The organism is Microcoleus sp. CAWBG58 (assembly GCF_020883045.1).
Classification (GTDB): Bacteria; Cyanobacteriota; Cyanobacteriia; order Cyanobacteriales; family Microcoleaceae; genus Microcoleus.
The window spans coordinates 1-57,671 of record NZ_JAHRFA010000020.1 but is presented as its reverse complement, the minus strand read 5'-3'; the positions used below and the strand labels follow the sequence as shown (position 1 = coordinate 57,671).

41 protein-coding genes, 1 pseudogene and 1 CRISPR repeat array (1 of these 43 running past the window's edge) are annotated in these 57,671 nt (G+C 44.2%); of the genes and pseudogenes, 23 read left to right on the top strand and 19 right to left on the bottom strand.

All coding sequences use genetic code 11. The features are described 5' to 3' along the window. Together tgt and QZ918_RS11445 are read left to right on the top strand one after the other, a co-directional pair. Positions 1 to 284, top strand: partial view of a tRNA guanosine(34) transglycosylase Tgt gene (gene tgt / locus QZ918_RS11450; RefSeq protein WP_293334841.1) — the 3' portion only. It extends 862 nt beyond the left edge of the window; 284 of the gene's 1,146 nt are visible here — the last part of the coding sequence; its start codon lies beyond the left edge, outside the window; its stop codon occupies positions 282 to 284. Between the two features lie 47 nt (positions 285 to 331). After that, a complete protein-coding gene (locus QZ918_RS11445) occupies positions 332 to 469 on the top strand; it encodes a photosystem II reaction center protein K (protein ID WP_293149949.1) in 138 nt (45 codons plus the stop codon). Between the two features lie 165 nt (positions 470 to 634). Here QZ918_RS11445 and QZ918_RS11440 read toward each other — a convergent pair whose 3' ends face one another. Both QZ918_RS11440 and QZ918_RS11435 read right to left on the bottom strand, forming a co-directional pair. Next, positions 635 to 1,189 carry a glutathione S-transferase family protein gene (locus QZ918_RS11440; protein ID WP_293334838.1) on the bottom strand — a complete coding sequence of 185 codons (555 nt, stop codon included), beginning with the start codon at positions 1,187 to 1,189 and terminating at the stop codon, positions 635 to 637. 299 nt (positions 1,190 to 1,488) lie between these two features. Continuing rightward, positions 1,489 to 2,067 carry a manganese efflux pump MntP gene (locus tag QZ918_RS11435; protein WP_293334835.1) on the bottom strand — a complete coding sequence of 193 codons (579 nt, stop codon included), beginning with the start codon at positions 2,065 to 2,067 and terminating at the stop codon, positions 1,489 to 1,491. A gap of 194 nt (positions 2,068 to 2,261) precedes the next feature. Here QZ918_RS11435 and QZ918_RS11430 point away from each other — a divergent pair, with 194 nt between their 5' ends. Both QZ918_RS11430 and QZ918_RS11425 read left to right on the top strand, forming a co-directional pair. Then, the gene (locus tag QZ918_RS11430) at positions 2,262 to 2,861 is read left to right on the top strand and encodes a cytochrome b/b6 domain-containing protein (RefSeq protein WP_293334832.1); all 600 of its coding nucleotides are present in this window, start codon (positions 2,262 to 2,264) and stop codon (positions 2,859 to 2,861) included. A 334-nt stretch (positions 2,862 to 3,195) separates the two neighbouring features. Next, the gene (locus tag QZ918_RS11425) at positions 3,196 to 4,788 is read left to right on the top strand and encodes an SDR family NAD(P)-dependent oxidoreductase (RefSeq protein ID WP_293149936.1); all 1,593 of its coding nucleotides are present in this window, start codon (positions 3,196 to 3,198) and stop codon (positions 4,786 to 4,788) included. A 648-nt stretch (positions 4,789 to 5,436) separates the two neighbouring features. Here QZ918_RS11425 and QZ918_RS11420 read toward each other — a convergent pair. The 4 genes from QZ918_RS11420 to QZ918_RS11405 form a co-directional block, all read right to left on the bottom strand. Next, the gene (locus QZ918_RS11420; RefSeq protein WP_293334829.1) at positions 5,437 to 7,845 is read right to left on the bottom strand and encodes a cache domain-containing protein; all 2,409 of its coding nucleotides are present in this window, start codon (positions 7,843 to 7,845) and stop codon (positions 5,437 to 5,439) included. A 654-nt stretch (positions 7,846 to 8,499) separates the two neighbouring features. Further along, the gene (locus QZ918_RS11415; protein WP_293334826.1) at positions 8,500 to 8,964 is read right to left on the bottom strand and encodes a hypothetical protein; all 465 of its coding nucleotides are present in this window, start codon (positions 8,962 to 8,964) and stop codon (positions 8,500 to 8,502) included. Positions 8,965 to 9,153: 189 nt separating this feature from the next. Further along, positions 9,154 to 9,714: a sugar O-acetyltransferase gene (locus QZ918_RS11410; protein ID WP_293149930.1), complete on the bottom strand. Its 561-nt coding sequence runs from the start codon at positions 9,712 to 9,714 to the stop codon at positions 9,154 to 9,156. 153 nt (positions 9,715 to 9,867) lie between these two features. Next, complete coding sequence (locus tag QZ918_RS11405; RefSeq protein ID WP_293334927.1) at positions 9,868 to 10,587, bottom strand: MBL fold metallo-hydrolase; 720 nt, start codon at positions 10,585 to 10,587, stop codon at positions 9,868 to 9,870. Positions 10,588 to 10,781: 194 nt separating this feature from the next. On the opposite strand from QZ918_RS11405, the pseudogene QZ918_RS11400 reads away from it, so the two are divergent. The 7 genes and pseudogenes from QZ918_RS11400 (at position 10,782) to QZ918_RS11370 (ending at position 20,535) form a co-directional block, all read left to right on the top strand. Further along, positions 10,782 to 12,050 (top strand): annotated as a pseudogene (locus QZ918_RS11400) (transposase). Positions 12,051 to 12,095: 45 nt separating this feature from the next. After that, a complete protein-coding gene (locus QZ918_RS11395) occupies positions 12,096 to 13,568 on the top strand; it encodes a site-2 protease family protein (protein ID WP_293149924.1) in 1,473 nt (490 codons plus the stop codon). Continuing rightward, positions 13,553 to 13,852, top strand: a complete 300-nt coding sequence (locus QZ918_RS11390) for a hypothetical protein (RefSeq protein ID WP_293149922.1) — start codon at positions 13,553 to 13,555, stop codon at positions 13,850 to 13,852. The genes QZ918_RS11395 and QZ918_RS11390 overlap by 16 nt, the downstream gene beginning before the upstream one ends. A 476-nt stretch (positions 13,853 to 14,328) precedes the next feature. Then, the gene (locus tag QZ918_RS11385) at positions 14,329 to 14,856 is read left to right on the top strand and encodes a hypothetical protein (RefSeq protein ID WP_293334820.1); all 528 of its coding nucleotides are present in this window, start codon (positions 14,329 to 14,331) and stop codon (positions 14,854 to 14,856) included. Between the two features lie 315 nt (positions 14,857 to 15,171). Continuing rightward, complete coding sequence (locus QZ918_RS11380; protein WP_293334817.1) at positions 15,172 to 16,254, top strand: DUF6745 domain-containing protein; 1,083 nt, start codon at positions 15,172 to 15,174, stop codon at positions 16,252 to 16,254. 414 nt (positions 16,255 to 16,668) lie between these two features. Next, positions 16,669 to 17,850 carry a sulfate adenylyltransferase gene (gene sat, locus QZ918_RS11375; protein ID WP_293334814.1) on the top strand — a complete coding sequence of 394 codons (1,182 nt, stop codon included), beginning with the start codon at positions 16,669 to 16,671 and terminating at the stop codon, positions 17,848 to 17,850. Positions 17,851 to 18,324: 474 nt separating this feature from the next. Further along, on the top strand, positions 18,325 to 20,535 hold the full coding sequence (locus QZ918_RS11370; protein WP_293334811.1) for a caspase family protein: 2,211 nt from the start codon (positions 18,325 to 18,327) through the stop codon (positions 20,533 to 20,535). 162 nt (positions 20,536 to 20,697) lie between these two features. Here the strand turns inward: QZ918_RS11370 and QZ918_RS11365 are convergent, their stop codons facing one another. Further along, complete coding sequence (locus QZ918_RS11365) at positions 20,698 to 21,999, bottom strand: valine--pyruvate transaminase (RefSeq protein ID WP_293334808.1); 1,302 nt, start codon at positions 21,997 to 21,999, stop codon at positions 20,698 to 20,700. 363 nt (positions 22,000 to 22,362) lie between these two features. Continuing rightward, positions 22,363 to 24,161: a CRISPR direct-repeat array (repeat unit 37 nt; unit sequence GCCGGAAAACCCATAAAACCCTATTAGGGATTGAAAC). 175 nt (positions 24,162 to 24,336) lie between these two features. Here QZ918_RS11365 and QZ918_RS11360 point away from each other — a divergent pair. Next, positions 24,337 to 25,170: a Tab2/Atab2 family RNA-binding protein gene (locus tag QZ918_RS11360; protein ID WP_293334805.1), complete on the top strand. Its 834-nt coding sequence runs from the start codon at positions 24,337 to 24,339 to the stop codon at positions 25,168 to 25,170. Between the two features lie 677 nt (positions 25,171 to 25,847). Here QZ918_RS11360 and QZ918_RS11355 read toward each other — a convergent pair. Further along, positions 25,848 to 26,054 carry a hypothetical protein gene (locus QZ918_RS11355; RefSeq protein ID WP_293149903.1) on the bottom strand — a complete coding sequence of 69 codons (207 nt, stop codon included), beginning with the start codon at positions 26,052 to 26,054 and terminating at the stop codon, positions 25,848 to 25,850. Positions 26,055 to 26,261: 207 nt separating this feature from the next. On the opposite strand from QZ918_RS11355, the gene QZ918_RS11350 reads away from it, so the two are divergent. After that, a complete protein-coding gene (locus tag QZ918_RS11350; protein ID WP_293334802.1) occupies positions 26,262 to 27,134 on the top strand; it encodes an S-methyl-5'-thioadenosine phosphorylase in 873 nt (290 codons plus the stop codon). An 89-nt stretch (positions 27,135 to 27,223) separates the two neighbouring features. Here QZ918_RS11350 and QZ918_RS11345 read toward each other — a convergent pair whose 3' ends face one another. Continuing rightward, a complete protein-coding gene (locus QZ918_RS11345; protein WP_293334799.1) occupies positions 27,224 to 28,450 on the bottom strand; it encodes a tetratricopeptide repeat protein in 1,227 nt (408 codons plus the stop codon). A gap of 76 nt (positions 28,451 to 28,526) precedes the next feature. Between QZ918_RS11345 and QZ918_RS11340 the strand changes: the two genes are divergently transcribed. Continuing rightward, entirely contained in the window at positions 28,527 to 29,021 is a 495-nt protein-coding gene (locus QZ918_RS11340) for a WbuC family cupin fold metalloprotein (RefSeq protein ID WP_293334796.1), read from the top strand. On the opposite strand, the gene QZ918_RS11335 is transcribed toward QZ918_RS11340, so the two are convergent. From QZ918_RS11335 to QZ918_RS11310, 6 genes are all read right to left on the bottom strand, one after another. Then, on the bottom strand, positions 29,011 to 29,259 hold the full coding sequence (locus tag QZ918_RS11335) for a hypothetical protein (RefSeq protein WP_293334793.1): 249 nt from the start codon (positions 29,257 to 29,259) through the stop codon (positions 29,011 to 29,013). The two genes, QZ918_RS11340 and QZ918_RS11335, sit on opposite strands and share 11 nt — an antisense overlap. A 29-nt stretch (positions 29,260 to 29,288) precedes the next feature. Next, entirely contained in the window at positions 29,289 to 29,777 is a 489-nt protein-coding gene (locus tag QZ918_RS11330; protein WP_293334790.1) for a hypothetical protein, read from the bottom strand. Positions 29,778 to 30,038: 261 nt separating this feature from the next. Next, entirely contained in the window at positions 30,039 to 31,865 is a 1,827-nt protein-coding gene (locus QZ918_RS11325; RefSeq protein WP_293334784.1) for a sensor histidine kinase, read from the bottom strand. 472 nt (positions 31,866 to 32,337) lie between these two features. Then, positions 32,338 to 35,421, bottom strand: coding sequence for a sensor histidine kinase (locus QZ918_RS11320; RefSeq protein WP_293334781.1), 3,084 nt, complete (start codon positions 35,419 to 35,421; stop codon positions 32,338 to 32,340). A gap of 32 nt (positions 35,422 to 35,453) precedes the next feature. Next, complete coding sequence (locus QZ918_RS11315) at positions 35,454 to 35,891, bottom strand: hypothetical protein (protein WP_293334777.1); 438 nt, start codon at positions 35,889 to 35,891, stop codon at positions 35,454 to 35,456. Further along, positions 35,892 to 37,523: a serine/threonine-protein kinase gene (locus tag QZ918_RS11310; RefSeq protein WP_293149884.1), complete on the bottom strand. Its 1,632-nt coding sequence runs from the start codon at positions 37,521 to 37,523 to the stop codon at positions 35,892 to 35,894. It abuts the gene before it with no gap. Positions 37,524 to 38,153: 630 nt separating this feature from the next. Between QZ918_RS11310 and pheT the strand changes: the two genes are divergently transcribed. The 6 genes from pheT (at position 38,154) to QZ918_RS11280 (ending at position 51,543) form a co-directional block, all read left to right on the top strand. After that, positions 38,154 to 40,598 (top strand): phenylalanine--tRNA ligase subunit beta, encoded by a 2,445-nt coding sequence (gene pheT / locus QZ918_RS11305; RefSeq protein ID WP_293334774.1) that lies wholly within the window; start codon positions 38,154 to 38,156, stop codon positions 40,596 to 40,598. 375 nt (positions 40,599 to 40,973) lie between these two features. Then, positions 40,974 to 41,243: a YciI family protein gene (locus tag QZ918_RS11300; RefSeq protein ID WP_293334771.1), complete on the top strand. Its 270-nt coding sequence runs from the start codon at positions 40,974 to 40,976 to the stop codon at positions 41,241 to 41,243. A 126-nt stretch (positions 41,244 to 41,369) separates the two neighbouring features. Then, entirely contained in the window at positions 41,370 to 44,390 is a 3,021-nt protein-coding gene (locus QZ918_RS11295; RefSeq protein ID WP_293334768.1) for a hypothetical protein, read from the top strand. Next, on the top strand, positions 44,387 to 48,019 hold the full coding sequence (locus QZ918_RS11290; protein WP_293334765.1) for a helicase-related protein: 3,633 nt from the start codon (positions 44,387 to 44,389) through the stop codon (positions 48,017 to 48,019). The genes QZ918_RS11295 and QZ918_RS11290 overlap by 4 nt, the downstream gene beginning before the upstream one ends. A gap of 17 nt (positions 48,020 to 48,036) precedes the next feature. Beyond that, a complete protein-coding gene (locus QZ918_RS11285) occupies positions 48,037 to 51,051 on the top strand; it encodes a hypothetical protein (RefSeq protein WP_293334762.1) in 3,015 nt (1,004 codons plus the stop codon). 33 nt (positions 51,052 to 51,084) lie between these two features. Then, positions 51,085 to 51,543, top strand: a complete 459-nt coding sequence (locus QZ918_RS11280) for a peroxiredoxin (protein WP_293334759.1) — start codon at positions 51,085 to 51,087, stop codon at positions 51,541 to 51,543. Between the two features lie 148 nt (positions 51,544 to 51,691). On the opposite strand, the gene hpf is transcribed toward QZ918_RS11280, so the two are convergent. Further along, the gene (hpf, locus tag QZ918_RS11275; RefSeq protein ID WP_293149866.1) at positions 51,692 to 52,345 is read right to left on the bottom strand and encodes a ribosome hibernation-promoting factor, HPF/YfiA family; all 654 of its coding nucleotides are present in this window, start codon (positions 52,343 to 52,345) and stop codon (positions 51,692 to 51,694) included. Between the two features lie 151 nt (positions 52,346 to 52,496). Between hpf and lipB the strand changes: the two genes are divergently transcribed. Next, positions 52,497 to 53,279 (top strand): lipoyl(octanoyl) transferase LipB, encoded by a 783-nt coding sequence (gene lipB, locus QZ918_RS11270; protein WP_293334756.1) that lies wholly within the window; start codon positions 52,497 to 52,499, stop codon positions 53,277 to 53,279. Between the two features lie 104 nt (positions 53,280 to 53,383). Here lipB and QZ918_RS11265 read toward each other — a convergent pair whose 3' ends face one another. Beyond that, complete coding sequence (locus QZ918_RS11265; protein ID WP_293334753.1) at positions 53,384 to 53,935, bottom strand: single-stranded DNA-binding protein; 552 nt, start codon at positions 53,933 to 53,935, stop codon at positions 53,384 to 53,386. 268 nt (positions 53,936 to 54,203) lie between these two features. Beyond that, positions 54,204 to 56,747: a mannose-1-phosphate guanyltransferase gene (locus QZ918_RS11260; RefSeq protein ID WP_293334750.1), complete on the bottom strand. Its 2,544-nt coding sequence runs from the start codon at positions 56,745 to 56,747 to the stop codon at positions 54,204 to 54,206. A gap of 89 nt (positions 56,748 to 56,836) precedes the next feature. On the opposite strand from QZ918_RS11260, the gene QZ918_RS11255 reads away from it, so the two are divergent. Further along, positions 56,837 to 56,977: a hypothetical protein gene (locus QZ918_RS11255; protein ID WP_293334747.1), complete on the top strand. Its 141-nt coding sequence runs from the start codon at positions 56,837 to 56,839 to the stop codon at positions 56,975 to 56,977. Between the two features lie 72 nt (positions 56,978 to 57,049). Here QZ918_RS11255 and QZ918_RS11250 read toward each other — a convergent pair whose 3' ends face one another. Next, positions 57,050 to 57,334: a hypothetical protein gene (locus QZ918_RS11250; protein ID WP_293334744.1), complete on the bottom strand. Its 285-nt coding sequence runs from the start codon at positions 57,332 to 57,334 to the stop codon at positions 57,050 to 57,052. Positions 57,335 to 57,353: 19 nt separating this feature from the next. On the opposite strand from QZ918_RS11250, the gene QZ918_RS11245 reads away from it, so the two are divergent. Next, positions 57,354 to 57,551 carry a hypothetical protein gene (locus QZ918_RS11245; RefSeq protein WP_293149854.1) on the top strand — a complete coding sequence of 66 codons (198 nt, stop codon included), beginning with the start codon at positions 57,354 to 57,356 and terminating at the stop codon, positions 57,549 to 57,551. The last annotated feature ends 120 nt before the right edge of the window (positions 57,552 to 57,671 follow it).

The window sequence follows — 57,671 nt, the reverse complement described above, 5'->3', positions numbered from 1 at the left end:
GGGAACGCTGGAATTTGAAAAATGCTCGGTTTCGGGAGGATTTTGCTCCCTTGGATGAGTCTTGTCCTTGCTATACCTGCCAAAAATTCAGTCGGGCTTATTTGGCGCATTTGGCGCGGGCTAAGGAAGCACTCAGCTATACTTTGCTGGCGCTACACAACGTGACAGAGTTGATTCGCTTTACCGGGAGGATGCGGGAGGCGATTTTGGCCGATCGATTTACGGAAGAGTTTGCCCACTGGCTGGCACCAACTGTCGATCGATCGCGATCGTCCTGTGGGTGAAGATATGCGACAATTATGAAAATTCTGTTGGATAGGTAGGTTGATTCATGGAAGCTGCATTACTGTTGGCTAAACTGCCCGAGGCTTATGCGATCTTTGATCCTTTGATTAATGTTTTGCCAGTGATTCCCGTGTTTTTCTTGCTGCTGGCTTTTGTCTGGCAAGCGGCTGTCGGGTTCAGATAAGTCTGATTTCATTAAAAACAGGGGCAATTCACCAATTGTCCCTGCTTTTAGCTGTTCATTTTTTGCTGAGTTCGTTTACGGTGGTTTTGGAATTATTTAACCGCAGAGAACGCAGAGAACGCAGAGAAAGAGCCCAGAGAGCTGAATAATTTTGATATGGTATGTTTAGCCCTGGCCCATCGCAATTTTAAATGCCGGTCTTTCTGAGATCCGCTTCATGTAATCTAAAACAGCCGGGTAAGGACTGAGATCTACCTGTAGCATCATCGGAATGTAAATCAACATCGATCCGACTGCTGCGTCAGCGACACCGAATTCATGGCCCATTAAAAACTGCTGTTTCTCGAAAATGCGATTTAATGGCTGTAACAATTTCGGGGTTTCGCGATCGCGACTGGCTTCGACAAATATTCCCGGGCCGAGAGTGGCGTTAGCAAAGATGACCCACTGCACAATTTCGGCTTGTTTTTCCACAGTGTCCGGCATCTTACCATATTTTTGAGCTAAATACAGCAAAATTGCCCCAGATTCCCAAAGTTTAAAATCTCCGTCCACAATTGCCGGTACTTTGCCTGTGGGGTTAATTTCAAGAAACTCTGGCTGCAAGTGCGCCCCTGCTTGCATATCCAGCAGGACAAATTCGTAGGGAACCGCTATTTCTTCAAGATACCACTTGACAATTGAGGCCCTGCTGCGGGCTCCGCCGTAAAGTTTTAGCACGGAATTTTTTATCCTTATAATACAACATTGCTGTTATAGCATTTGTTGGTCAGTTGGCAGTTGACAGTTGATAGTTGACAGTTGACAGTTGACAGTTGACAGTTGACAGTTGACAGTTGGTGATTGGGAATTGGGAATTGGCCATTTGAAATTAGAACCTTCTGAGACTGCTGATGTTACGGTGGAAAAAACGACTAATAACTAATAACTAATAACTAATGCCCCATGCCCCATGCCCCATGCCCCATGCCCCATGCCCCATGCCCCATGCCCCATGCCCCATGCCCCATGCCCAATAACTACTGACCCATTAATGGCACTTCTGTTAAGTGTAAAAACAAGATTCTGCTGCCAATAAAAATCAAGATTGCTCCGCCCAACATCTCAATTTTATTAGCAAACAAATTGCCAAACTTGTGACCGATAAACACGCCTGCAAAAGCTAAAAAGAAAGTAATAAATCCGATCGCAGCTACCGCCGGAGCGATCGCATCTTTCAGGACGGCAAATCCGATGCCAACAGCGAGGGCATCGATACTCGTCGCCACCGACAGCGTTATCAAAGTACCCGTATCTAAGGGATTAAACTTTTTCTCGCATTCTGCGGTTTGTAGCGCTTCGTAAATCATTCTACCGCCAATGAAACTCAAAAGCCCGAAAGCGATCCAATGGTCGATCGCAGATATCAAAAAACTAAAACTCAGACCAATCAACCATCCGACTACGGGCATCAAAGCTTGAAAACCACCGAAAAATAAGGCGATTTTTAAAGCTTTATTGACCTTCATGTGTTTGATTGCCAAACCACTTGAAACAGCAACAGCAAAAGCATCTGCTGCTAATCCCAAGGAAAGAAAGACGGTAGTGCCTGCATCCATTTTTGTGAACTGTGAGATGTTATAAGTAAAATATTCTCATCGACTGTTTTAGCTTACACTAAACTTTAAGTAAAACAGCAAGATTTCATAATCCATTCATGTTTACGTCACATTTGTTTCACAATTGACTGTTGAAAAATGCCGGGATTAGCTGTATTATATGGCAGACTATTTATCAAGTCACAAAATTCAGGATGCCACCATCTCGACCTTACCAACCATTGCTGCTGAGATTACTGCACGGGGCTAACGCGGCGATCGCCCTTTTATCAATTTTGAGCGCATTTATAGTGTACAACACCTATGACGGGCGCTTTGGGAAAGTCCCCGTGCCTCGGATTGCAGACATTATCGGGATTCACGGCACTTTTGGCAAGGTGTTGCTGTTAGGACTTATGCCTGCTTTTGCATTGTACAGTTTGTATGCAGGTCAAAGACGGTTAGTGCAGCCCGATTCTTTTACCAAACTGGCGCAGTTGGGAACACCGATTTGGTGGTACAGTTTGCACCGGATTGTGAATACTTTGATGTTGTTAGCGCTCACTTTTGCGATCGCATCTGGCAGTATGGTTAAGGAAGAATGGCTGCCGGCTGGGGATTTGACACAGGTTTGGTATTATTTGCACCTCTCTGGTTGGGTGGTATTGGTGTTTTGTCTGCTAATGCACTTGTTGATGAGTGCGAAGGTGGGGGGTTGGCCCCTAATTTTGTCGATGTTCGATCGCAAATACCGCCCGGAGGATTCACCGGCTGTTTGGTGGCGGAAAATTCGCTCTTTTGTCGATCGCTCTTAATCGAGAACCGCCATTGATTGTGGATTATTATTTCTGGTAAAATCACCACAGACCAAACTATTTAACAAGCGATCGTAAAGGTAATGAGGTATGTTGTTGGGCTTAAGCCCTCTTATATTTATTATCTAGTAAGCAATGCCGAATCAAAAACTCCATTTATAGCCAGCTATACTTTATATTTCTGAGAAAGGCTATAGCCTTTCTCAAAAAAATGAGGTATGACTGACAGCTTATAAAACCACTAAACTAAGAAGGACCCAAGCCCAACAACGTCCGCGAATCTTTCTGACAAAGGCTATAATAACTCCCAACAACATCAAACATCAATTAATTTATGCAAGTTTGTCTCGTTACAGGTGGTAATTCCGGTGTTGGTTTAATGACATCTTTAGGTTTAGCTAAATTAGGACATCATGTCTTTATTGCTTGCCGATCCCAGAAAAAAGCGACAAACGCGATCGCCTACATCCGTGAAACCACTGGAAATCCCAATATAGAATATTTACCCTTAAATCTGGCATCCTTAGAGTCAGTGCGTCACTGTGTCAAGCTATTTCAAGACCGAAATTTGCCCCTACATATCCTCGTCAATAATGCCGGAATATTCGATGCCAGAGGAATGACTCAAGAAGGATTTGAGTTGATTTGGGGGACTAATTATTTAGGTCATTTTCTTCTGACTTATTTATTATTAGATAAGATACCAGATTCCGCCTCAAGTCGCGTGATTGTGGCCTCCTCAGATTTAGCATTAAAACCCACTCAAATTAAATGGGATTTATTTATCAAAAAAACACCCTTAAATTTTATTGAATCATATAACCAGTCTAAACTTTGCCTGTTGCTCTTAACCAGACAACTTGCCCAAAAATTAACGAATGTCACAGTTAACGCAGTTCATCCAGGTTTTGTCCAATCTAATATTACCATCGGTCATCGTTTGAGCAAATATCTCGGTTTAGGAATTAATCCAGAAAAGGGAGCTTATAGCAGTCTCTTATGTGCTACTTCTCCAGAATTCGAGTCGATATCAGGTAAATTTTTAGGTCAAACAGGACAAGAAATAACATTACCTGTCTTAGCACAAAATAATGATTTATGCCACGAGTTGTGGGAAAAAAGTTTATTATGGACTGGCTGCACTCAAGTTATCCAGAAAGAGAGAAATAATTATGATGCTACTGATGGGATATGGGGGCCTTACACTCTCAAGTTGAATCAGGAGGAACTCGCGACTATTTGCGATCGTATCTTTAAGGAAGTTTTACCAAAACCGCCAGTTAAAGTTTTATTGACTCAGGCATTAAAATCTCTTTTGAGGTTGCAATTTGGTTCAGTTATGTTGCTGCTGATTCAATGTTACAAAGGCCAATTTTATATGGAAAGACATTTAGATTCTGCCGTGGTGTTGCAACTGTGTCAAGATGAGAATGTATTAAAAATACTTACAGCTTATTTAGGGGACAATTTAAAATTGTGGCGTTCGGAATTATGGGTAAATTATCCCTCACGTCAATTAATTCCTTTTTGGCATCGAGATATTTATCCTAATTTACTGACTGGGGAGGGAAAAACAATTAATATTTATATTGGTTTAACAGAAGTAACGGAGACAAACGGGTTTGAATATATCTCGAAAAGTGACCTCAAAAAATGTCAAGTCAAAATTACCGATTTCTTTAGTGGGAATCATTTTTTTCGAGTTCCCAATGAAGTTGAAGAGAAGGCGATTCCGGTAGTTTTAAAACCGGGTGAGTTTATTTTATTTACCGATCAACTTGTACATCGTTCGATTTATAATAGAAGTGGCAAAGTTCGTCTTTCTTTAACATTACGAGTCGCCCAACCGAGTATAAAAGTTTTACCAGGTTACACTTCTAATTATCAGGAACCTGTCACAATGGGTAAGAGTTGGGTTGACAGTTGACAGTTGACAGTTGACAGTTGACAGTTGACAGCGACATCTACATCTACCTGGATGGAAGGAAGAGGATTGGAGTAATAAGTCGTTTGATTTTAATTTCTCCCCATCGGGATTAGGGGTTTCAAACAATTCTTTATGGTAATATCATTTATAAAAAAATGCTACAATAAAAAAACTCGGCTTGCTTATAGGTCAATACAGTTGACTTAAGAAAAATCTGACTTGCCCAAAATGGCTATATTGCCAGAAAATCGTCAGATGAAATTCATCAAAAGCATTAAGTAAACGGTATTGAAATACAATCCACTCCATCAAGACAAGAGTTTTTAACCGCAGAGGGCGCAGAGGGAAGAGTATTGCGAGGGTTTTGGATGTCGTAAAAAAACCTTTTATCCCTCCCCTCTCTGTGTTCTCTGTGTTCTCTGCGGTAAAATATTCTTAATATCTACTTCACCTCTTTATAATCCAAAAATCGTCAGATGAAATTCATCAAAAGCGTTAAGTAAACCGTATTGGCTTATAGGTTAATTGAAGCTTCTAGGTGCGTCGCTATTAGATTGTCGGTCTTTATTAAAGATGGTGGAAGCGACACACCCTACGGAAGATTAGGTGCGTCGCTATTAGTTTGTAAATCCTATTAGCGAAGACAGTTCAAACGATCGGCAATTCTACTACAAACTCAGCACCACCCTCAGTTTGAGATAGAGTCTGAGATTCAATTTGAGATGGCACGGGAGATTGAACTGTCAGGCGCCCGCCGTGCAAATCTACAATAATTTTATAGCAAACTGATAGCCCCAATCCTGTATAATTTTTCAAGGATTTGCTATGGTAAAACGGGTCAAAGATTCTGTCTTGAATTTCCGGCGGAATTCGAGAACCGTTGTGGGCGATCGATACTGCAATAAATCTGCCTGTTGAATGCTCGACAATATCTGTTTTAATTGTAATAGTTTGATCGAATTTGTCAATCTTGTTAACAGCATCAATCGCCTTGCTGAGGATATTAGCGAATACTTGGCTCAGTTGACCGGGATAACACAAAATTGGTGGCAGGTTGCTGTACTCCTTGATTACTAATATTTTTTTCTCCAGTCGGTGAGCGAGCAACAGTAGAATATTGTCGATGCTTTCGTGAAGGTTGGCGCGTTCTTTGTTGGCTTCATCTGGAAGTGAAATGTTCCGCAAAGCCAGGATGCTCTGGCGTATGCGATCGGTTCCTATTTTCAGAGATTTGAGAATCTGTGGCAAGTCTTCGCTGATAAAATCTAGGTCGAAGCTCTCTATTTCTTGGGCAATTCGCGACACAGGTGTGGGATATTGTTCGCGATAGAGGCGAAGTATATTCAGCAAATTATTGAGATAATCGTTGACGTGAATCAGGCGCCCGTAAATAAAGTTAATTGGGTTGTTAATTTCCTGGGCAATTCCGGCGGCGAGTTGACCGACTATTGTCATTTTTTCGCTTTGTACTAAATGCTCTTCGGTTCTTCTAAGTTGCGCTAATACTTCTTCTAAAAGTTTGAGTTCTTCTTGAATTTGCCCGTGGAGTTGGGATTGGGAAATTGCGATCGCCAGCGAGTCTGCAATTGCTTCCAAAACTTCGACTTCGTCGGGAGTGGCAAACCGCCGATTCGCACAAGCGAACAGATATCCCAGGCGATTAGTCTGAGTCAGTACGGGTACTGCTGCGTAGTGGCTGTCTGTGAGTTTGAGATGCACTGCTTCTTGAGAGGCTGTGACATCGGGGGCGGAGGTTTTCTGGAGAAGTATGGTTTCGCACCGATGCAGCCGTGCAGCTAAATCTCCACAGGGCCCTGTTTGGGCGCCGAAGATTCCCAAGCGCCCCGGTAAACCTTCCCGGCAATATTCCCAGCAAAATTCCACAGTATCTTGCCGGGGGTCGTACCAGCCAAAAATTGCTCGATCGAGCTTTAGCAAGGTACCGAGTTCGTCTACAGTAGTTTGCAGGATGCGATCGAGCTCCAAGGAAGCGCGAATGCGGCCGGTCAATCGGTGGAGAAGGGCTTCTGCGCGAGTGCGAATGCACTTTTGGGAAAATAGCTTCAGCGCCACAATTATTGCCAAAATAGCTGCGACGAACAGTCCGGTGGCTGCTGCTGCTAATCTATTTAAGGCGAACAGTTCTTTTTCGAGATTGTCCCTGGGAATTACCAGGGCGATCGACCATTCAGCTTGTTCTAAAGGAAGATAGGCAACATAAACTCTGGCGTCGTTGATTTGAGTCAGTACAATGCCCGTTTTTTGATAAACCATCTCCCGCACTACATTCGCCAAATTAGGATCTGCGGACTCTAAAAGACTGGGAGCCGCTTTGTCAATATTTCCCATTAACCGAGTGTCGGGATGGACAATCGGCACTCCTTGAGAATTGAGTACAAAAGCGTAAGTTCCTGCCTCATATTCCAGCTTTCCTACTACTTCCGCAATTCTGTCGATAGTAATGACACCGTTCATTACTCCGATCGGCTTTTTTGGTTGATTCTCCTGAGAATTTGACCACACCGGAGCCGAAATGGGAACAATACTTTGTTTTTTGAGCGTGCGAGAAATGGTAGGATCTGAAACATATAGTTGCCCAGCCATTGCCTTTTTGAAGTGTTGGCGATCGCTAACGTTAATCAAAGCTCTGCCAACTTTTGTGGTAAAATAAGAACCGTCGGGTTCAATTAATGCGAAATGCTTGAAGTCTTGCAGACGATTTACTTCGGATTTTAAATAAGGCCCTGCCACAGACCAATTCATCGATCGCACCGAAGGAGTGTTAGCAAGGGTTTCGATCTCAGTCTTTCTCGTGCCGATCCAGCGATCGATCTTGTTACCGCGCTCCTTAACTTCTAACAAAGCATTTCGCTCTAAATTGTTGACAATCAAGCGGCGAACTCTTTGATAGCTGATACAACCAGCGATGCTAGCTGCCATAATTGTTACGCCCAAAATTAACAACGCGATTTTGTAGCGCAGATCGTATTCGCCCTTAAATCTCGCTGGCAATAGTTGAGTTAATTTCCACCACTTCACTTTCGCAAAGCTTCCCATGGTTTGACCAATTTGTGAGATTGAAATTCTCAGCTCACCAGCGATGAACTTGCCCGCCTGTCAGCAGTCTGAAACTACTAGCAATAATTGCGGGGATTTTTGAATTTTTTCCCGCCGGCCCGCTCACCTTGTCTGACTGGAATCAGATTCTACCATATTTTTGAGAAACTACAATATTTATTCAACAATTTAATTATTCAAATTTTTCATAGTTTTGTTAACTGCTATTAATAATTTATGTCAATTGGGCAAGATGGCCCACAAGCACCCGATGTTGAAAAAAAGAGTAAATCTGGGACAGTTGACAGTTTTCATCAGTCAGAAGGCAGAAGCCCTTCGGATTCGCGAGGGGGTCAAAAGAAGGAAGAGGGAAGAAGGAAGAAGAGAGAGGGAATACACAGCCAGCTTTGTTAGCCACTGATATTTTATATTTAATTAGGTGGATTTACTGGTTAGGTAATGTTGAAATGTATTGCTTTTGTGCAATTAGGTAAGGTACAGACTGCGCCCCCTACATTGAGATGTATGGCGTTGCCCCAATCATAAAATATTAAAAGTTTTGAGTTATTGATGAACCAAAAATTTGTTATTAAATCTTTAATTCAAATCTCAAAACTTTTTGCGGTGCTAAATAGCTGCTGTTGGGCGATTCATTTAAAGAACCTTGTGAGTGTGCTCGTGCTGTTTCACATTGTCTTCAGTGCGAATGACGCGCTCGGTGTTCAGCACTCTTTTGCGTTCTAAGGAATACGTAAAGTCGTTACGAACTGTTCCTAAGGGAATGTGAACTTGAGCCTCGGGGCGGATTTTGTAAGTGCGGGCTGCGGCGATCGCCCGAAAGCCAAATTCTTCGCTAAACTGAGCTTCGGCGGGGAATTCCGGCAGTCTTTGGGGTGATTCGCCGTCGAGTATCGATCCTAAAGTCGTCCCCCAAGCCATTTCATAAGATGTGGGAATTCCCTTGACAATTGCTTGCAAAGCTGCTGAAGGGATAGGTTCGATTACTTTTACTTGATGAACTTCGCCTTCTTCTTTGATGAAGCAGGTGGCTAAACCTACTACTATGTAGTCGTCGGTGCCGAGTTCGGGTGCGTTGGGATAAACTGTTGCAGTCGTCATAAGAAAAGGTTGGTAGTGGAGAAACCGGGAGGGAGAAATTAAGCGATTTGAGATTTGAGATTTGAGATTTTTGCCGCAGATTTTTTCGGGGATTTTACCTAAAAAATCTCAAACTGGCGGTTCTAGTCTCTAAAATTTTTGTGTAAAGCTCCAAAAAGCCGATCGCGCCAGTGAGTCGATCGTACCACATCAAGGCAACTGCCGGATGATTCGGCAAGGATTCCCCGCCGCTACGACGTTGGCGGGAATATCTTTGACAACAACACTGCCTGCGCCGATCGTGCTATTGTCTCCAATAGTGACTCCCGGACAAATAATACTGCCTCCACCAATCCAAACATTATTACCAATATTAATTTCAGCGGCGAGATCTCGGCCAGAAAGTCGGATTTCCGGATCGGTGGGATGAAAAGCAGTGTAAATTTGCACGTTGGGGCCGCACAGCAAATTTTCGCCGATGTTAACTCGATTGCAGTCGAGAATCACGCAGCCAAAATTCATGTACAATCCGTTTCCCGCATAAATATTGCTGCCGAAGTCGCAGTAAAAAGGCGGCTCGATTTCTATTTTGGGGCCGATTGCACCGAACAATTCGGCAAGTATTTCTAACCGTTTCTCTGGTTCGTCTTCGTGGGTAGAATTGTAGATTCTGGTGAGGCGGCGGGCTCGCTGGCGATCGGCAATTAATTGTTCGTCGCTAGCTAAATACAATTCGCCGGCGAGCATTTTTTGTTTTTCGGTTTTTTCCATAAGAATCGGCTGTAAGAATCGGCGGAATTAAGATAAAACGGCGGTTGAAACCGCGCCTACACAAACAATGTCCACCTCCGTGGACTGAAGAAAATAAGGTAATTTTAATCCAATACGCGATTGATAAGACGGCGGTTGAAACCGCCGTCTCCTTCAACCCGCGGAGGCGGGTTTTGCTTGTATAGATGCGGTTTCAACCGCCCGGTTTTCTTGATTCTGCAAACAAACAACTAAATCTAGATTAGTTAATTGCTCAAAAGCTCGATCGATCGATCCTTTTCCCCGCAAAAAACCAGTATTCGCAGCGGGGCAGATATATTGAAGAGTCGAAGGCGAAAATCGATCGATAATTGACTGCACGCTGTTAATTTGCCTCGGCCAGTGAAAAGTTTTGGGCGTTCTCTGCGGTACCGGGGCGCCTTCTCGATTGGGGAGCAAGTGTCTGCCGGTAAACAACACTCCACCGCTGCCAGTATCATAAAGGCAAGATGAACCAGGAGAGTGGCCGGGAGTCCAAAATGCTTTTATGCGATCGCTCACAGTAAATTCTCGCTCAAAAACCGTCAGTTGCAATCCGGGGAGCAAATAAGCTTCCTGCTCTTGAATTAGGATATCGCAGCCCGTGGCTTCCTGAATCTCCCGCGCCTTGGCGATAGCGCCGCGGTGGGTGAGAAACAGCAGCCGCACGCCGCCGTTTTCCCGCAAAAAGGCTAGGTTAATATCATCCCAAGCGGGACAATCTACCAGGATGTTCGATTCGTTTTCTACAATGAAATAAGCTGTCGCACCCAGGGTATCCCGGTTAGGTGGGAAAGCAAAAATATTTGGCAGCACGAGCCTGGGCTGTTTGGAAACTGAACTCTGTTGTTTCAAGGAAGTATTATAAAACTTCATTAAGTTTGTAAGCATCAATAAACAATATAGCGGTTCTCAAGCGTGGTGAGGTATGCCCACGGAGACCTATGCCCAATCGTACCTCATCTTTCTGAGAAAGGCTATAGTAGTATCATATAGTCAAGAAAGTCAAACAAGGAAATGTTGCTCTCGTTAAAAGATGGAGGCCCTGAATGCAACTAGCAGAGAGGCATATCATTAAATCTACAGAACACCGTTTCGCCCAGATTGATGAATTAGCTTTTAAATCCAAAAATCTCTACAATGCTGCTAACTACGTCATTCGTCAGAGTTTTGTTTATGGATGGAGTTACATCAATTATAACGAAATGAATCGTTTGATGAAGTCTCATCAAGCATACAAGGCTTTGCCAGCTAAAGTCAGTCAGCAAATCTTGATGATATTGGACAAGAATTGGAAATCATTTTTTGAAGCGGTTAAAGCTTACAAAACTGATCCATCTAAATTTACTGGTAGCCCAAAACTGCCGAAGTACAAAGATAAGGTCAAAGGGCGAAACATTCTCGTGTACACGATACAAGCAATTAGCAGCACGCAGTTGAAGAAAGGAATCATCAAGCTTTCGGGTACGGAAATTTTAATCAAAACCAAAGTAAATCCCGCTCGTATCTGCCAAGTTAGGTTGGTTCCCAAATGTGATTCATATGCGATCGAGGTAATTTATGACAAGTCGGAGTCCACCCTGGACGATGATAAATTTGTAGCTAGTATTGATTTAGGACTGGATAACTTAGTGGCGTTAACTTCAAATCAGCCGGGTTTTACACCTCTCCTGATTAACGGGCGACCATTAAAATCAATCAATCAGTTCTACAACAAACGTAAAGCACGGCTACAAACTCAATTAAAAGGGAGTCGCAAGAGTTCGCCTCGCATCCAACGATTGACTCGCTGTCGCCACCAAAAAATTGATAATTACTTGCATCATACCAGTCGCCTGATTGTTGACGTTTTAATAGCAAAACAAATTGGGGCGTTAGTAATTGGCAAAAATGCACAATGGAAAACTGAGATTGATTTGGGAAAGCAAACTAATCAGAACTTTGTCAGTATTCCTCATGCTCGACTAATTGAGATGTTGGAATACAAAGCTCGATTGGTGGGGATTAAGGTCGTCGTACAAGAAGAATCTTATACGTCTCGGTCTAATTTTCTCGGCTTAGATCCAATCCCTGTCTATGGAAAGATAGATAAGGATATTTTATTTAGTGGTAAACGGATCAAAAGAGGCTTGTACAAGACATCGGTAGGTCAATTAATTAACTCCGATGTTAACGCTTCTTACAACATTTTGAGAAAAGCAATCCCAAATGCGTTTAGTGATGGGATAGGTCGTGGGCGTAGTTCAGCCAAGGCGGGTCAATCCGCTCAAAGTAAAGTGAAGGGGGAGGGACTTGATGCCTCCCATGTCATGTCATAAATGACTATACTTTTACTAGCTATTGAGAGGCATGGAATAAATATTATGTTCTTTTTACTATGGTTGCTTGTACTGGGGTTGATATCTTACTACTTGTTGCAGAGCAGCACCAGCCGCATCACGCGAACTCCGGTATGGCTGCTGTGGCTGGTAATGATGGCGCCGGCGCTGATTTGGACTGGTTGGCTTTTAGTTAACGGCGCGAGCAAAAAAGTACCGCCCGAGTTGGTAATTATACCTTTTCTGGTTTGCCCTTTTTTGTACTGGTTTTTGGTACAGTTGGGGCGCAAGCAAATTATCGCCTCCACGACTGAGCAGGTAGCAGGTTCTGATGGTGAACCGACAGAGCCCAAACCGCCCCTGCGCCCGATCGATTCCGAGGAAGAAGCGAGCTTGCGCGATTGTTTTCCTTGGTCAATTTACTTTTTGCGAGATTTAGAATTTCGCCCGCAGGCTGTCATTTGTCGGGGACAGTTGCGGACGAACCCGGAGGCGGCTTATCAGGCGATTCGGGAGAATGTCGAGAAGCATTTTGGCGATCGCTTTTTAGTCATATTTCAAAATAGCTTGAGCGGTCAACCTTTTTTTGCCATAGTTCCCAATCCCAGCCACCAATCCGGAGAAAATTCGGTCAAAACTGAATCTGTAACCAGGCCGTTTTTTGCCTTAGCTTTGGTGCTGATTACGGTGTTTACGACTACAGTTGTCGGCTCGCAAATTGCTGGAGTTACTGAAAAAATCTTGCAGTCCAACCCGTATGTGTTGCTTCAGGGTTTGCCTTATTCCTTGGCTCTCATTACAATTTTGGGAATTCACGAATCCGGTCACTATTTAGCTGCCAGATTCTACAAAATTCGCACGACTTTGCCTTATTTTATTCCGGTTCCTTTTTTCTTGGGAACTTTTGGCGCATTCATTCAAATGCGGAGTCCAATTCCCAACCGCCGAGCTTTATTTGATGTCAGTATTGCCGGCCCGCTGGCGGGTTTAGTCGCGACAGTGCCGTTGTTGATTTGGGGTTTGGAGCATTCGACAATTGTACCGCTGTCTGACAAGTCGGGAATGTTAAATTTTGACTCTTTTAGTCCGAAATTTTCGCTGCTGATGACTTTGTTGAGCAAGTTAACCTTGGGCGGCGCTTTCAATGCGGAAACTGCGATTCATTTGCATCCAGTAGCGGTGGCGGGTTATTTGGGTTTGATCGTGACAGCGTTTAATTTGATGCCTGTGGGACAACTCGACGGCGGGCATATTGTACACGCAATGTTTGGCCAGCGGGCTAGTATGGCGATCGGGCAATTTGCCAGAATTTGTATGCTACTGCTTTCTTTTTTGGAACAAGGTTTGCTGTTGTGGGCAATTATTTTGTTTTTGACGCCCCTCAACGACGAACCTGCGTTGAATGATGTCAGCGAATTGGACGATAGGCGAGATTTTTTGGGGTTGCTAGCGATCGGGCTTTTGTTAATTATTTTGTTGCCAGCGCCCAAGATACTCATTCAGTGGTTAAATGTTTAGAAGGAAGAGAAAATAGGGAGCATCTCTTTTTTGTCATTAATTATTGGGCATTGGGCATTGGGCATTGGGCATTGGGCATTCAGTCGGTAAACAGTCAACTGTCAACTGTCAACTGTCAACTGTCAGGGAGCATATCTGCGGAGCTGGCAAAAAGTATGTTTTACTACGATTTGCGAGCTGAGAAGAGCACTACAAATGCTTTGCACGCTCGATGCTTCCTGGAAAGATGCCAGAGAGAAGAAGGCTCGCTTCGGCTACGCTGGCTGACAAGTCGCTCAGGATAAAAAGAAGGAATAAAAATCAGGATTTACTTATCGTCGCGAGATAGAAAAAAGAGAGAGGTTCACAAATTCCTCAAGGATTGCTATTGAGAGCCTCTCAGTTTTGTCTTTATAGTGCTGTCCCCGATCGCCCTGGCTTTGTGTAACCCGTGCGAGGGGGGACAGCACTCACATAAAAAAATGCTCTTTATAAAAATGAGATGCTCCCTTGCTATTTAAGCTAGTTTATCATTTTTCAACTCAATTTCTATCTCAAAGTGATGTTTATTTTCACCAGAAAGACTTGGTTGAAATCCACTTCCTTTGAGGGAAAAATTAAAATCATACTATTCATTACTCCAATCCTCTTCCTTCTAGTTAGAGATCGCTCTCAAACTGTCAACTGTTGAACGAGTTATCTGATAAATATGTCCTACAGAACCTTCACTTTCCAACAATTACAAGAGCGGTTTGGATTGGAGATGTCACTCAGTCCAATTTTGAGTGCCAAAATTATTCCTTTAGAACCATCCCAATGGCTTTGGAGAGCTCTCGAAATTAGTTCTAACACTGCTATAACAACAGCAAAAGAACGTTCGGAACGGATTATTTCTCCTATATTGTTAGAATTTAGAGAAAAAAATCACAGACAATTTTCTATTTTTTCCGGTTGGGCATTTGATGTAGATGTTTCTCAGGGATTGCATGGAGAATGCGACTTTATACTGTCTGGGACACCGTTGAATTTTGAAATTAAAGTTCCGTTTTTTGCACTTAGAGAAACAAAAAGCGGAGAAATAGAATCTTGTCTGCCGCAGTGTGCTGCACAAATGGTGGCGGCTCAGCTATTTAACGAACGCCAACAAAATTCAATTCCTGCCGTATTTGGCTGTGTAACTTCGGGGGTAGTCTGGCGGTTTCTTAAATTAAAAGGAAAGAATTTAATTATTGATGATGATGTTTATTATCTCGATAATCTTCCTGTAATTTTAGGGGTTTTGCAAAAAATTGTTAATTTATACAAATAATCTATATAGCCTTTCTCACTAACATGAGGTACGCATGGGGCATAGGGCATGGGGCATGGGGCATGGGGCATACCTCACTTTTTTGAGAACCGCTATAATTACTATCCTAAAATAGGTTTGTAGTGAGGACTTCAGTCCTTCTCTATTTTTGAGGAATGAAGCGAAGAAGAGGGCGAAGCATGACCGCATATAAGTTATTAGTTATAATTCCATATTGACTCCGGTCATGCTTCGCCCCTACAAACATATTTGGAAAAACCAGATGCAGGCGGAACGATCGCACTTAATTAATTTTTTGACTGGAAATTAAATAATATGAACGTACCAACGATCGCGCTAACTCCCGAACAAGCAGCCCTAACTCCCATTTATCGCGAAAAGTGGCGGCAAATTGGACTGTCGATCGCACTTCTCGATCGCCCGATGGCGACAGCGGCTATCAACACCGCCTACAACATCATCGGCTTGGGCGAACCGGAAATTATTTTCTGTGACAGCCCTTACATAGCTTTGGAAGCTCTTGAACGGCTAAGGATACGCGATTCTGGTTTGGAAACTGGTAGCGAAATTCGAGACAAAATTCATAATGAATTGTACGATACACTCAGAAGTCAGCTCAACCGGAAACTGGAAAATCAGATTTACAGCCAACTCTATAACCCGCTGTACGCTCAACTGATAAGTCAATTCCAAATTCATATTAAAGACGAAGTTTATGCCCAATTAGCTAAGAAGTTGGGCAGCAGATTTCACCAATTTTTTGTCAAGATAACCTATAATAATAACTGGATATTATCCGAACTTTCTGCCTGTCACGGAAGTTGGGTAGATTTTTGTATAGAGGTCTTAGGATTGGAGTGCGATCGCTCTTTGTACTCAGCCTTTAAAGCCTTAGTCGAAAACTGCGGCTGGATTTACCCGTTTGAGGAAAAGTGCTTTGTGTGCGATCGCCCGCAAAAAATTCATTTTGACAGCGAATATTTGCTCCACGCTTTATGTCAGCCCGCCATCGAATTTGCTGACAAATTCAAGGTATACTCTTATCGTGGCGTGCTGTTACCGGAAAGCATCGGTCAAGTTGCGCCGGAGTTGTGGGAGGCTTCATGGCTGCTAAGAGAAAAGAATGCGGAAGTGCGGCGAGTGTTGATTGGGGCGATCGGCTATCCGAGGATTTGTCAAGAATTGCAAGCAATAGAATTGGATACTTGGCAAGAATATACTTTGTTGAAAATTGAGAATGATGTTGACATAGAACCCATATTTTTGTTGAAGATGACTTGTCCGAGTACGGGACACATTCACGCTTTGCGAGTGCCGCCAAAAGTGCTAACGGCTAAAGAAGCAATTAGCTGGGTTAATTGGGGAATAGCACCCGAAGACTTTAGCGTGCAAAGTTGATATCGCGGGCGATCGATTAACCGCACTACCAGCAGTTCGTCGTGCCGTTCGTAGTGCGGACTTCAGTCCGCAGCAATTTGCGGACTAAAGTCCGCACTACAAACCTTTTTTATGGCGGACTAAAGTCCGCACTACAAACCAGCCGTTCGTAGTGCGGACTTCTGTCCGCAGCAATTTGCGGACTGAAGTCCGCACTACAAACCTTTTTTAGGATGGTAATCGATCGCACATGAATCGCACATGATAGGACAGGAAATTTGAGAGTTTTGATGGCGAGTTTGCAGTTTAAAGAATCACAGCCCGCCTTCACCAGCATTCTGCACAACTCCAGAAAAATTAAAAAATAATGTAGATTTATTGCCTGCGCTTGGTAGTATGTACTCTGGCAGCTAAAACCAACAACTTCAAATCGACATGAGCCAGCATTCAGACCGCATTGCCCCTCACGGCGGCATCCTGGTCAACCGCATTGCTACACTAGACCAAAGACAAGAATTTTTCGACAAAGCAGAGTCCCTGCCGCGAGTCCAGCTTTCAGATCGATCGATCTCTGACTTGCAAATGATCGCAATTGGCGCCCTGAGTCCTCTCAAAGGGTTCATGGCAGAAGCTGATTATCGATCGGTAGTCAAAGAAATGCGCCTCTCCAACGGTCTCCCGTGGTCGATTCCCATCACCCTTTCCGTCAGCGAGGCCGTCGCCGACACCCTCACCGAAGGCGCCCTAGTCCGCCTCGACTCCCCGGCTGGCGAATTTGCCGGTATCTTGGAACTCTCAGAAAAATACCGCTACAGCAAAGAAGAAGAAGCCCTCAACGTCTACCGTACCGACGACCTCAAACACCCGGGCGTCCAAGTAGTAGACCAATCCGGGCCAGTTAACCTCGCAGGCGAAGTTTGGCTGCTGGAACGCGAACTAGATGCGCGGTTTCCGCAATACCAAATTGACCCGGCGAAATCGAGAATACTTTTCAAAGAAAAAGGATGGAAAACCATAGTTGGTTTCCAAACCCGAAACCCCATCCACCGGGCCCACGAATACATCCAAAAATGCGCCTTAGAAACCGTAGACGGATTATTTTTGCACCCGTTAGTCGGGACAACTAAAGATGATGATATCCCTGCTGACGTGCGGATGCGCTGCTACGAAATTCTGCTAGATAAATACTATCCAAAAGATCGCGTAATTTTGGCAATTAATCCGGCGGCTATGCGCTACGCCGGCCCCAGAGAAGCAATTTTTCACGCTTTAATTCGCAAAAACTACGGCTGCACTCACTTTATTGTCGGGCGCGATCACGCTGGAGTTGGCGATTATTACGGCACCTTCGACGCCCAACACATTTTTGACGAATTTGAACCCTCTGAATTGGGAATTGTGCCGATGAAATTCGAGCACGCTTTCTATTGCAAGGTGACGGAACAAATGGGTACAACGAAAACAAGTCCCAGCACTCCCGAACAGCGGGTGCATTTGTCGGGTACGAAAGTCCGCGAGATGCTGCGCGCTGGAAAATTGCCGCCGCCGCAGTTTTCTCGACCCGAAGTCGCCGCCGAATTAGCGAAGGCTATGAATATTTTCAGTTACGAGATTTAAGTCTTGAACTTTGGTATTGGTGGCATTCTGAATTGTTTTGAGTTTGGGGTTTTGAGTTTTAAATTGTCAAATTTAAGCTTGAAACTCAGGGTGCATCTGATTTTTGAAGAGGGCTAAGCATGACCGCATATAGCAATCCTAAATAATTTCCATAATTGTTGTTGTAGGGGCAATCCCCCCGTGGTTGCCCGGATAGTGCTGGGGTAGGCACGCACCATCCACTACCCCTACAAATCTTCATGAATGATTTAGGATTGCTATATAAGTTATTACTGATAATCTCATATTGACTCCTGTCATGCTTCGCCCCTACACACATATTTGCTTGCCCACAGATGTACCCAAAAATCAAAAGTTAAAACTTAAAAATTATCTTAAGAATTAAGGATCGCAATCTAATTGAAATCCCTTAAGATGAGGATTGAGCGGTATTTAACTTGAAATTGAAAACATAAAATTCAAAACTCTTTAAAAATGGGACTCAAGCGGCGGGAATTTTTGCAGCAAGCTGGCCGGGTGCTGGCCGCCATCGGAATCAGCGAGGCTGGATGGTTGCGGTTGGGCTCGCGCTACTTGGAAGCTTTGGCCCAGCCAACAGCGCGTAAATTGGCTTTGTTGGTGGGAATCGATCAATATTCAGAGTCGCCGCTGCACGGCTGTGTGACGGATGTGGAATTGCAGCGTGAATTGCTGGTATATCGGTTCGGGTTTGCGCCGTCGGATATTCTGACTTTGACTGATGCTGGTGCTACCAGGGAAAATATCGAGACGGCTTTTGTAACTCATTTGAGGGAACAAGCAAAACCGGGTGATGTGGTGGTTTTTCACTTTAGCGGCTGCGGTAGTCGAGTTAGTTTTGGGGACTCTCCGGGAAAAATGCAAAACAGTTTGGTGCCGGTGAATGATGTGGTACCGCTATTACCAAACGGATCGGTCAACGATATTTTAGAGGAAACGGTGTTGCAGTTGGTACGATCGCTCGCCACAGAAAATGCGATCGCCATCCTCGACACCAGTCACACCTACCCAGGTTTTCTCAAAAACGGCAACTTTCGCATCCGTTCGCGTCCGCGCCCCACCATCGGGCAGCCAAGCGTCGCAGAATTAACGTTTGCCGAAGGTCTCCAGTCTGGCAAAAACAACAGTAGTGCGATCGCCCTGCTGAGTGCGGCGGCCAATTCCCAAATCGCTGGGGAACAAGAGTGGAACGGATTTACTGCGGGTTTGTTTACCTACGCCCTCACCCAAAGTCTGTGGTTAGCGACTCCGGCTAGCAGTTTCAGCGTCAGTTTTAGTCGGGCGGCGGGTACAGTCGAGCAAATGGCGGGATTATCGCAGCAACCGCAAATTCGCCCTGACAATTTAACAACCGCGCCGGCACTGAATTTTGCCACAAGTTTAATGTTAAATTCCGCTGCTGCTGACGGGGCTGTGACGGCGGTGGAAGATGGCGGCAAAACTGTGCAGTTGTGGCTGGGCGGGTTGTCGGCGGGGGTTTTGGAGTGCTGCGAGGGTTCGGTGTTTGCGGTGGATTCGTCGGTTAAGTCGATCGACAGCGATTCCCTAGAGGATAGCAGCTATAGTTCGCGACTGTTGCTGCGGGCGCGCACCGGTTTGTCTGCGAAAGCTCAAATTTTAGATAAGCTCGATCGTACACAAGGGCAATTAACAGCCGGCGATTTAGTGAGGGAAGAAATTCGGGTATTGCCGCGAAACATCGGTTTAACAGTAGCTTTAGACTCTGGTTTGGAAAGAATCGAGCGGGTGGATGCTACCAGTGCTTTCGCAACAGTGCCGCAAGTTTCAGCCGTAGGAAGCGAGCAACCTGCCGACTTTCGGTTTGGGAGAGTCCCGGAAACCATTGTCGCTCAAACTCCTGGGGCTTACGAGCCTGCTTTGTATCAAGGGCGCTACGGCTTGTTTTCTGTCGGCCAAATGCCAATTCCCGACACCCAGGGCGACGGTGGAGAAGCGGTTAAGGTGGCGGTACAGCGGTTGATTCCGCAGTTGAAAGCATTGCAGGCGGCGAAGTTGCTGCGCCTGACTGTCAACGAGACATCTTCGCGGCTGAAGGTGCGGGGGGTTTTAGCAACTCTGGCGCCGCAAGCCCGGGTGATGGTGCAGCGGGAGTCGGTGCGGGCGAGTGATGATTATCGCTTCGAGCCCCTGAGCGCGGAAAGCGAGAAATCTAGTAACTTGGGTATACTAAGTGTGCCAACGGGCAGCCGAGTTCAGTACAGATTATATAACGAGAGCGATCGCCCGGTTTATGCTGCCGTATTTTCCTCGGATCCTGCTGGACGGTTGTTGGCGATGAATTATCAGCCTGAAAGTAATGCTGGTGCGATGTCAATGGCGATCGCCCCTGGGGATAATTTGAGTGTCCCGGTGGCTGGGGCTTTGGGCTTAGCGGTATCGGGGGCTTTAGGTTTGGCGGAAACTTTTATTATAGTTAGTGAGAAGCCGTTCGATCGCACTTTAGCTGCAATAGCAACGGAAATGCAGCAAACAAGGGATACTTTGCCGGTGAAGTTGTTGAATCCTTTAAATGTGGCGCGGGCTGTGTTGGAAGATTTGCACGCCGCTAGTATTCCGGGCGTGCAGAAACTGGGAATACCGACGGATAATTTGGCTTTGGATGTGAATGTTTGGGCGACTTTAAGTTTTGTTTATCGAGTGGTTTAGTTTTAGGAATTGGGGAAGAAGGAAGAAGGCGCTTCCGGTTTAATATCAAAAGGTTCGTAGTGCGGACTTCAGTCCGCATAATGCGGACTAAAGTCCGCACTACGAACTCATTTTATTGCAAAAGGTTCGTAGTGCGGACTTCAGTCCGCTAACAACAACAAATCAAGATTGATAAACCTTTTCCACCAGTTGAGCCAAACGTTTCATCGCAGTTTCAATCTCATCATTTGTCGCAGTCAAACTAATCCGCAAACACTCGTGCTTGTGCTGCCAATCTTCCCGCAAACCAGGGAAAAAAGAACTTCCCGGTACGACAATTACACCGACTTTTTTCAATTCTTGATACATTTCCCAATCAGTCATCGGCAAATCTTTGAGCCACAACCAGGCAAAGATTGCTCCTTCGCCTCGGTGCAAAAACCAGGGCAAATCCTTCGGCATTGCGTGTTCTAAAGTGCTTTCAACTACTGTAAATTTGCTTTGATAGTACGGGCGAATTACGTTGAGAGAAATGTCAGCTAGGGCGCCGGACTTAATGGCCCTAGTTGCGATCGCCTGTCCGTATCTCGGCGAGTGAATGCACATATTGGTCTGAAAAGATTCTAAGGTTTTAATGATGCCTTCATCGCCGATCGCAATTCCGATTCTTTCACCCGGCAATCCGGCCTTTGACAAACTCATGCAGTGAACGATATTGCCGCCAAAAATCGGCTTCATTTCGGTAAAGTTCAACGCGGGGAAAGGAGGCCCGTAGGCGGAATCGACTAACACCGGCACGTCGAAAGCGGCTGCTAAATCTGCTATTTTCTGCACTTCGTCGTCGGTGAGAACATTGCCGGTGGGGTTGCAGGGACGGGAAAAGATGACGCAACCGCTGGTTTCATCGATCGACAGTTGACTAAAATCCGGGCGATATTTGAACCTGTGGGCGGCTGCATCAATATCTAGCGTGGGTTTGCAGGCGATGACTGCTTCGGGAATTAGGCTCACGCCGCCGTAACCGGTGTAGTCTGGGCTTAACGGCAGGACGATCGACTTTAGGTTGCGGATTTGAGATTTCGGATCGGAAGTGTCGGCGATTGGTGCAGTGTAGCCTCCGAAAGCATTGGCTGCGTAGAAATAGATTGATTGACTTCCCGGAGTAATTAAGATGTTGCGATCGGTCAAACTGAGATTGTAACGCTGGTTAAAATCGGCCAATACTGCATCGATAAACGGCTGATAACCTTGGCTGGAACCGTAGCGACAAACAACTTCGCCGTATTCGGGACTCGATAAAAGTTCCGCCGTGCAATCGCGCCACAACTGCTCGACTTCCGGCAATATCACCGGGTTTCCGGCGCTTAAGTTGATAAATTCCTGCCCGTGGCCGGCCCTGAGTGTTTCAATAATATCTTTCATAATTGCCCGAACTCCTGTGAGTTGGGACATTTGAGTGCCAAATTGTGTGAGGGCAGGATTCATGATGCGGCGAGGATGATAGAGGTTGACGGTTTATTTATCATAGCTTTTGTGCGATCGGTCTCAGGATAGGATAGATGCTGTTGGTTCGATCGCACAATATTTTATGGCTGAGATTTCGCTAACCAGTAGGTGTAAAAATTGAGTTGTGAAATTTTCAGGCTATAATGTAGATAGTGCAAGGGTTTGAGGCTCTCTATCTAAAAAAGAGGCTAGCGAAATCGCTGCGATCGTTGACAGATAAGGATTTGAACGTAAGATGCCAAGTCATGGGTTGACAACTCGAAGCCTGAAATGGTACTTTAGGATGAGGTTAGCGAAACTGAACCTTGAAAACCAAATACAGCAAGGCTTCTGAAGCGGGCGGCCGGAAAACCCATAAAACCCTATTAGGGATTGAAACAAATCGCCTTTTTGATAATGGGCGATCGCATCCGTGAGAAATAGCCGGAAAACCCATAAAACCCTATTAGGGATTGAAACGAGACGTTGCATCCCCAGTGGTTCTGCAAATACGACTCAAGCCGGAAAACCCATAAAACCCTATTAGGGATTGAAACTCTCGTGTAAACACCTTTTCCGTATTCACGTCTCGGCCGGAAAACCCATAAAACCCTATTAGGGATTGAAACTGGGCGAAGAAGCTAGCGCTAAAATCGCCGACCTCACTCAGCCGGAAAACCCATAAAACCCTATTAGGGATTGAAACAAAAGAACAAAAAGATATAGCAAAGAATGCGGTCAGGCCGGAAAACCCATAAAACCCTATTAGGGATTGAAACTCTTTACACTTCTGAGCCTACATCTTCTGCAATTGAGCCGGAAAACCCATAAAACCCTATTAGGGATTGAAACAAAAAGTCAACTGTTGATAAAAATGGCGAATATCAAAGCCGGAAAACCCATAAAACCCTATTAGGGATTGAAACTTCCCCACTCATCACGAGTGCAGGTACCATTGCAAGCCGGAAAACCCATAAAACCCTATTAGGGATTGAAACCAAGGCACGGCGATACTTACGGAATCCGATACACCTCAGCCGGAAAACCCATAAAACCCTATTAGGGATTGAAACTGACCTTCGGGTCTACCAAGCGCGTAATACCCTAAAGCCGGAAAACCCATAAAACCCTATTAGGGATTGAAACAGCATACAAAAAGCTTTGAAACAATCAATTGTCAAAAAGCCGGAAAACCCATAAAACCCTATTAGGGATTGAAACGCTTCTCTGATGATGATTCGATCCCAAACATGGCGCCGGAAAACCCATAAAACCCTATTAGGGATTGAAACTCCCACACCTAAGAATTTATTGCTAAGTGCTGCGCCGGAAAACCCATAAAACCCTATTAGGGATTGAAACATTTTCATTAAACAGTCGATCGGCAAAGAAACCCTGCCGGAAAACCCATAAAACCCTATTAGGGATTGAAACATTCTTGTTTTCCGATCGCCTTCAGCAAGAATAAAGCCGGAAAACCCATAAAACCCTATTAGGGATTGAAACTTGCAGGATATGTGGGTAGGGGCGTACTGGAAGCGCCGGAAAACCCATAAAACCCTATTAGGGATTGAAACTCAACTTGAATCCTTGATTAGATTTGATTAAACAAGAGCCGGAAAACCCATAAAACCCTATTAGGGATTGAAACTCCTTCCCTTCAAACAGTACCTCGGTATTAGAGACTGCGCCGGAAAACCCATAAAACCCTATTAGGGATTGAAACAAATAGTCTGACCAGAAACACCGAATTTCTCTCCGCCGGAAAACCCATAAAACCCTATTAGGGATTGAAACCTGCGGAAACCAAAATTAGCATCTTGGACTTCGTAAGCCGGAAAACCCATAAAACCCTATTAGGGATTGAAACTGTAGAAACAGCCCACATCGAAGTATACGACATCACGCCGGAAAACCCATAAAACCCTATTAGGGATTGAAACCCATGAGGTAGCCCCGAATTATTGGGATTTGCAAGCCGGAAAACCCATAAAACCCTATTAGGGATTGAAACTCACGCAACTGACTAAGCGGTCGGTTGCGAACTGTCAAGCCGGAAAACCCATAAAACCCTATTAGGGATTGAAACCTCTTCCCTCTGATGCTATTGAATTTGCTGCATCAAGCCGGAAAACCCATAAAACCCTATTAGGGATTGAAACCTGCCCTTCCTTGTTTACAACGTTTACCACCTTGGCCGGAAAACCCATAAATCCCTGTCTAGGGCTTGAAACGACGGTAAAACGTAAGCCCCCGCGAGAAAACCGCAAAATCCCGATCGCGGATTCAAACCAGATTAAAATAATCGAGTCAACTTGACTTGATTTTTTAATTCCCATGCGTATTTGGCAAGCCGATTTCTACCGCCGCCCTCTCCGAGACGAAACCGGTAAACCATTGTGGGAACTTCTCATCTGCGACTCGGCACAAACATTTCAATTTAGCGCCCTTTGCCGGCAGTCGGAAGCCAACTCCCATTGGCTAGCCGCCCAATTCCAGCAAGTTCCAAACCAGAAATTGCCCGACACAATCCAAGTATTTCGACCTCAGTCTCTCAGTTTAATCGAAGCTGCGGGCAAAGTTTTGGGCGTCAAAGTAGAAGCAACTCGGCGCACCGCCGCCCTGAAAACCCTCCTGCAAAAACGCGATCGAGAATATTCCAGTCTGCCTAATTATACTAATGAAGCTTATCGGGCGATCGACCTAGAAACTCCTCCACCCATCCCCCTACCCGAAAATCTCTGGGGCGATGGCTGGCGTTTTGCATCCCTACCCGCCGGCGACATTGTAGAAGCCTTCGCAGGGCGTCCCATCCCAATCTTAGAAATGCCCGAATTGCTATTACCTCTAAACTTAGGTTTAGCCTCAACAGTGCCCGTGCCCGGAGTTGTAATTGACGGCGGGCGACAGTCAATGCGCCTAGCCAGATGGCTTCAGGAAGCCAAACCCTTCGCCTTGAACTATATCGCCGGAGCTCCCGACGGATTGATTTTGGAAGCTGGATTAGCCGATAGATGGGTTGTCGCCACCTTTGAAGATAGCGAAGTAAAAGCCGCCGCCGAAACTTACCAACAGCGCAAACAATCGAGTAAAGGATTGCATTTCCTCCTAGTCCAGCCAGACGATAGCGGCATGACTTATACAGGCTTTTGGCTGCTAAATTTTAATTAATAATCCTAAATCTGTAGGGAAACGGCATTGCCTTTCGCATTGTCAATTTAAGGTTGAAACCCTCAGAAATCTCGTTTATCCGTGAGGCCCGATCCCCCTAAATCCCCCTTAAGAAGGGGGACTTTGAGTGTTTCTCATCCCCCTTCTTAAGGAAAGATACGATTGCTAGATTTGATGAATCTCCTTTTAGGGACTTTGAGTGCTTCTTGTCCCCCCCTTTTGAAGGGGGGCTAGGGGGGATCTAGCCTTAATCGTTAGACAGAAGACTCGCAGTACAGTTTACCAAATAATCGTAGGGTGTGTCGCCACCCAAAATCCCTAACTACCTACCGACAATCAAGAGAGCGACGCACCCGATCGCAATGAGAGGTTGTTTCCTCAAATCTTGTCGGTGCGTCGCTACGAGATTTTGAATCTTTTTTAGGGATTATTCATGGCGACACACCCTACAAACACTTTTGGCTGCTGAATTTTAACTTGTAATAGTTAATGCCGAATCCTGGACATCCGCAGCCAGTCAGACTGTAAAAAAAACGATCGCCCTTTCTAGCTGCGGACAAATGAAACTATCCGAGATTATCTTATTTTTTGTTTCAAAATTCGATCGCCAAAATCAGATTATGACCCGCAACAAGAGCAACCAGATACAGACTGAAGCATCCTGTTTAAAAGTCTATCTATTCCACAACCAGAATCAATCCATCTTGGATGCCCTGATGCACTCGGTTAATCTGACACCGATCCTTTTCGTTGAGACGGTTTGTCGAAAGCATTGCAGACTTCAGCAGCCGCCTGTCGAGAGGCGTAATTTGGCGGAAAGCAAAGATTCGTTGGACGATCGCCTCGATCGCGATTTTAGGTACGCTAGCAGAACTGACTGTCATTTTTTTAACACCCTGAAAATAGATAACAGAACCCTGTACCTTTATTTTTAAAGATTTTGTAAAGATACATTGTGATTAAGATCATACATATCTTGTGACAAAACAGTGTATAAACGATTGCAATCGCTATAAAAATTAAATTATTTTAACGCAAACTTAACAATAGCTCGATAGAATCAATGTTGTAAAACTGAGGCAGAGGGTAAAATGGCACAGGCAAAAATCGGCATTATCGGCGGCAGCGGTTTGTATAAAATGGAGGCCCTCAAGGATGTTGAAGAGGTAAAAATTGATACACCTTTTGGCGCGCCATCTGATGCAGCCATTGTGGGAACCTTAGACGGTACGCCCGTTGCATTTATGGCCAGACACGGCCGCAATCACACTTATTTGCCCTCGGAAGTGCCGTATCGGGCAAATATTTATGCCATGAAGAGTTTGGGAGTTGAGTATTTAATCTCAGCGTCGGCGGTTGGTTCCCTGAAAACAGAGGCCAAACCTTTAGATATGGTAGTGCCAGATCAGTTTATCGATCGCACAAAAAATCGAGCTTCTACATTTTTCGGAGAAGGAATAGTCGGTCACATCACCTTCGGCGAGCCGATTTGTGGCGAATTGGCTAAAGTGTTAGTAAGCGCGATCGAATCCTTAAACCTCGCCGACGTTTCCCTGCATCGCGGCGGCACCTACGTCTGCATGGAAGGCCCCGCATTTTCCACCAAAGCAGAATCAAATCTTTACCGCAGTTGGGATGCGACAGTCATCGGGATGACAAATTTGCCGGAAGCAAAATTAGCCAGAGAAGCAGAGATTGCTTATGCAACTTTAGCATTAGTTACCGATTACGACTGCTGGCACGAAGAACATGACAGCGTAACTGTAGAAATGGTAATCGCCAACTTGCACCGCAATGCCGAAAATGCTCAAAAAGTAATTCAAGAAACAGTCCGCAGATTGAGTGAAAATCCTCCGGCTTCTGATGCACATTCCGCTTTGAAATATGCAATTCTGACTCCACTAGACAAAGTACCTCCCGCAACTAAGGAGAAAATGGGTTTGCTATTGCAGAAATATTTGTAGTTGCAATAGTTTAGGTACGTTGTTGCGCTTGGGCGCCGGATTTAGCGCCCAAGCGCAACAACGTACCTTTTTTTAGACAATTACAATTATTAACCGATCAACTGCTTAAAGGTATCGTGTTCGCGAATATTCTCTAAATCAGCTTCAGTTTTTGCCAACTCTTTACACAAATTAGGATTGAGATTCAGGGCGCGCTTTAAATTTTCAATTGCTAAATCAATGTTACCTTGGAGCGCATAACATCGAGCTTTGTTGTACCATATTCTGTAAAAGTCAGGTCTAATTTTAGCAGCATTGTCGTAGGACTCGATCGCCGCTTCGTACTTTTGCAATTTGGACAGTGCCACGCCTCGATTGTTCCAAGCGTCAGTATAATCATTTTTGACTTGTAGAGCTTGATTGTACGAAATTACTGCTTGTTCGTATTCCTGCATTTTGGAAAAGGCAACGCCTCGGTTGTTCCAAGCGTCGGCGTAATCGGGTTTAGCTTGGATGGCTTGTTCGTAACAGCCGATCGCCTCCGGGTACTTCTGCAACTCCAACAATACCACACCTCGGTTGTTCCAAGCATCGGGATAGGTCGGGCGAATTGTGGTAGCTTGTTCGTAGGATGCGATCGCCTCTGGATACCGCTGCATTCGAGTCAGCACAACTCCCCGATTGTTCCAAGTATCGGCTAAATCTGGCTGAATTTGCAGTGCTTGATTGTAAGCTGCGATCGCATCTTCATAGCGGTTTTCAAAGAAACAAGCATCTCCCTGTTTTGAATAGTCTGCCGCCGTCAATAACTGTTGATAATTGCCGTAGTTAACCGGAGCAAATTCTTGAAGTTGAGCATCCGGGAATAACAAATCTGTGTCTGCATCGGCTGGGTGACTTTGGTGTTGAATTTCACCTAAGATACTTTCAGCATCGGAAATTAATAGTTTTAATTGAGAGATGGTATCGTAGTGGAGACTTTCGATTTCTTGGCGAGCAATTGTTGTCTGCTTGGACAATTTGCCCAACAAAAACCAAACAATGACTCCGGCTGCTGTCGGAAACAAAGTTAAGGCAATTACCAACCCATTCAGCATTACTGCCGTGCGCCCAAAAGCAATATCCACTTCTTCTTGAACTCGATCGCGAATTTCGTCTTTGAGTTGCTGCTGGGGCAATTCCTGCTGAATTAACAGTCCCCCAGCCCTCGCTTGGGATGCAGAAACGGTACTGGTGCAGAGTAAAATAGTCAAAAGGGCGATCGGGCTAAGAGTTGTTCTAAAAATACTTGACAAACGCATTGCCTTAGTGATAAGCACCTGATTTGCGATTTTCATGTGTCAAGAAATGCTGGTAAAGATGATCTCAGCCTAGCCGATTTGTTCCAAAACTATTAAATACAGGATATCTGTTGTGCAGCCTTCTCCGATTAAGTGTTTGACGCAAGAATTGCTAGACGAAGTTGCAGTTTCCTCTCGCAGCAATCCTCGCGGGCGACAAAACTACAATTTCCACGACGATTTGTCAGAAAAGGTGCAGCGGTTTGTCAACGTGGTGCAAATGGGTACTTACGTGCGCCCTCACCGACACCTGCGCGCCCCGGAAGTGAACGGTTTTGAGTTTTTTGTCGTGATTCAGGGAGAAGTGGGTATTCTGATTTTGGATGAAAACGGTCAAATTTTGCGATCGTTCCGAGTTAGCGCGATCGGGCCCACTCGCGCCGTGGAACTTCCAGAGGGTACTATTCACACGTTGGTAGCTTTGGCTGCGGATACTGTGATTTTGGAGTTCAAGGAAGGGCCCTATGAGGTGGCGGCCGATAAAGACTTTTTGCCCGATTTTCCGGCTGAGGGTACTGAGACGGCGCGGGAATTAGTCGGGATTTGGGAAGCGGAATTTAAAAGTTGACAGTTGACAGTTGACAGTTGACAGTTGACAGTTGACAGTTGACAGTTGACAGTTGACAGTTGTAGGGGCAGTGGATGGTGCGGGCCTGCCCTCTTAGTTGACAGTTGACAGTTGACAGTTGACAGTTGATAGTTGGCGAACAAATGACTAATGATATCACGTCCGGTCGATTACCATAACAAAAACCGTTCGTAGTGTGGACTTTAGTCCGCAGTATGTTGCGGACTAAAGTCCACACTACGAACCTTACTTATTGCCGACTGCTTATTAATAACTAATGAATCTAATTGTTGTCATCCGATTGTATAAATCTGGGGCGGTGCGAATGATTTTTCTGAGAAGTTCATCTGTTACCCAAAAGATGATGGGAAAGGAAAATTTTTTACTGAACTCGCTGCATACTAGGTTGGTAGAACTTAGCAATCGATCGATCGGCTCTACCGACTCCAAACCGAGGATCATTAAAGCTGGAGGCTTTGCGCCGTCTACTTCTGCTGCGATTGTCGTGTAGAGAGATGTCGCCGATTTTGGCACAAACAGTTGCTGCGGTTTCTGGGTGCAAGTTGCTTGGAGGCGATCGACTATTTGCTGCCGCAAAGCCAGGGAGTTGCAGTGGACTAAAACGAAAGAAAAGTAACCTTGAGAAAGACGGATAGCCCGAGTTAAAGTTGAGAACGACCGCTCGTTATATTTGGCTGAGTCGTACCTCGCTGGATCGTTTTGATCTGTATTTTCTGAGCTGTTCTCGGCAAACATAAATAGCAGTTCTGTTCTCTAGTTTTAGGGATTTTCTATATTAAATGATGTTTATAAATAAAATATGAAGATCGATCAAAAAAAATTGGAAAATTATGCAGGCGATTATACCACTGGTTGAAATTAACATCAATAGTGCGATCGACTGATTTTTCTGCACCCGAGCTAAACGGATATAATACAATCAAACCCAGCAATAAAATGTAGTTAAGAATACAAAAAAAAAATCCCCGCTCAAATGTAGTTAAAAATACAAAAAAATCATCGGCTATTTTCAGCTAGGGGCAAAGTAAACCAAAAAATTGCCCCTGTACCGTGACTGCTAATTACCCCAATCTGCCCGCCGTGAGCGCCGATAATTTGCTTGCACAGGTATAAGCCCAAACCCAAACCGACGGAGTGTCTGGATTGATTGCCCCTAACGTAAAGGTCAAAAAGATGTTCGCACTGTTCCGGCAATATTCCCACTCCGTCATCTTCAACGCTACAGTAAATCATACTATTTGGGTAATTGGTAATTGGAAATTGGGAATTGGGAGTTGCTAATTTTTCTCTTGTTTGTTTAGTTGAAATTAAATTTATTGTATTTTCTGGTGAAGTAATTAGTTGAGCTGAAATTTTTAATTTTAATCCGGGCAGATTGTGTTTCAAAGCATTGGAAATTAAATTAGAAAAAACGCGCCACAACTGAGTATAGTCAGCATTCACTGCTGGCAAATCATCTGGCACTAAATTTGTAAAAGTAGCTTGAGCATCATTGATTAAAGGCTCCAAATCAGCCGCCGCAGCTTTCACTAGCGCTCTCAAATCTACCGCATTGCAGTGCAGAACTAAACCGCGCAATTCCCCAGCGTGAACTTCCAACAGCGAATTTATTAACCGCAATTGCTGCTCGCTACCTTGAATCATCCGCTCCAAAACAGAACGGGGAATTGCGATCGAATTCCCCGTTTTTGTCTGCCAATTCTTTAGCACCATTAACATTCCCGCTACCGGATTTCGCAAGTCGTGTGAAAGAGCGTGAATAAACAGCCGCTGCGATTCTTGGGCCTGTTTGCGCTGCGTGATATCCTCAATTAAACCCTCATAATAAAGCACGGAGCCGCTGCTATCCCGTACCACCCGCGCTTTCTCGGAGATCCAGACAATACTGCCGTCTGAGCGATAAATTTGCGACTCAAAATCCGATACTGTGTTGCTTTGCTCGATCGATCGCAAAAACTGATTTCTGCGTGCCGGATCGACATACAACTGTCGCTCAATATCCGTAAACTTTGCCGTCACTTCTTCCGGGGAATCGCAGCCGTAAATCCGCGCCAAAGCTGGATTAGCCGTAATGTAGCGCCCCTCGGGAGTGCTTTGAAAAATTCCCTCGCCCGCATTCTCAAAAATGCTGCGGTACTTCGCCTCAGCCACTTCCAACTGCTGGTAAGCTGATTGCAACTCGCGCCTGGTACTAAACTCTTTCCGTTGCAGGCATTCGTACCAATAAACCGACAAGTCGCAGATCAAACAAAACCAAAACAAATATAAGTAAAACCCGCTCAGCCGAAAAGCAGTATATTTCGCAAAACTTAGATTTAAAATTAAATTTATGCCAACATGGCAGAACAAAACGCCGAGTTGAGAAATCAGGTGAAGGCGCCAGCGGACTGGCATCAGTGTCGCTTGGGTGAGAAATGCTAAACTCCAAGTTAAAATTGGTAAGTCTCCGATTTTTGCTGCTGCCAATCCAAGCTGTACAACGACTGTTAACGACCACGAAAAACCCAAAAATAGTAAACCGGGATAGCGTTTTCCGAACGAGGTTTTTTGCAACACCAAACAAGTCAGCAAGCCAAGTTGTACAGCAGCGCTAGTGTACAAATAAACAATTTTAAATTCCCGGGGAGCGAAGATTGCTTCGCCCAGAAGATAGACAATTATTGTGAAGGCAAAAAAGATGGCAATTCTGACAGCAGGGCTCAGCCGATCTCGCAGGAAGCGATCGCGCCACACCTCGTAAACCGTTAATGCCTGAACTGATTTTTCATGGCCGGGATAGAACATATAGCCGAGTCTCACTAACATGAGGTACGAATAGGGCATGGGGCATAGGGCATAGGGCATAGGGCATGGGGCATGGGTATTGCCCGCATACCTCACTTTTTTTGAGAACCGCTGTAGGATTTTGGATTTTGGATTTTGGATTGAAGATTTGAAGATTGAAGACTAAATAATTGAAGATTGAATAATTGGGTTAATAGCGATTGTCTGAGTTGAATTTGCCCTCAAATGGATACAAGCGCCCGACTGTTGTCGTGTCAAAATTTTAGACTCAGAGTTAAACCTCCCATACCAATTTAAGGGCTCGCACTTGGGCTAAGGTACGTAGTTGCGCTTCAGCGCTTTTTCCCAATATTTGTAAAGAGCGCTGAAGCGCAACTACGTACCTAATTTGTCTGACGACAATAAAACCGCCCTGCTTATCAAGGGGGGTGCCAGGGCGATCGAGATATGTGCAGCCTCATCAAAAATTGGTACCACATTCATCTGTGAAGTAAATTAAAAATCTCAAATCTCAAATCTCAAATCGACTGACAGTCGGTAGCGAAAACCAGAAAGTCGAGCCACCTCCGGGAGTGCTTTCGACGCCGATGAAGCCGCCGTGAGCTTTGATAATTTGCTTGGAGAGGTAAAGCCCCAAACCCAGCCCTGTTAATTGTCGGCTATTGGGGTCTTGAACGTAAAGTTCAAACAGAGATTCCCGCTGTCTAGCGCTGATTCCCACTCCATTGTCTGTTACAGTGCAGCGAACCATTTTTACGGTAACATCCGGCAATTTGCTGCTGTTATTGCCAAGTTGACCCTGATAGCGGGGCAGTGGGCAACTGCCATCGAGGTGAAATTTGGCCCGGGTTTCTTGATTTTTTGGGGTGTCGAACATCCCCGTGCGATCGCCCGCAGCAGATGACAGGTTAGGGATACAGCGGGCGACGAAATTATGTCGGGACGTGAAAACCTGTGTATTTTCTGCAAAAATTAGTGCTTTTTCTACTTCAATTACCTCGGCTTTAAAAGTTATATTGACTCCCGGATGATTGTGCTTGATAGCATTGGTTAGGAGATTTTCTAGAACTCGCTGCAAGTGTTTGCTGTCGGCATTGACTTGTGGCAAATCTGCGGGTATTTCCAAAGTAAAAGTTGCTTGATTTTTTGCCAGCATTGGTTCTAAATCAGCAACAATTGCGGAAGTTAAAGACTGCAAATGCAGCGGTACTGTATTTAGGACAATACCTTGAACTTCGCTAGCGTGAGCGTCGAGTAAGGCATTAACCATTCTCAACTGGTGTTCGCTAGCTTCAACGATCCGCTTCAAGATCGATCGCGAAACCGCAATATGCTCTAGAGAGTCAGAGGCCGATTTGTTGAGCAAATTTTTCAGCAGGATTAACATTCCCATAACTGGAGTGCGGAGATTGTGAGAAACTGCGTGCAAAAATAAATCTTTCAGGCGATTGCTTTCTTGCAGTTCGTGCATTTTTTGCTGCAATTGGCGGGTGCGTTCCTCCACTTGAGATTCCAAGTTGGCATTGAGATCTTTTACTTGCTGCAAAAGTTTGGCTTGCTGGAGGGCGATCGCGACTTGGGTAGCCAGTTTTTCTAATAAATCAATTTCAAATTCTTGCCACTGGCGGGGCCCAGAACACTGGTTGACGGCCAAAATCCCGAACAATTGTTCCCCCAGAAAGATCGGCACACTTAAGGTCGCCCGAATTTGATAGTCGCTGTACAATTTGGCAATGATGTTGCTGACTTGCACCGTAGCAGTATCGGAGACAACTCGAATGAGGTTGTTAGCATAAAAAGCTTTCTGCTTTTCGATAAAACTTTCGTCAGCGAGCACCCATCCGAGAAGAGAAGGACATTCCACAGCGACAGACTCAGCAACAACTTTACCGCGCAACGGGTTAGCCAAATTTTCCCCGCCTCCGTCCATAATACCGATGAACACCCGGTCTGCCTTGAAAAATTGCCGGACTTCGGCAACAGTAGTGTTGAGAATTGCTTCGAGATCGAGGGAGTGGCGAATTCTCAGGGCCATTTCTGAGAGCAACCGATCGCGCTCCGAGGATGTTCGCAAAGCAGCTTCTGTGCGGTGGCGATCGGTAACGTCTTGGACTGTGGCGGCGATGACATTAGAATTAATTGCCGACTGTTCGCAGACAGTGCGCTCAGAGCCGTCGGCTAGTAAAATTCGGTAGTTAATGCAATAGGATTTGCGCTCAAATATCGCTTGACATTGCGATCGCGCCACCAATTCTCTATCATCTGGATGTACCGCCTGCAAAAAAACTTCTGGTGTTGGTTTAACAGTTCCCTGAGCCAAACCCAAGAGGCGATAAAGTTCATCCGACCACCGCAATTCGATATTGGATATATGATGTGCTGCTAATTCTGCACAGTTGGTAGTTGTGGTGACGGCGGCGCAATTTAAATTTAAATCCCAATTACCCAATTGAGCGATGCACTGAGCGTTAGCTAAACTAGCGTGAGCGTCGCGCAACATGGCCGCGGTTCGGTGTACCTCAACCAGAGCTTGCTGGCGTTCAGCGACAGCAGCAGCCAACATCAGGGCGACAATGGCGATCGTAGCAGTAAAAGCTTGTAAAAATAAAACCGCCTGTTGCAAATTTTCGCTTTTAACCAGAAACGGGCCGGCTCCCTGCACAGCTCCCAAAATTGCGATGCAAGAGACGATCGAATAAGCAAAAATTGCTCCCTGCTGTTGAAACCGCAGGGCAGCCCAAACTATGAGAGGAAAAGGCAAATATTCGAGCGGATAAAGAGCACTCGCCCCCTTTGTTTTACAACAAAAAACCAACCAACTCACGCTCAAAAGCAGAGTAAATAGAATGAGTGCTTCTAAATAATCAGCAATTAAAAATATAATTTTATGGCGAGTTTGGGGTTTATTTGATACGGTTAAATAATGAGCAGTTAACGATTGATAATTAGCAATTGATGATTCATAATTGGCAACTGGCAATTGGCACTTTAGCCAGTTAAAAAATGATAGAAAGTCAGTAATAATCGGAGGATTTATGGGAGATTTAAAACTTTTAATAGCGTGGTGTAAAGTCAGCAACACTGGCGTGACAATTAAAATTCCCATGCCGTCTCCGAGCCACGTAGTCCACCAGTTGCGAGAGAAATTGCTCCACTGAGCCCAACCAAAAAAGCACGTACCCAAGTTGCCGAGTGCAGAACCGAGCAAAGTAGACCCGATGACAGCGCCCGCCACCAAACCCAGAACATCTCGCAGTCGATCGAGCTTAGTACAAAATCCGATCCGCGCGAGCACAGCCTCCCCAGCCAGGGCTTGTACGGTGACGCTAAAAGCCGATGTCACAATCACGGGGGAGGGTATACCCGCGGCGAAGGTAGAGTTTAACAGTACCGAACCGAGGGCAATTCCCGGCCACATCCGTCGCCCTTGTAGCAACATTGCTGCCAGCGCGATGCCGGCGGGTGGCCACACGGGGGAGGCTTCGGCTTTCACCAGTCCCAGTAAGGACGCTGCGAGTTTTCCGGTGACAAAGTAAGCCAGGGCCAGGATGCTGGCGTGCAGAAGGGGTCGAGTCCGGCGGTTGAGCAGTTTCATTTTTGTGCGATCGAATCCTCCATTGCTATTTTTTAATTTAGGCGAATTTGGGCGATCGAGCTTCCTCCAGAGGAATCACCTGACTGGGGGAAGGGTTCAACAGTTGACAGTTGACAGTTGACAGTTGACAGTTGGGGGAGAGGTTCAACAGTTGACAGTTGACAGTTGACAGTTGACAGTTGGGGGAGATTGGGAGATGTTGACAGTTGACAGTTGACAGTTGACAGTTGACAGTTGGGGGAGAGTGGGAGATGTTGACAGTTGACAGTTGACAGTTGACAGTTGACAGTTGGGGGAGAGTGGGAGATTGGGGAAGATTGGAGGAGATTGAGAGAGATTAGGAAAATATTCCTTTTTCCTTCTTCCTTACTTCTTTCCTTCTTCCTTCTTACAACTTCGATCGGACTTCCATCCGTTACATCCGTTACATCGGCAACGGATTCTGTAGCCGAACTTCCTTCTTCCTTCAATTAAAATCCAAAACCCCGCTTACCATCCGGCTTAGTAGTCAACCAATTTGTCTTTGCACTTGCGAGTTGTTCCTCAGTAACTGTAGCGTCAGTTAGATTCGCGCCGCACAAATTCGCACCCCGCAAATTCGCCTTGCTCAAATAAGCGCCAGTCAAATCAGCACCTCGAAAATCCGCACCTTCAAAATTAGCAGTGCTGCAATAAGCTTCAGTCAAATTTGCCGATCGCAAATTTGCCTTCACCAACCTCGCGTGGCCCAAATTCGCCCCCGACAAATCCGCTGCTTGCAAATTTGCCTTCACCAACCTAGCCTGATAAAAATTTCCCCCCGCCAACTGCGCTTTTGGCAATTGCAAACCCGACAGTTCGCAGTCAGCAAAATCGCGTTTACCTTTAAAATATGCCGCTCGCAAGCTGTTACTTTCCCACTTTACAACCGCTTTCGTTACCTTTTGTCCTGCTAAATTGCCATTGGACAAGGCCGCAGTTCCGAAAGTTCTGCCAGACTCAGCCAAAGTCCGGGAAACTCTCGGCTGCATCCCTGTATTTCCCGATTGACTGAAGGAAGTTCTAGTGCGGATGCTTTGCTTCGATCGCAAATCTCGATCGTTTTTCATCTGGGGCGAAGGCAACGAAGTAGCATCACTATTAAATATCGTTGGTTCTTCAACCGTGCGGCCACCTGCGTTGAATTGAGTTGTCAAGCCGTTGCAAAGATCTGCGTCTTCAAATTCGCCATTCAGAGCTTTGACGACATCTCCTGTCGATTGAAAGCGATGGCCGACCATGGGCTTGAGCATTTTCTCAAGAATCCGCGCAAAATTTGGGCTCACCTGAACGTGGGGCTGCCAAACAATTTCGCCAGTTACCGCATCAAAATCTAAATCTTTGGGAGACTTTGCTGTCAGCAAATACAAACAAGTCATGCCCAAGGCGTAGATGTCGCTGGCAAATATCGGCCGCAGCGCCATTTGTTCGGGGGGAGCAAAACTAAACGTACCAACTGAAAATTTCGTGTTGGCGCTTTGGTCGGCGGGGTCTAATAATATTGTTTGGCTAACTTGGTCTTTAACCGCTCCGAAATCAATCAGAACCAAGTGATTGTCTTGAGCGCGGCGAATAATATTTGCGGGTTTAATGTCTCTGTGAATTACTCCTTGGCTGTGGACGTATTGCACTACCGAGAGAATTTCTAATAGAAAATTTTTAACATCTGATTCATTGAAACGCCCTGATTGTTTGACTTCTTGTTTCAAAGTCGAGCCTTTAACATACTCTTGAACTAAGTAAAATTGCTGTTCGGTTTCAAAATAATCTAACAGCCTCGGCACTTGCGGGTGGTCGCCGAGTTGACCGAGAGTTTTCGCTTCTCGCTTGAATAATTCCCGCGCCATTTCTAAAACTCGCGGCGACGAACTACTGGGTCGGAGTTGCTTGACCACGCAACTCGGTTGACCAGGCAAAGAGATGTCTTTTGCCAGAAATGTAGCTCCAAAACCTCCTTGTCCTAAAGGTTCAATGACTTGGTAGCGAGCGCGCAGCAATAACCGCGCACCACAGGTCTGACACTGGAGAATAGAGTCAGGAGGGTTTTGAGGATGTGGACAGCCCGGATTTACGCAGTAGCTCATGTTGATTGAGTTTGCCTATATTTTTCTGATTTTGCTCTGGCGATCGCTCGACTGCACAAATTCCCTTAAACCGCATCTGCTAGAAATACAGCTCTATCAGTTGCCGGCGGGTCGTGCATCCGGTTGCGAATTGGAATTGCACCTAAGTCTTTTAGGCCGATATCTTTTCCCTATTTTAATTATCTCGTTGCTGTGAGTTTTTGCGGTAGATTATCCTTGAAGATAGTTTAAAGACTTGCTAAAGTTGTCCTTTTTTGTGTAAAGTCTTTCTAAACTTAAGTGCTTTTTGCGCTGTTAGATGTTTCTAGCATACCTCATTTTCTGATTGAGAATGTTACTCATCCGACCGCAGTCACGGACATGAGTGCGCGATCGCTCGTTTTTGCTGATATCTACCACAATCGTCTTGACAAATTTTAATTTGTATGGTATGAACAGTTTTCTCGAATAAATTCTCGGACTGCACAGTCGAAGCCCGCCGGCGTAGACTAATCAAAGGCAGAGAGCGAGAGAGGGAGAGGTTTTGATGAGTTTTCCTACGGCATTGAAATATACAATTTAAATGCAGTACAGCTTATCGAACACTGACAACTAACTACCGAGCACGGACAACTAACTACTGACAAAATTATGCGTATTTCTCTAAACTGGCTGCGGGAATTGGTCGATGTGACGATTTCCCCGGAAGAATTAGCCGAAACCCTGACAATGGCAGGATTTGAAGTCGAAGAAATCGAAGACAGGCGTGCGTGGGCTGACGGCGTAGTATTGGGCAAAATAGTCGCTTGCGAACAACATCCCAACGCTGACAAATTGAGAGTTTGTCAAGTTGATGTCGGCAAACCAGAAGCCTTAAATATTGTGTGCGGCGCACCCAATGCGAGGGCAGATATTTATGTACCTGTAGCCGTTGTCGGTACTTTTTTATCGACGATAGATCTGAAAATTAAACCAGCTAAATTGCGAGGTGTTCCTTCGGAAGGAATGATTTGCTCTCTCGCCGAATTGGGATTGTCCAAGGAATCAGCAGGAATTCATATTTTTGAACTTGAAAATCCCGAATTGGGTCGCGATATTCGCCCGCTTTTAGGTTTAGATGATGTGATTCTAGACTTGACAGCAACTGCGAACCGTGCAGATGCTTTAAGCATGGTGGGTGTAGCCCGGGAAGTGGCGGCACTGACTGGCGCAAGTTTGAGAATTCCGACAACTAATGATGTGGGGATTCATGGCGAAGAAAGTCCCAATTTAGCAGTAGAAATATCGGAACCGCAAGGATGCCCGATTTACATTGGCACGGAAATCTCAGGAGTGAAAATTGCACCGTCTCCGGCTTGGTTGCAGCAGCGATTGCAGGCGGCGGGAGTGCGACCGATTAGTAATGTGGTTGATGTAACCAATTACATTTTACTGGAATGGGGACAACCGCTGCACGCTTTCGATCGCGATCGCCTGCAATCTTTCACCGGTACTTCTGACATCAGCATCGGCGTGCGCTTTGCCAAACCAGGCGAATCCTTCAAAACCTTGGACGGACAAAACCGCAACCTGCAATCTCAAAATCTATTGATTACTGCTAGCGACAAACCCGTAGCCTTAGCTGGGGTAATGGGTGGCGAAGATACGGAAGTGCACGACGGCACCGAAAATCTAGTTTTAGAAGCAGCGATTTTTGACCAAGCAACGATTCGCCGTTCTGCGCGCGCTCAAGGCCTCCGCAGCGAAGCATCGATCCGCTACGAACGGGGAGTGAATCAAGCAGCTTTAACGACGGCGTGCGATCGCGCTATTGCCCTAATTTTGGAGTTGGCTGGCGGGAATGCGACGGTGCAGAAAACGGCGAGTTCGGGGGGAGATTTAAGTTTTTCGCGATCGCTCGAATTGCGTCTCGATCGCATAAACTTGGTCTTAGGACAGTTAAAAAGAGGAGCAACCGGCGGTTCTCCCTATCTGGAACCGGAGGAAGTAAAAAATATCCTCACAGCCCTGGGCTGCGAAGTGGCTGCGACAGCAAAAGAACGAGTATTTGCGATAACTGTTCCGCCTTACCGCTACCGGGATTTAGAAAGGGAAATCGATTTAATCGAAGAAGTCGCGAGACTCCACGGTTACGACAATTTCTGCGATACTTTACCTAGCGAAACCGAACCAGGCTATCTATCTCCAGAATACGCGCAATTGCGGAATGTGCGATCGGCATTTCGGGCGGCAGGCTTGACAGAATTGATGCACTATTCCCTAGTAAAAACCGAAGGAGACAATCAAGTTGTGCTAGCAAATCCGCTGTTTGTCGAGTATTCGGCATTGCGAACAGAAATGCTGTCAGGTTTGATTGATGCTTTCGGGTACAATTTGGAGCAAGGAAACGGCGCGCTCAACGGTTTTGAAGTCGGACGGATTTTTTGGAAAGAAGGAGATGCCAAGAAAGAATCAGATGCCGTAGCGGGGATTATTGGTGGCGACCCGACAGTGTGGAAATGGCAGCAGGGAGGACGCGATCGGCCTTTAACTTGGTTTGAAGCCAAAGGGATTCTGGAAAGTGCATTTCAACAGTTGGGTTTAGCCGTGGAATATGCCAGTGATTCATCTAATTCCCGCTTGCATCCGGGCCGCACTGCTGCGCTATCCTTAAACGGGAAACATTTAGGAATCTTTGGACAATTGCACCCGCAATTGCAGCAAGAAAAAGATTTGCCCGAACAGGTTTATGTGTTTCAATTAGACTTGGGATTGCTAGTAGCTAGTTTGGACGAATCCCAAAATTCGACTCGCAAATTTGCACCTTATTCCAGTTTCCCAGCTTCCGACAGAGACATTGCATTTTTCGCACCGATGGAAGTGGCGGTTGTGGAGATGCAAAGTGCGATGAAAAAGGCTGGTGGTAGCTTGCTAGATTCGGTGGAATTGTTCGACGAATACCGTGGTGACAACGTTCCAGCCGGACAACGTAGTTTAGCATTTCGGTTGATTTATCGATCGGGCGATCGAACTTTAAGCGAAACCGATGTCGAACCCGCACAACAAAAAGTCCGCGATGTTTTAGTCGAGAAATTCGGCGTTAGCCTCAGAAGCTAATTGTAGGGTGCATCGCCCTGAGATTTTCGATATTTAGTTAGAGATTTTCATGGCGACGCACCCTACAGCTAACTTTCTTGAACCCACGGAGGTGGGTTTTGTTTATGTAGACGCGGTTGCCAACCGCCGGGAGTTTTAAGTTGTAGTTAAAGGCCGCAACATCTCCCGAACCGCAAAAGAAACATCAGGAAATTGCAAAGGATAAATACTCGCATCATCAATTCTCTCCATCCAACAAACCCCTCTCTTTCCCCTCTTCCTCTGCGCCCTCTGCGCCCTCTGCGGTTAAAAAATCTTATCTTAAAAAATTGCATCAAATCCACCTAATCTTATTGTACAATAACCTTAAAACAAATTTATTCAAGGCTCAAAACCGTGACCAAATACGTGATGTGGGGAAGTTACTGCGAAGATGTTCTCGAAAAACGAGCTCCGTTTCGAGACGCTCATTTAGCCGGATTGGCCAAGCAGAAGGAATCAGGTGTATTAAGTACGATCGGACCTACCAAAGATTTAACCAAAGTTTTTGCAATTTACGAAGCAGAAAACGAGGCGGCTGTGCGAGAATTAGTTGAAGCCGATCCCTATTGGGTAAATGGGATTTGGACAGAATACGAAGTGAAAGAGTGGATTCAAGCTTTTTGAACCGATATAAAACTTAAGAATCAATTGGCTAGTAAAGCCAGAAATCAAATTGCTTGATTGATAAATCAATATCGGCTATCATAGCTCTATTGCATAAGTTGTCAAGCGGTGCGAGGAGGTTGCAGAGTGAATACCCTAAGAACAGCAGATGGGGATTTAGTTGCGGTTGACTGTGGTGATTTATTGGACAAGATTTTAGCAACTTTAGAGAAGCCACAGACTCAGAATCCTTTTAAGATACACGGTAATTGCGATCGGCTAATCATCGACATTGACAGCATCGCCGAAGCAGTCGCAGGTTTGGGAGTAGAAAATCCTTTAGGTGCTTCCGAACGCGGTGCTCGTACCGCCACAGTCAACTTTACTCCCGGTTTCAAAGAACGTTTTCCCAGTCAAATTACCAAAATTAAAAATAGTTTAAAAACTCGACTGGAATCCGCAATTAAGCAACAAAATCCACAGCTTGCGATCGAACAGTTTATTGCTAATTTAATTACAGATTTGCAAGATTTTGAAAGTAATTCTGCCAAGTTAGACTTTAGCTATCCCTTTGGCACTTATTCAGGGTTACAAAAGCAGCGCTTGAGTATCACAAAAAATACTAGCAGCAAAGAACTGCTAAAATTTCACAAACTAATTATAACCGTTGGTAAAACCAGTACATTTAATACCGAACTAAAACAAGGCTTAGGAAATTATATCAAATCTCAGTTTGCTAGCGCTAGTGAGGACGATTGTCAAGAGTTGGAGTTCATTCTTCAAGATTTAGAAGAAGATCCTAAATCAGACTTTTACAGACTCAAAGAATTTGTAGATACCGAAACTATCGGCAAACTCAAAAAACAAGCACAGATATGTTATCTAGAATTTCTGCAAGACAACATTAGCACCAGCAATAACCCATCAAATGCCGAGGGTCTAATTTATTTAAAAGTCCTAATCCGGCGTCTCAAACAGATTGATGAATATATAGTCAAAAATACCGACGGCGATTACTTAGTCAACTATGCCGACACTGACTTGAACTATGCAGATGCTTTTGCTCGTGCTGAAGCCTTTGATATGTTGCCAATTATCCCCAAAATAGAAGGATATTTAGGAGAAACCAAAGACGAAAACAAAGGAGATATCCAGTTTGTTTTTGGACTCAAGCTTAAGTTTAATAACCCAGTGCAAGCCTATGGTGGAAAAACAGTCTTTGACTATTACCTCAATCTGCTCGATCCACAAAATGAAGAACATCAAGCCGAACTTAATAATCCTGCTAGAAAAGAAATTTTTGCTAGAAAGTTATTGAAGTTAGTCTTTTTGTACTACTTCGTTTTTGCCGCCAAAGATCCCTTGTCAGACGGTTACACAGTTAACTCAGACTTAGAATACGATCCAATTCCAGTATTTGAGGAAAAAGTATTAAAAATATTCAAAGGTTCTGATGAAGTAGCAAAGCAAAAGCTTTTGCGAGGGATAAAAAAAGGTTTTGAACAATATAATATTGCCTCTAAAATAGATAGTCTCAAGAATCTTCTGCAAAAAATTCTGAAACACAAGCATTCACCGAAAGAATTTCCGCTTCACATTTCGGTCAGAAAAAGCATTTTAGATAATAGTATCAATAATATTTCTACAACCTCTACATTTTTTAAGCCTGAGCTACGAACCAAGCCCAAAGAAGTATTAAAATATATAGCTATTGGTCAAGCAAAGGCTAGTGAAAATTCCCTATGTACTCTCACAGCTAAAATCGCAATTAGTGATGTTCATTATTTTGCCACGGATGACCTGCAAAGCTTCAGTATGGAGTATGATGTCACAGGTGTAAAAGCTCTGCCAGTGTTGCTGAGACCAAATGAGCAACAGTGTACAACTATATATAATCGGTTTTATCAACAGCGTAAGCTAGTCGAATTCACCTATAGTCTAGCCAGCAACAAATGGGATAATAAAAAAAGTTTTGTGTATCGATTTACCTTCGATTTACTTGCCTATACTTGCCTCAAACTGTTATTGGAAAAACAGAGTAGATTATTCATTCCCATCCTGCGCCTGCAACTGAGCAATCAACAGTCAGATTCGCCCGTAGAAGAGTTCATGCGTTCTTTATCTAAAAGGTTGTCTCATTTACTAAATGAAGAACATCGTTCTAATTCTCAGGGTGTTGATATCAGAAATATAGAATACAAAGCTCCCAATGTAATGAGTTCTTTATATTCTGTGCTACCCAAAAAGTTTACCTTTACTAACCAGTCAGATTCTCCAAAAGAACTGGACAAACTCGCTATAGTTATAGTTTCCAGTCGCGAGAGTGATGCTAGGTGGAATAGCGACCAAAAACTGTCGAATTTGCAAGGAGAAATTGTCGGTGCAATTCGTCAAAAAGATGGTTCTGTCAGGCTACAGTTGCTCAAAACCTTCTCGGAAACCTACGAACACGAACAGATGTTTAAAGAACCTACTGTAGTGCGAGATGAAATAGGAAACGTTTACAAATTGGGATTCAGGCATTTTCTCTACATAGCCAAAGCTCCCTATTCTAGTACCTTGCACATGACACAAAAAGAAGATGCTTTATTTTTCATGTCGAAAGATGTGATTAAATATTTTAAAGAAAACTACAATGACATCAAAATTTACCCGATGTTTTTTGACAAATACTATGCCGTTAAACTGTCAGAAAGATTGGGAGTAAATTCTTTATACATTCAGGATACATTGGAGTTAACCGCTTTAGTCAAAGACCCCAGCAAACGCTCTGTGGTATTTTTTAATTTGTTTAATGGTTTGGTAGTCGGCTCAGAAGCAGAACGTAATTATAGGGGTGTAATTTCCTATGCTACCTTGTTAAATATTTATCAAGATATACTGGATGATGAACATATCCATCAAGGATTGATTTCTAATACTCAATTAAAAAATGACATTTTGCAGTATTTGACCTTGTTCCACTTTTCTCGCTACGAAAAAGCAAGTGGTAAAAACGCTCAAATTAGTTTTAAATTAGACCCCTATGAAAACTTGATAGGAGATCAATCTGTAGGTAAACTATCTCTGTACAAGCATATGGGAGGAGTTGCAGAGTTTAATGCTTTGGCGTTTTTGACTAAAGTTAAAGAAGTTTTAAATGCATCAACAGGAGGTACGCAGTCATGAAATCTCTGATAGCAGAAGATTTGGGGCGTTTGTTTGAAGTTGGGTTTAATATTGGAATTCTTGCTTGTATTAAAGAGAAGCAAATTAAGCATAAGTTTGGAAACTTGTACCTCCAGGAATTGCAGCAGCTAGAGTTTCCGAAGATGCTGAGAAAAATCACTGATAAAATAACCAGTCCTCTGGAAAGAAAGATGGCTGAAAAGTGGAGTATATTTTTCCTACAAAAAGGCTTTTTATCAGGTTTAAACTTTTTTCGAGAATACCTTGAATCTACAGGTTGGAATGAGACAAGTAAACTGCGACGTTTGGAAATCTTGTATTACCAATCCTGTTTTTGTGATGAGAGTAGTATTGGTACTTACGTTAAAGGTGAAGCACATTGGTGTAGACAAGTCTTATCTCAATTTGACCAAATTAAAAATATTTCTCAGTATATTGGAAGTTACACACAGAAAGGCGAGTTTCTGAAAGCAGATACTCTAATATTACTGCGATATGGTGGTAAGCAATTTAGGATTCTGTCTGTAGATTTGTCGGTGTTTTCGATTAGGACATCTGAGGATGTGACAAATCTGAATTATTTAGAGATTATTCGGCGTTTGTTGAGACGAGATATTAACTATTTGCGATCGAAAAGTGTTTTTTCTAAACTTCGCATAGATACTGAAAGTTGTGATGTTGAGTTTTCGGAAGGTTTGAAGAGTTATTTTACTGCTTTTAAATATGATGATAAGGAGAGCGCTAAGTTAATTCAAGCTGGCGGTTATGCTTATAGTTTTTATGAATTTCTCCGAGAAACGGGGATACTTGCTGAGGATTCGCGACTAATATTTAATGCGGTAGGATATAGCGATCGCGGAATTAGCACTATGTCTGTCCGTCCCGAAAATTTAGATGTTTTGAAAACTTGTTACTCGATTTATAAGTATGATTCGAGTCCTAAAGAAATCGTCGATGCCCGCAAATTAGTTTTAAATAAAATCAAGCGGAGTGCTTGCTACAGCTTCGATCGAGGAAAAAAGCTTGTTGACGATATATTAGCAATGTCTGCGGATAAAATCAATGTTGTGCGCCACCCAGAGCAACTTGAGGGTTTTGTCAACTCGGTGGGAATTGTGCCGGATGAATTGATGCAGCAGTTGGGATTGAGCGGAGGTTTGAGTTTGCGAAATGCTCACGCTAAGCTAATTGAAAAAACCCTAGAATCTGCTGCCACTTATATCTTTTTAACTGGTAATCCGGGTATTGGTAAAACGACTGCGATCGCCAAATTTCTCACAGATCATGTAAACGATGGATTTCTATTCTTTTATGTCAGTCCGAGGAAGCAGGTAAATCTAGATATTATCGACAAGTTCAAAAAACCTGGTACTGACGATTTATGGCATGATAAAATATTCGCAATTAATACCTATAGTGACTTAATTAAAGATAGCGGTCATAAATGTACTGTCCAGTATCTCTCGAATCAGAAGCAGGGAAAGTTTTCATTAAAGACTGTTAACTTTCAAGATAGCAGAGAAACTAAGAGTCAAAATAGGCGATCGGACCGACTCAAGAGACAAACAGAAAATGTAATTGAAGATGGTGGACGGAATACTAAGGGCGTACTTAACAGCATTTGTGAAGCCATTTATACCCTGATTGATACTAAAGATTATAATAACATTGTTGCGACTGTTTCCATCCAATCTTTAAAGAAAACTGATGCGGGCGATACATTAAAACATTTTGAGAAAATTTTCAGGAATGCTTACAACACAAAGAATGGTGAAGTGTTTCCCGATCGCATGAAAGACATCTCCAGTCGCATCAAGCATTTGTTTATCATGATCGACGAGATTACGGGAGACGAGGGAGGCGTAGAATTCTTAAACGGGATCAATGATATCCTAAACACCTATGGATTGAAAAATAATGCTTACGGGTTTAATACAAAGGTGATTGTTGCAGATGCTTCTATCGTTGACAAGGCTGTCATCACCCAACACTTAAGCGATACCTCTGCTGAACCGGATAAAATCTATTTTCGGAGAGCTAAAAATCCAGGTTTACCTCTGTCAGTCGAGAATTTTAAGTTTAAAGATACTGACGCGACTGTTATCAATACTAACTCCTATCCTGCTAAAAGCTTAAGCATAACATACAAAGTTTTCATTGAATCTTGCAAGTTTAGTGAAGATACTTTGCTAGATAGAGAAACTGATTTAACCAAGAAAGTACAAGGCGAAATTTTACAAGATATAGAAGCCCTGTTACAACGCTCTGATGTTGAACAAGTGATAGTTTATATTCAAGATAAACAAAAACTGGGTAATTTGATAGACAAGATTAGAGAACATCGAGGTGAGTTTGAAAAAGGAACAGATTATATAGAAATACACGCTAATATTGGTGAGGAGGAAAAAGAGTTAGTTCAAAAATGCAAAGAAGATGCGAAAGTAGTATTTATGACTGCTTCAGGTAGTCGCGGGCTATCTTTTCCCAAGACTAAACATATTTTGGTCGAGATTCCAAGGTTTGAAATAGAGAAAAACCTGATGGAATTGATTCAGGTAATTTATCGGGGGCGCGGAAAGGATGAGATTGACAACCAAGATAAAGAACTGATTTTCTATTTAGGCGATCGGGTAGTGTATTTTGAAGATAATAAAGAGATATCGATACAGGAAAGTAAACTGAGTATTTTAAATATCCTGTTGGTTTTGAAAGCATCTATAATGACGCGAATTTATGGTTGCGGGCAAATTGGTTCAGATAAGTTTATCATCATACCCATCGGCGGTAAGTCTGTGTTTGCTGCTGGTGAAACATTTTCATCCCAAATGAAAAGCTTAATCGATAAGTTGAAGAGCGAACATAGGAAGAATAGGAGCGATCGGCGTTTACCACAAGTCTATAATAGTCTAGAAGATTTACTCGGCCAAGCTGATTTTGCATTGAGAGAGAATGTTGAGTCTAGTGGTAAATCCCATACTTCGTATCTTTCGCAGCGCGATTTTTTCAACAATCAGTTTTCCCAGTTAGTAAGTGAAGGTTTCGAGAATTTATTGAACCTTGATAACCTTCAACTCGGCTACATGAGTGGCGGTTTGTTGGTTGTACCGATCGCATCGCAAACTTTGGAAGAAACCTACATTATGCCTCTGGCAACAATAGCCAAAAATGCTAATAGTGAACTTTGGCATAATATGCAGATAATTAGTTATGGTAGTGCGTATTCAGAGGATTTACAATTTGCCATTAAAGATGCGATGGAGTTAGTAAAAGAACTCACAAACTCTGTTGATAAGACACAGAGATTTGAGCAAAGCAGTCACCGCAAGGATCGGTATTATGCCTTGCCATTGTTTGCATTTATTGCTGGTGAAGTCTTCAGGGAATATTTTGCTAGTAACCCCCAAGAACAGAAATATCAAGATTTTAGAAATATCTTGACTCAATATATTAAGGCGCTGTATCCTGTTGGTAATGTTTTGCCGATCGGAGATAAATATCAAGATTTCCCGTTTGTTGTGTTTAGAAGCTACAGTTTAGAACAGATTAGGGAAAAGATATTTACTGATAAGTATCTTTTGAGTTCCAATGAGTTGAATGTACTCAATTTGGTTTTGTCTAAGGAAATCTGAAATCGGGGGTTGACAGGGTGAACGTTTTAAGATTAGATGATAGCGATTTAGTCACGGTAGATTATGGCGATTTGCTGGACAAAATTTTAGAAGTTTTGCAGGGAAATAACCCGTTTAGCATTTCGGGCGATCGCAAACGTTTGCTAATAGATATTGACACAGTTGCTAATCAAGTCGCTACTTGCAAAGAAGTACAAAATCCTTTGGGTAATTGCGAACATCAAGCAGATTATGCTACGGTGAATTTCTTACCAGAAGTTGAGGTGCGCTTTCGGAGTCAAGTTAGGGAAATTGAGGCTTGTTTGCGCCAAAAATTACAATCTGTTTTGGGAGATAGTGTTACAATTGACCAATTTGTAGTTAGTTTAATTAGTCCGCTAGAGTCTTTTAAAGGTAAAGGGACTCAGTTAGGTTTAAGGTATGATTTTGATAATTTGTATAAAGATTTGCAGAAACAGAAATTGAGTTTGGAATGCTTAGATTCTACTTCTGATTCGCTGCTGAAGTTTCATAAAGTAACTATTTCTATCCGCAATGTAGATATTTTTGAAGAAGAATTGCAAGCAGGTTTAAAGAGTTATATTGCTGAAAAAACTGGAAATCAAGAGGAGAAGGAAGAACTTAATTTCCTGCTTGATGAAATGGTGCAAAATGAAACTTCTGATTTTCACCGACTGGTGCGAGTTGTGGATCGGGAAACTCTGGGACAACTGAAAAAAGAAGCTAAAATTACTTACTTGGAGTATCTTTTAGAAAATATTGATTCAACTACAGAAAATAGGCGCGGTTTGATTTATCTCCAAGATTTAATTCGGCGTTTGAGGTTAATAGAAGGATATATCAGTGATACCAATAAAGCTGATGGCGATTACTTGGTTAGCTATCAGAAAACTCCGGTTAATTACAAAGATATGTTTTCGCGATCGGAAGCTTTCGATTATTTACCAATCGTTCCGATTATAGCAGGTAGTCTGGGAGAAACTACGGATGATGCTGGGGGCGATCGCCAATTTATTTTTGGCCTCAAACTCAAGTTTGGCAATCCTGTACAATCCCGTGGAGGCGATCGCGTATTCGACTACTATCTAAATTTGTTAAATCCCGATAGCCAGGAACATCTCGCCGCCTTGGAGGAACCAGCCAATCATGAAACCTTCTTCCGCAAGGTACTAAAAATAGCATTTTTGTACTATTTTGTGTTTGCCTCTCGCAGCAATCCACTAGCGCCAAATTACGACACTGACTCTGAACTTAATTATAACCCGATCGCTGGCTTTGAGCAAAATGTAGTTTCCATATTGCAAGGTTCTGATGAGGATGCCAAAAAAGAGCTTTTTCGCAATTTTATCCAAGGATTTGAGAAGTTTAACATCGCTTATAAAATCAACTGTCTCAAGCAATTGCTGCAAAAATCAATCTTAGATAAAACTATTTTATCACCTCGCACAGAATCGCGGCAGATCCTGATTAAAAAAGGTCTACTTGAAAATATAGATCGTACCTTGACAACCGGAAAATTTTTCAAGGAGGTTGTGGGGCGAAATCCGAAAGAAACACTTCAGTATATTTCTGTGGAAAAATCGAATATTAATCAGAGATCAATTTGTCAATTTCCGGTCAATATTCAGATTGAAGATGTTCGATATTTCCCAACTGATGAATCCCAAAGTTTCAGCATGGAATATAATATCAAAGGTATTCAGGCTTTACCAGTGTTTTGGATTCCTAAAGCCGATCGCTCTAGAGATGTTTTTTATAAAAGTTTTCCGCATAAATCCGTCGTTTTTCCCTACAACAACCGACGTTTAGACAGCAATGGAGGCTTGCAAAGACAAGCAACGTTTGTTTACAAGTTTGCTATTTCGCTGATGTCATATATTGCCCTCAAAATCTTATTACAAAAATTACCCAATAATTTATTTGTGCCGATGGTAAGACTTCACGAAGGCTACCACGAAAATCCTTCCCCTTCGGAAAAGTTTATCGGACATTTTTCTAAGGTATTATGTCACATTTTGAGCGAAAAACATCGAGCCAATTCCCAAGGATTTCGCATTCGGGGCGATAAGTATCATTTGACAGCTAAAAATGGTTTGAGTTCCCTATATTCAATCTTACCTAAAAAGTTTCGATTTAATAATGTACAGTTATCTCCAGAATTGGATAATTTAGCGATTATTACAGTATCGACTAGGGATAGCGATGGGAAAAATGGCGGGAGGCGCGATCGCCGAAAAGCCTGTTTATTTGGCGAAGTCACCGGAATTAGATGCTATGAAGATGAGACTATTCAGGTGGGAATGCTGAAAACTTTCTCGGAAAACTATAGCCTTCAGCATCTTTATAGTCAGCCGTTAATTCTGGCAGATATTGTCAGTCAGTTATATAATCGAGGCTATCGAAATTTTCTATATATGTCTCAAGCACCTTATACGAATACGCTGCATATTACTCAAAATGATGGAGATGATAAGTTATTTTTTATGTCGAAAGATATCATCCGAGTTTTGAAAGGAGAGCGGGAAGATGTTAGGATTTATCCAGTATTTTTTGATAAATATTATGTACATAGTCCCAAACAGCATCGAGGAGAATCTTTTTATATTCAAGATACAGCCGAGCTTGCAGATTTGTTCGCGGATAGGAGGAAACAAGCTGTTGTATTTTTTAATCTGTTTAACGGGATTAAAGTTGAACAAGGGGATAAGAACTTTTATAATGGAGCGATCTCCTATTCGACGCTATTGAATATTTATGAAGGTATTCTTGACGATGAAGATATTCGTCAAGGTTTGATTTATGATGGTATAATTAAAGATACTTTGCTACACTATTTGACAATATTTCACTTTTATCGGTACGAAGCTCGTCAAAAAATCAGTCTTAAGTTAGATCCGTTCGATCGCATTATTGGCGATAATTCAGTCGGTGTTTTATCTGAATTCAGTCACGCTGGTGGTAGTGCTACTTTTAATTCCCTGGCTTTTTTGAATAAGGTAAGAGAAGTATTAAGCGTAACTGAGACTGTATAATAATCAACAAACAAAAAACTCACTGGCAAAAATATGACTGTCAAAGTAGGAGATACTGCACCAGATTTCACCTTAACCTCGCAAACTGGCTCATCAGTCAGTCTCAAGGATTTTAAAGGCAAAAAAAATGTCATCGTCTACTTCTATCCCAAAGATGACACGCCCGGATGTACTGCGGAAGCTTGCGCTTTTCGTGATAGTTATGAAGTTTTCAAAGATGCAGGTGCAGAAGTAATTGGGATTAGCGATGATTCTCAGCAGTCTCATGAGAAATTCGCCACCAAATATCAATTACCTTTCACATTGTTGAGCGATGCTGGCAATAAAGTGCGGCAATTGTACGGGGTTCCAGCTACCATGTGGATTATGCCCGGTAGAGTCACTTACGTCATTGATAAGCAAGGTGTTGTCAAGCATATTTTTGACTCGATGTTGGATTTTAAGGCGCACGTTTCGGAATCTCTCAAAACTTTGGAAAGTATTAAAAGTTAGATATGATTGGATCGGAATGATTTAACCACAGAGAGCGCAGAGAACACAGAGGAAGAGTGAGACAGAGACAAAGCAAGGACTGAAGTCCTCACTACGAACCTTTGGTTTGTAGTAAGGACTTTAGTCCTCTATTGCTGATAGCAATTATCTAACCTTTTGCTGCAACTGATTTTTCAGGTGCTGCGCTTTCGGCAGTTTTGCCATTTTTGCTATGCCCGTTACCGTTGGCATTTCGTGGTTGGATAACTCCATAGCCGCCGTGAGTCTTGCGTTGGTAGAGTACGTTAATTTCGCCTGTTTCCGCATTACGGAACATATAGAAATCGTGATCGATAATCTCTAATTGTTCCAAGGCTTCTTGCACAGTCATCGGAGGCATGGCAAAATACTTTGTCCTGACTACCTCGGCTGGAAGTTCGGGAGTTCGATCGCCAATCAAATCTGCTACTACAGGATGTTCTTCAACTGCCGTAACTGTTTTGACACTACTCTGGGTCTTGTTGTCGTGGCGTTTTTCCTTAAATTTCCGCAGTTGACGAGCTATCTTGTCTGCTACCAAATCGATGCTAGCATACAGGCTTTCCGTGCTTTCCTCAGCCCGAATCACGCTGCCGTTAGCATAAATAGTCACCTCAGCAGTCTGCTTAGGATTGATCCTGGGGTTACGAGCCACCGATAGATGGATATCCACTTCCGTCGTCAAAGTTTGAAAATGGCTGACTGCCTTTTCAACCTTTTGATTTACGTACTCGCGAATCGCATCGGTGATTTCTATATTTTTACCCTGGATAACAAGCTTCATAGAGCTCCCTCCCTTCTCTAACGTGGGTATAGTTTATACAGTAGCACTATGTATTCTAGAAAACACTTATCTTCCAAATCTTTTTTCATATGTTGACAATTCTTGATTTTAACTGCGTAAATATTCCGTAAAAACACTGTTGATTTTTTTCATGATTTCCCCTGTCATTCCTCAACCTGCGATCCCTGAACCGTGCTTGTTCTTCGATTGGGGACAAGTACCCTACTCCCAAGCTTGGGAAATCCAGCAAAAACTGGTGCAAGAACGCCGGGACAATCCAGATTTGCCTGATGTGCTGATTTTGCTGGAACATCCGCCTGTTTACACTTTGGGGCTGGGATCGAAGTTGGAATTTCTGAAGTTCGATCCAAGCCAAACTCATGCGGAGTTGCACCGAGTTGAGCGGGGCGGTGAGGTGACTTACCATTGTCCGGGCCAGTTGGTGGGCTATCCGATTTTAAATTTGCGCCGCCACCAGCAGGATTTGCACTGGTATTTGCGACAGTTGGAGGAAGTGCTGTTGAGTGTGTTGGAAGTTTTCGGGCTGAAGGGTTCGCGGGTTCCGGGAATGACTGGGGTTTGGGTGGATGGGTGCAAGGTGGGTGCGATCGGGATTAAAGTCAGTCGCTGGATTACTATGCACGGTTTTGCTTTGAATGTTTGCCCGGATCTGTCAGGTTTTGGGCAAATTGTACCTTGCGGGATTCCCGATCGACCGGTTGGCAGTTTAGAGCAATTTATACCGGGAATTGAACTCTATCGAGTTAGGGCGATCGTTGTTGCTGAGTTTGCTCGCGTTTTTGGGGTGGAAATTGTGCGATCGGATCGGGAAATTGTGCGATCGGATCAAACGGCGGTTGAAACCGCGTCTACAAAAACGAGGACGGCGGTTGAAACCGCGTCTACAAAAACGAAGTCTGCCTCCGCAGACTGAAGAAAAGAACGTAAATTTAACCACCCGTTTTTCAACCCGCGGAGGCGGGTTTTGTCTGTGTAGATGCGGTTTCAACCGCCGTCGGATCTATTCGCCGTCGGATCTTAAAACGGAATCGGATCGTAATCTGGATTGTCAGCTTCGTTTGAGGAACCAGACTTGCGATCGGACTCAGAAGACTGATGCGAGTTCCAATCAGAACTAGACGGGCGGTTAGCAGGGGCTGGAGCGTTGTTAGAACTGCGACCTCGGGAACTCATGGGAACCACATTGCTCGGCACATTAGCCGGGGCGGTATCGCGAATTTGAGCGGGTTCGGGGGCGGTTCTAGCTGCGGGTGCAGCGCTCATCGCATCGGCGCCGAGAGTGTAAATTCTTTGGGCTGTCAGTTCAGCGCGCTTTTCTTTCATACCATCTCTGTCGATCGTATTCATACCCAGCCGCCCTTCAATAATCACGCGATCGCCCTCGCGATATTTTTCGTGAATTTCTTGAGCTAAATTGCCCCATCCTATCACTTTCAAATGTTCTGGCGGATCTTCAGGTCTCGACCCTGGAAACTGCACCAGCATCTCAGCAATTGGAACTTGATTGTCTGGAGTATAACGGAGTTGCGGTGGTTGAATTATTTCCGCCATTAAAATGCAGCTATTCATAACTTAAATGGGAATTGGGCATTGGGAATTGGGCAAACAGGGCAAACAGGGCATTGGGCATTGGTTATTAGTTGTTAGTTGTTAGTTGTTAGTTGTTAGTTATTAGTTATTAGTTGTTAGTTGTTAGTTGTTAGTTATTAGTTGTTAGTTGTTAGTTTTTGGTGATTGATTATAATCAATCACCGATTAGTAATAACCAATTCCATAACCAATAACCAATAACCAATAACCAATAACCAGTAACCAATAACAACCAACAAATAACCAATTAACCATTCCCAAATTTATCTTGTCGAACCGCCGCCTCGCTTTGGGTCACAAAATCGTGAACGAGGGCGCGGTACTCTTTCAAAGTTTCGGATACCCAATCTCTGTCCTCGCTGTTGGCGAAGATATGAACGGTGGGTTCGCTAGCATCGGGCAAAACTAATACCCAATTGTCGTCGCTGTAGTTAAAAATCTTCACTCCATCTATTAATTCTAAACGATCGGGCGAATGAGTTTCTACCAAATGCCGCATGAGCGAACCTTTTACCGTCCAAGGACAGCGGACGCTGTAACTGCGGTGGGTGACGCGGGGAAGTTCCGCTTTGATCTGTCCGAGCGATCGCTCCTGAATCGTCATCATTTCTATCACTTTAGCAATGCAGAACATTCCGTCAAACCCCGGATGCAATTGCGGGAAAATAAAACCCATATTGCCGCTACCGCCCAAAACCACATTCGGGTTCCTGTTAGAGGCTTCCATCAATGCACTTGGGTTTGCCTTAGTGCGGATTACCTTGCTTTGATAGCGGCGGGCGATCGCCTCCACCGCAGAAGAGGCATTCACCGGTACTACTACTGTACCTCTGGGATGGGAAGTCAGCATCAAATTTACCATCAGCGCCGTCAGCATTTCCCCACGAATCGCTATTCCCGACTCGTCTACCAAAATGAGCTGTTCGCCGTTCGCCGACACCTGCACGCCAAAATTAGCGCTGAGTGCTTTTACCACCCGGCCGAGTTGGTCGAGCAAATATTCCCGTTCTCCGTTGCTCAGAGAAGTCTGCTTGAGACTGGCATTGAGTACCACCGCATCACAGCCGAATTTGGCGAGCATTTGCGGCAGAATTGCTCCGGAAACCGCGTAAACGTAATCGATCACTACCTTAGAATTGCTGTAGCGAATTGCCTCAACATTCATCTGCCGCTCAAACATCCGGTTGTAAACGTCGAGTGCTTGGTTAAAGTACGACATATCTCCAATTTCAGGAATCAGAGCCCTACGCAAATCTTCCTTAAAATAAGCGCCCTCGATTTTTTTCTCCGCAGCTTTAGTGATATTGATGCCTTTGATATCGAAGAATTCAATTAAAATGTGGTCGGAGCGATCGGGCGAAATCCGAACGTGAATGCCACCAGCAATTGAGATCGTAGACGAAACCGTGCGCGCGATCGGAATTGCCGTCGATTCCAAATTGACCACATTAATTCCTACCGACATCAAACCCGCAATCAAAGATCTCGAAACCATCCGCGAAATACTGCGCTGATCCCGAGAAACCGATACCGAAGCCCCTGGTTTCAATGTTGAGCCGTAAGCCGCGCCCAATTTCACGGCAAATTCCGGGGTAATATCCACATTGGCCAGTCCTTGAACGCCCCGCTGGCCGAACAAATTCCGTTTAGCTTGTTCTCCCCAAATTAAATTTTGATTCAACAGAGCGCCGGATTCAATATTTTTGCTCGGCCAGACTCGCACGGAAGGGCCGATTTGCGCCTCTTCTCCGACAATGGACATCGAACCGACTACAGCACCTTCGAGGACGTGGGCGCGCCTGTCTACGCGGGTACTGCGGCAAATCACGCAGGCCCTGAGATGAGCATCTTCGCCGATAATTGCTCCATTCCAGACGATCGGACGTTTGATGTTAGCGTCAGCCCCGACGGTCACATTATCTCCGATGACTGAACCCGCGTTAATTTTGACTCGGGCTCCAATTCGGCAATTGTTGCCGATCATGGCAGGTACTTCGACGATCGCGCTATCGTCAATAAAAGTATTTTGACCTACCCAAAGTCCCGATCGAACTTCGTCGTAGTAACTCAGATCCAGATTGACCTTTCCCCGCAGCGCGTCGTACTGAGCTTCCCGGTAAACATCCAACTGGCCCACATCGCACCAGTAACCCTCCGCGATGTAACCGTACATCGGCTCGTTTTTTTCCAACAGCAGCGGAAACAAGTCTTTCGAGAAGTCGCACTCTTGATTTGCCGGCAGGTAGTCCAATACTTCCGGTTCTAAAATGTAAGTGCCGGTATTGACGGTATCGGAGAAAATTTCGCTGCTAGAAGGCTTTTCCAGAAAGCGACTGATCCGGTGATTTTCTTCCGTAATTACTACCCCGAATTCCATTGGGTTGGGAACGCGAGTTAAAATTAACGTAGCTTTAGATTTATTGCTGCGGTGAAATTTGATAGCTTCTGTCAAGTCGAAGTCTGTGATGCTATCGCCGCTGATGACCAGAAAAGTTCGATCGAGCAATTCCGCAATATTTTTGACACAACCAGCCGTACCCAGCGGTTGGTCTTCCTCCACAGCGTAGGTCATTTGAACGCCAAAGTCAGCACCGTCAGTAAAATATTCGCGCATGACATCGGGAAGGTAGTGCAGCGTCGCAATAATTTCCGTAATATTGTGCCTTTTTAGCAAATTGATAATGTGTTCTGCGATCGGGCGATTCAGAATCGGCACCATCGGTTTGGGTAAATCGCACGTCAGGGGTCTGAGCCTCGTTCCCGACCCCCCAGCCATCAGCACAGCACGCATAAACAATCCTCCTTACTTAGAAACCTCTCTACCGTTATTGTCCGCTAGAAAAAGCTTGCCTGCTGTAACCTGTGGGGTACTAACTATCAGTGTTAATTATCTTTGAGTTATCCCACGTCTCAGAAATCCAGGAAGGAGAAGCCGTCGCCCAACAGCCACCGATTTCAACTTTTGGGTGGAAGCTGAGAAATAGCGCGATCGAACTCCGATTTGTAGGGAATGTTGCGTAAATCCTCCATCTTGCACCCTGAAAGGTATCTTCTTGGCTTTTATAGCAACCGCACCCGACGACTGAAGCATTCTTAATTGCTAAAACCCTTGCTGAATATTGCTTCTTGTTTTTTCCTTCCTCCTTCTGCCTTCTGCCTTCTGCCTTCTGCCTTCTTCCTTCTGCCTTCTTCCTTCTTCCTTCTTCCTTCTTCCTTCTTCCTTCTTCCTTCTGCTATATTTTTCAGTCTGTGGCGATCGGGGATTTTCAAGTCTCTAGCTGAAGGTAGAATTACAAGGGCGTATCTCTGCACCAGAGCAGTTGAAAAATGATAGATTAAGAATAGCGATACAGGCTCGCTGACCAAAAATCCAATCACTCGCTTAGGGGGTTATTTAATGGAACCGTTAATTGGATTAGTGTTGCTAGTCGCTTACGGCGGCGGTATTTGGAAATTTTGGAATGGTTTCGATCGCACTAATTTCGACAGAAGTTTTGCAAATAAGCTGAAACTGTCGCTGCTGTGGCCCGCGTTAATTTTTAATAAGCCTTACCGTCAAAACTTTACAAAAGCACTCAAAGGCTCTAGAAGTTGACACTCTCCGCTCTAAAGAGACGGGGATTCTTTCATCACAGGGAGCCTAGTAGCTTTACCCTCTGAAAGCATCTTGACGGTATGCCCTACCGCTGCAAGCCCACGCTGGACTACTACCTGC

Bases quoted from the DNA above. Each gene is read 5' to 3' on its own strand.
- QZ918_RS11445 (WP_293149949.1), top strand. From the start codon at position 332: ATGGAAGCTGCATTACTGTTGGCTAAACTGCCCGAGGCTTATGCGATC.
- QZ918_RS11435 (WP_293334835.1), bottom strand. From the start codon at position 2,067: ATGGATGCAGGCACTACCGTCTTTCTTTCCTTGGGATTAGCAGCAGAT.
- QZ918_RS11430 (WP_293334832.1), top strand. From the start codon at position 2,262: ATGCCACCATCTCGACCTTACCAACCATTGCTGCTGAGATTACTGCAC.
- QZ918_RS11425 (WP_293149936.1), top strand. From the start codon at position 3,196: ATGCAAGTTTGTCTCGTTACAGGTGGTAATTCCGGTGTTGGTTTAATG.
- QZ918_RS11420 (WP_293334829.1), bottom strand. From the start codon at position 7,845: ATGGGAAGCTTTGCGAAAGTGAAGTGGTGGAAATTAACTCAACTATTG.
- QZ918_RS11415 (WP_293334826.1), bottom strand. From the start codon at position 8,964: ATGACGACTGCAACAGTTTATCCCAACGCACCCGAACTCGGCACCGAC.
- QZ918_RS11410 (WP_293149930.1), bottom strand. From the start codon at position 9,714: ATGGAAAAAACCGAAAAACAAAAAATGCTCGCCGGCGAATTGTATTTA.
- QZ918_RS11395 (WP_293149924.1), top strand. From the start codon at position 12,096: ATGTTCTTTTTACTATGGTTGCTTGTACTGGGGTTGATATCTTACTAC.
- QZ918_RS11380 (WP_293334817.1), top strand. From the start codon at position 15,172: ATGAACGTACCAACGATCGCGCTAACTCCCGAACAAGCAGCCCTAACT.
- sat (WP_293334814.1), top strand. From the start codon at position 16,669: ATGAGCCAGCATTCAGACCGCATTGCCCCTCACGGCGGCATCCTGGTC.
- QZ918_RS11370 (WP_293334811.1), top strand. From the start codon at position 18,325: ATGGGACTCAAGCGGCGGGAATTTTTGCAGCAAGCTGGCCGGGTGCTG.
- QZ918_RS11365 (WP_293334808.1), bottom strand. From the start codon at position 21,999: ATGAATCCTGCCCTCACACAATTTGGCACTCAAATGTCCCAACTCACA.
- QZ918_RS11360 (WP_293334805.1), top strand. From the start codon at position 24,337: ATGCGTATTTGGCAAGCCGATTTCTACCGCCGCCCTCTCCGAGACGAA.
- QZ918_RS11355 (WP_293149903.1), bottom strand. From the start codon at position 26,054: ATGACAGTCAGTTCTGCTAGCGTACCTAAAATCGCGATCGAGGCGATC.
- QZ918_RS11350 (WP_293334802.1), top strand. From the start codon at position 26,262: ATGGCACAGGCAAAAATCGGCATTATCGGCGGCAGCGGTTTGTATAAA.
- QZ918_RS11345 (WP_293334799.1), bottom strand. From the start codon at position 28,450: ATGAAAATCGCAAATCAGGTGCTTATCACTAAGGCAATGCGTTTGTCA.
- QZ918_RS11330 (WP_293334790.1), bottom strand. From the start codon at position 29,777: ATGTTTGCCGAGAACAGCTCAGAAAATACAGATCAAAACGATCCAGCG.
- QZ918_RS11325 (WP_293334784.1), bottom strand. From the start codon at position 31,865: ATGCCCTATTCGTACCTCATGTTAGTGAGACTCGGCTATATGTTCTAT.
- QZ918_RS11320 (WP_293334781.1), bottom strand. From the start codon at position 35,421: ATGAAACTGCTCAACCGCCGGACTCGACCCCTTCTGCACGCCAGCATC.
- QZ918_RS11310 (WP_293149884.1), bottom strand. From the start codon at position 37,523: ATGAGCTACTGCGTAAATCCGGGCTGTCCACATCCTCAAAACCCTCCT.
- pheT (WP_293334774.1), top strand. From the start codon at position 38,154: ATGCGTATTTCTCTAAACTGGCTGCGGGAATTGGTCGATGTGACGATT.
- QZ918_RS11290 (WP_293334765.1), top strand. From the start codon at position 44,387: ATGAAATCTCTGATAGCAGAAGATTTGGGGCGTTTGTTTGAAGTTGGG.
- QZ918_RS11280 (WP_293334759.1), top strand. From the start codon at position 51,085: ATGACTGTCAAAGTAGGAGATACTGCACCAGATTTCACCTTAACCTCG.
- hpf (WP_293149866.1), bottom strand. From the start codon at position 52,345: ATGAAGCTTGTTATCCAGGGTAAAAATATAGAAATCACCGATGCGATT.
- lipB (WP_293334756.1), top strand. From the start codon at position 52,497: ATGATTTCCCCTGTCATTCCTCAACCTGCGATCCCTGAACCGTGCTTG.
- QZ918_RS11265 (WP_293334753.1), bottom strand. From the start codon at position 53,935: ATGAATAGCTGCATTTTAATGGCGGAAATAATTCAACCACCGCAACTC.
- QZ918_RS11260 (WP_293334750.1), bottom strand. From the start codon at position 56,747: ATGCGTGCTGTGCTGATGGCTGGGGGGTCGGGAACGAGGCTCAGACCC.
- QZ918_RS11245 (WP_293149854.1), top strand. From the start codon at position 57,354: ATGGAACCGTTAATTGGATTAGTGTTGCTAGTCGCTTACGGCGGCGGT.